Below are 41,416 nucleotides of genomic sequence, written 5' to 3'. Positions count from 1 at the left end.
AGTAGGGTCCTTTCTTGGTGGTGTCGTAATCCCGAGAATACCCTACTTTTTTGTTGTCTGTGAAGACTCCAAATTTTGTTATACAAACTATTTTACTTCATCCTCAAAGTCGGTTTCTCAGCAAAATTAGCTACATAAAATCCAGTTATTCAAATTTTCAGCTCATCGACAGCGTTATGGGGGCGTTCCGTGGAGGGACGGTGCTACTCCTGATGATGGTCTTACTTTGGATGACGATGCTACCCTTGCTGATGGTCTTACTTTGGATGACGATGCTACCCTTGCTGATGATGTTACTGTAGATGACGATACTACTCCTGCTGATGGTGTTACTGTAGATGACGGTGCTACCCTTGCTGATGGTGTTACTGCGGATGACGAACTACTCCTGCTGATAGTGTAGAGCGACTCCAGCGTGTAAGTCTTACTATGCACAAAGACCCCGTCTCAGCTCAAGCTTCGCTCCCTCTACATCGGGAAGCAAGTCCTGTACCAAGGCGGGGTGTACTGCAGTATCAATCACATAAATCGCTTTTCTACTTTTTTGCTAATAAATAGTGAAATTCCAATGAATAAGGCCACATAAATAAGCTGATAGGGATGATCCATGAACCGCTTCAGATCGTAGCCAATAAAGCTAACGGACATGACCATCACTGCTTTTCCCGCAGCAACTGCCACTAAGAAGGAGCGGAAACGCATTCGTACTAACCCCGCCGCCATATTAATGACCACGAAGGGTCCCAATGGAAAAAGGCTAAGAATAAAGACATAATTGAACGCTTGGCGCCGCGCCCAGTTGAGGCTCTTTTGGACATTCGGTTTCTGGGACCAGCGCACGAGATAGGGGTGGCCTGCCACCTTTTTCACAATCGCAAACGTCACCAAGCAACCGCACACAATACCGATCCACGAATACAGAAAACCGAGCCACAACCCGTACACAGCAGCATTAACGCTAATAATCACCAGTGTGGGAAGCGGCGGAATGAAAGATTTCATAAAAGGAAGCAGCAGCCCCGGCAACGGACCGAATGAACGGTACTTGTCCAAGACCAGCATTAGATTCTCTTCGGTTAAATAGGATAAGAGCTCTTTGATATCCATATGGCGCGAAAAGTCGACATGTTTCGACCTTTCCTCTCCTCTCGTTCATATGGCACGATTATAGCACGCCGTCCCCAACCCGCGCACGATTACGCATAAAAGAAGCCGATACCGGATGCACCAGTATCAGCTTGAAGGTAAAATTTATTTCTACGTTCGGTATTTATTTGAACTTATCAGGGAACTGCTTGATAATTCCCTCCGACAGCATATCGGCATACATCGTCATATGATCGGAATTTTTGTCCGAAGCAAGGATGTCCGCTTTCCAATCCTTTTTTAGCCTTGAAGTAACTTGGTCGGTAACGAGCTGCAAGTGTGCATATAGCATGTCTTGTTGTTCTTTCTGTGACCAGTTCGGGTTAGCGGCGCTTAGGAATTTGGCAATATCATCTGCATTCCGGTACCACTCTTTATTCAATTTCGCAAGTTCAGCCTGATTGCCAGCTTTGGCCGCATCTGTCACCCCTCCAGCAAGCAGGATGTGCTCTCTCAACAGTTCAGTCAGCTTATTACCCGCGGCTTCTCCGTAGTACGGCTTGATCGCATCACCGATGTCCTGTTGATTCTTCAGCAGCCTAGCCAGTACATCCTTCTGATCTTCTAGCCCTGCAAGCGCACTAACAATGTAGCTCCCTGTCCAGCCCACATGATCGACCCAGAGTCTCCTCATATCTTGTTTAAGCTTCACTTTCGCATCGCTCATGCACATCGCAGAACCAGGCTCTTTCCCAGCTGCCTGTGCGCCAATCGGTGTCAACGTGAACGAGAGAACCATCATTACCAGCAGCGTTACGAATAGCAACCTTCTTTTCATAAAAAACCTTCTCCTCTGCAAACAATTCTTGAACATCGTTATTTTGAGGAAGAATTTGCTCTTTTATGCCTATTTACGTTTAGACCAGTTTGACATTCTGATTAGGAAGTGTAATCTTCGACCTGGGACGATGGTGCAACACATAATACAAAGCCGCGGAAAGCAACGGAACGAGCCCTGCGACGACATACATCATGCGATAATCCGATACCGAAGCAATCATGCCCATGACGTAAGATCCTATACCGTACCCAAGGTCGAACAGCAGGAAAAACGTCCCCGTTGCGCTCCCTCTGCGATGTTCAGGGGCTAGTTTCATCGCCAGTGCCTGAAAACACGGCAGCAGTGCCCCATAACCCACGCCCATGATGATACCAGCCACTAAAACCATCGCCCCAGAGTGTGCTTGGCTTAACAGCAGCATCCCTACAGCAAACAAGATAATCCCAGGGTAGTACAGGTAATGCTCGTTGTAGGAATCAAAAACTTTCCCAATCAATGGTCGGAACACGACAATCATCAGGGCAAACACAACAAAGAAGGTACCTGCAACTTGAGATTGATGAATTTCAACCGTAAACGAGGACATAAAGCCAGATAGCGAGCTATAGGCAAAAGCCAGAATAAACCCGACCACTGAAATCGGCAGCGCCTTAGGTTCGATAAAATCACTCCACTGCAAACGGCGTTTCTCCCGTTCTTCGGGCCTCACCGCCTGTAACGCTTCCTGTTCTTGCTTAGGTACTCGCATACTTAACGTGAATAGGAGTGAGAGCGCGGCAATCACACAAATAGCTAACAGCAGCATATGGATGTTCTTATCTTTCCACAAAAATAACCCCATCGCAGGCCCGATAACCATTCCAACGCTCATGAACATGCTGAAATAGCCCATCCCCGTGCCCTGACGGGAATTGGGTACGAGTGACGATGCAATCGTACTCGTCGCCGTCGAAGCAATGGCATAGCTCATGCCATGAATAAGACGAATCAGCATAAACATGAACATGCCTTTGGCACCAAAGTAGGAGATGCAAGCCAATAAGAAAATGACCATTCCGATAATGGCCATCTTCTTTGAACCATATCGGTCCACCCACTGTCCTGAGAAGGGCCTAATCAACACCCCACCGATGACATATATCGTAATCGACAACCCCATCTGCTGCTGACTACCGTGCAAGCTATCCTTGACATATAGGGGAAATGCCGTAGCAAGAATATAAAAAGTGAGAAACATGAAAAAACTGCTCATACATACAACAACGAAATTTTTGCTCCAAATTCTCTCTCTAGTCAACATATGCGCTCCATTCTCCACAAAGGTTTTCTGTCTGTTGAACTAGTATAAGAGGGATAACTTATAAAGTATAATACATATTATATGATAAAATGATCACATCAAAGTTATGAGCAAATTTCTATCGAGGCCACTCGACGATGAGCTACCGCGTTTAGACGTAAATTTTATCGCCAAATCAGAAAGCAGTTTTCGGGAAGCGAAGACTTATACTTTCTGATGTGGCGAGTAAAGCGAGGATTCACCATGGAATTCCTACAGCTTCATTATTTTCAGACAGTTGCACGCCTAGAGCATATGACCCAAGCTGCCAAAGAACTCAATGTCTCACAGCCTTCACTGAGCAACTCTATCCAACGGCTAGAGAAGAAGTTAGGTATCCCGTTGTTCGAGCGGCAAGGCCGGCATGTAAAATTAAATGCCTTCGGAAAAACCTATCTCCGCCGCGTTGAGCAAGCTTTCTTAGAGTTAAAAGAAGGCGAACGAGAAATCAAAGATATGGCTGGACTCGACCATGGCGTCGTTTCCCTTTTTGTATCACTTCCGTATGTGCTACCGACGCTTCTCAAGGAATTCCTGACTCTTCACCCCCATGTCAGAGTCATCCAGCGACAGTTGGCTTCTGCTTTGGAAATGAGAAATGATCTCGATAATGCCGAAATCGATTTTTGTATTTCTTCGACACCAGTCATAGGACCCGATATTGAATGGCTCACGCTTGTTGAGGAAGAACTATATTTGACTGTCCCGAAGGGGCACCGCTTTGCGTCTAGAGACAGTATCCGCTTAATAGAAGCTGCAAATGAGCCCTTCATTTCGCTGTCCTCTCAAACGAATTTCCGGGAAATTACGGATGGCTTCTGCCGTCAGGCGGGGTTTGAGCCTCGCAGCGCGTTCGAGCTTGAGGAAGTCAGCGCTATTCAAACGTTAGTCGAAATGGGGCTTGGCATTACGTTCACCCTTCCGCTATCTCTAGGGGGCAGAGCTTCCAATCCTGACACCGTTCAGTTAAAAATAACAGAACCCTACTGTCACCGTACCTTCGGCATCGCCTGGAATCGCAAACATTACCTTTCTCAAGCGGCCATTCATTTCCGTGAGTTTGTGATTGATTTTTTCAAGTGAAGCTCCATGCAAAAAAAAACCGTTTATTGCCATAACAATGGCTTTAAACGGTCTTTTGCTTACAACAGCTTATTAGAAGCGTTCTGCAAGTGCTTTTGCTTTTACAATCGCTTCTTCTTTAATCGTTTGAGCTTTATCAGGTGCTGCAGCCATACCTTCTACGAAGATACCTTCGAAAGAAGGAACGCCATAGAATTGCATAATTTTATTCAGGTAACTGTGACCACTTTCAAACGCAGCAGCCGGGCCTTCGGAGTAAACGCCGCCGCTAGCTTGAATATGCGCTGCTTTTTTGCTTGTCAGTAAGCCAACAGGGCCATTTTCCGTATATTTGAAAGTTTTACCAGCAACGGAAACAGCGTCAATGTACGCTTTCAAAACTGGTGGGAACGAGAAATTCCACATTGGTGATACAAATACATATTTGTCCGCAGCTACGAATTGCTCGACAAGCGCACCTAGGCGTGCAACTTTTGCTTTTTCAGTATCAGACAGTTGCTCGAAGCTAGATCCTGATTGAAGTTTGCCCCAACCGCTGAACACATCCGCGTCAATTTGTGGAACATTCTCTTTGAATAGATCCAGGTGAATAACTTCATCTGCTGGATTCGCTTCACGGTAAGCTTCAATAAATTCTTTTCCTACCGCAAGACTGAATGATGTTTGAGGATCATTAGGATGTGCTGTGATGTAAAGTACAGTTGCCATTTTCCAAAACTTCCCTTCTGTATTAAAAATGATTACACTTTATTATACATATTATTTAGTTAATTTCAAATATATATTTACTTACAAAAGATTAATAAATTGTAGAGTAAATGCCTTCCAAGACAGTTGTGAATTAACCAACATTCTAAAGCAGCAGGAAGCAATCACGTTCTAGTAATGACATTGACAACGAAACTGTATTACACGATAATGAAATCATAGCGTTCGAGGAAGCACTTCACAAAGTTAAACACACAGCGTGTTTCTTTGATGGGGTGCTTTTTGTTTAGGAGGAGTGGATAACACATGAATACGAAGAAGAAGGCTATGGACGGAATCAAGGAATTTCCCGTGACTTATGAGGTTTATGCAGCGATGCCGGATGATGGGAAGCGTTATGAAATTGTGGACGGTATTATGGAGATGATGTCGCCAGGACCCTCTACAAATCACCAAGAAGTTAGCGGAGAGCTGGAATTCGTCTTAAAACAAACTTGCAAATCCGAATATAAGATTTTTCATGCTCCTCTTGACGTCATTTTAAGCGATACGGTTGTTCTCCAACCGGATATCTTGATGATCCACCGCAGTCGGTTACATATCGTGACAGCCCGAGGAATTGAAGGGCCGCCAGATCTCGTTGTGGAAATTCTCTCTCCGGGCTCCCGCAACAGGGATAAGGTGATTAAGATGAAATCCTATGCGAAACATGGCGTACAGGAATATTGGATCATTGATACGGAATCTCGTACGTTAGAGCGGTATCGGCACGATAACAGCGAACTGTACGTGCTCCAACATCTATTCGAAGGTGACAATAGGGTGGAATCGGCAATGTTTCCCTGTGTCTCATTTGTCCTCAGTGACATTTTTAAAGAGATACTGAGCTAGGCCGTACAGTCAACCCTTGTGCTTAGTAACAAATATAGAGAAAAGTCTTACGTAACAAGTTACGTAAGACTTTTCTCCAACCTTTATTCTATGCCTCCAACGGATGAACCGCCTCATGGAGCAGCTGATCCAGCTCAGCCGTGTAAGCTGCTGTCTGCGCTTCGCTCCAACGGAAGCGCTCCGCCAGGAAGGCCGTTGCCGCAGCCTTCCACTGCCTTGCCCACGCGATGTCGAAGAAGAGGGCGCCCGTGCGGCGGATGAAGAAATCCGCCGGCTTCACGACCATCTCGCGCTCTATCGCGTACACGAGCGCAGCGAGCACCGCGGCAGGCATGCCCCGCCGTGCGGCCTCATCCCTGTACTGCTCCAGCAGCGCGAATACGGTGTCCACGTTGGACCCGTATCGCTGCGCGAGCAGCATCGTCTCAGGCTCGGTCAGCCCCAGCCGCAGGCCTTGGCTGACCCTGCTGCGCAAGAACGGCGCCAGCTGCGCGGATCCGCCCACATCGCCGCCGGATATCGGCAGCGTCTTCGTGCGGCTCGGCGGGAGCTCCGCCGAGACCTTGCCCTCCGCCACCAGCATGGCGGCGATCTGGTTCACGACCGACTCCGCCATTTTGCGGTAGCCGGTCAGCTTGCCCCCGGCCATCGAAATGAGGCCGGAACCCGAGATGAAGATTTCGTCGCGACGCGAAATCTCGGAAGGGTCCTTGCCCTCCTGATGGATCAGCGGGCGCAGCCCGGTCCAGCTCGATTCAACGTCGGCCTCCATCAACCCGAGGGACGGAAACATCTCATTCGCGGCGCGCAGCACGTAGGCGCGATCAGCCATAGTAATACGGGGATTGGCAATATCCCCTTTGTAGTTCGTGTCGGTCGTGCCGACATAGGTTTTGCCATCGCGTGGGATCGCAAACACCATACGTCCGTCCGGCGTATCGAAATAGATCGCCTGCCCCAGCGGGAACCGGCTCTGATCAAAAACCAAATGCACCCCTTTGGTCAAATGCAACGTTTTGCCCTGTTTCGAATGGTCCATTTCGCGAAGGGTATCCACCCACGGTCCAGCCGCATTGACGATTTTGCTCGCATAGAGCGCGTAAGAGGCCGAGGGATCACTCGAATCTTTCCCTACTGTTCCGCCAGCCAACTGATCCACAACCCGTACCCCAACCAAGGTACCGTCTTTCACGATCAGTTCCTCGACCTTGGCATAGTTCACCGCCATCGCGCCGAGTTCCACTGCTTTTTTCATAACCTCAATCGTTAACCGCGCATCATCCGTACGATACTCCACATAGTAGCCGCCGCCTCTAAGATCCTTCTTTTTGAGCAGAGGCTCATGCTGCAAAGTCACGTCAGGACTGAACATCTTACGACGTTCCGAACGTTTGACCCCGGCCAAGAAATCATACACACGCAGCCCGAGCGATGTGGACAGTTTGCCGAACGTACCCCCTTTATAGAAAGGCAACAGCATCCACTCCGGCGTCGTCACATGAGGACCATTTTCATAGACAATCGCACGTTCCTTGCCGACTTCGGCTACTACTTTTACATCCAGCTGCTTCAAATATCGCAGACCACCATGCACCAATTTGGTCGAACGACTCGACGTCCCTGAAGCAAAGTCCTGCATTTCAATCAACGCCGTGCGAAGCCCGCGACTCTGTGCATCCAGCGCAATACCCGCGCCGGTAATTCCTCCACCGATTACAATCACATCGAACTGTTGCTGCGCCATCGCTTCCAGTGTTTCTTTTCTTTGCAATCCGCTAAATGTTTTATTGCTTGCGTTTTTATGTTGTCCAGCTTCCATTTGTCCTGTTGTCATGCGAATCTCTCCCTTTTTCTGAATATGAAAAAACCACAACCTACCTAACACGTTTGCACGTTTAGGTCCGCTGTGGTTTCTCCTAGTCTCCAACCGAGTATGAACTTGTTAGATGTAGTATATCACTATATGCCTTTATTTAAAAGCAATTGCGGCATTTACCGCCTTTTTCCACCCGCTGTATAAGGTTTCTTGCAAATCTGCTGGCATTTCCTGCTCAAAAGCCCGATCAACCTGCCACTGCGCAGCAATTTCCGCCTGATCTTGCCAGAAACCAACCGCTAGTCCAGCCAAATAGGCCGCCCCCAGAGCTGTCGTTTCATTGATCACCGGGCGCTCAACCTTCACACCAAGCATATCGCTCTGGAATTGCATGAGGAAATCATTTTTTACAACACCGCCGTCGACCCGGAGCTTCGTCAATTCAATGCCTGAATCATCTTCCATCGCTTGCAGCACGTCTTTGGTCTGATAGGCGAGAGATTCTAACGTTGCCCGGATGAAGTGCTCCTTCGACGTCCCTCGTGTCAGCCCAAACACCGCGCCGCGCACGTCACTGTCCCAGTAAGGTGTGCCTAGCCCAACAAAAGCGGGAACTACGTACACACCTTCGGTAGACACGACCCTTTTGGCATATTCCTCTGAATCTTTGGCCGATTTGATCATGCGCAGCCCATCTCGCAACCACTGAATCGCCGAACCTGCTACGAAAATACTGCCTTCCAGCGCATACTCAACCTTCCCGTTCAAGCCCCATGCAATGGTAGTCAAAAGGCCGCTGCGCGACGGAATCGCATGATTCCCTGTGTTCATCAGCATGAAGCAGCCAGTACCGTAGGTGTTTTTGGCCATGCCTTTTTCAAAACACGCCTGACCGAACAAAGCCGCTTGCTGATCACCAGCCGCACCAGCAATAGGAATCGCTGCTCCGAAGAATAAACTTTCCTGCGTATGTCCATACACCTCGGACGAAGAACGAACCTCCGGCAGCATCGCTGCAGGTATATGCAAATGTCCCATCAGCTCCTCATCCCACTTCAGCTCATGAATATTGTAAATGAGTGTCCGCGAAGCGTTCGAGTAATCCGTGACATGAGCCTTGCCGCCAGTAAGCTTCCAAATAATCCAGGTATCCATCGTGCCAAAGAGCAGATCCCCCTGCTCAGCCCTCGCTCTGGCTCCCTCGACGTGGTCGAGGATCCATTTGATTTTGGTCGCGGAGAAATAGGCATCAATCAGCAGCCCCGTCCGCTCCCGAAACAGGTCGCTTAGGCCCGCTGCTTTCAGTTCCTCACAAATGTCCGCCGTCTGCCGCGACTGCCACACAATCGCATGGTAAACGGGCATCCCTGTATGCTTATCCCACACAACCGCCGTCTCCCGCTGGTTCGTGATGCCGATTCCGGCAATCTCCGCAGGCTGCACCCCAGACTCAGACAACAGTGTCGCAATCACACTTTGAATCGACAGCCAAATTTCGTTCGCATCATGCTCCACCCAGCCTGGCTTCGGAAAAAACTGCTTAAACTCCTGCTGGGAGGTATGCGCGATACTTCCTTTTTGATCGAATAAAATCGCTCTAGAGCTTGTTGTCCCTTGATCGAGGGAAAGAATATATGAGGGCTTGGTTCCCGTTGTTGTCATGATTAATTATGCCTCCTTGTCACGCCATCGTAATGCTTCCAGAGTTCATGGTTCGAAGTCGTCACCGCCGTCGCACCAGCCGCAAGCGCACCCTCCACATCATCAATGGAACGAATCAGTCCGCCTGCAAAAATCGGAATACCCGAACGCTCCTTTACTTCTCGGATAATGTGCGGAATGACGCCCGGCATAACCTCGATGTAATCGGGTTGCGTGCGTTCGAGCAGGGTATAGCTTTTGTCCAGCGCCGAGCTATCCAGCAGAAAGAGCCGTTGTATCGCCAGCAAGCCGTTCTGCCTTGTCTTCGTAATCACATTGCCACGCGTCGAAATGATCCCTGCAGGGCGAATGCTCTGGCATAGAAATTCAGCCGCAAACTCGTCGTTCTTCAGTCCCTCGATCAAATCCGCATGAAGCAGCATCTTCTTCCCGTGACTGCGGCTCAGATCCACAATGCTTTTGAGCTGGCCAATATGACTGTCAAGCAGCACGATATACGTGTAAGACGACTTCATGAGCTTCTCTAAATCCTTCATCTTACGGATGGCTGGTAATATACACTGTTCTTGCAGCGACATGCGCTTCACCTCGATTTCCTGAACGTCTCTATTTCCATGAAAAAAGACTCACCAAGATTTGCCTTCTCTTATTCAAAGGGCAATCCGAGTGAGTCTCCAGTTCTCCGTCACATGATATTAACTTACTTGTATTCTACTGAAAGAGGGGACGCTGTGTCAATGGTCGATGGCTGGACCCTTCGCTTAATTGACCAAGGCCTTGCGTACGGCCAAAATATACTTCGACTGATCGAGCGGGTTAACGCCGCGCCGTTTACGCTCTGCATGGACATCTGGCGGACTTGGCTGATAGCCTGCAAAAGATGACGTAATCACGCCGCGGCCGCCTGACATCGCGCTTAGCTTCACGGGATATTCAAGGGACGTCGCTACTGGCAGCCGCCCCTCAAGGACGAAGCGCCCTCCCGCGATGCTAGGCGCATCGAAGGTCGCCCGCATCTGCACAAGGTCGCTCAGCACCTTGCCACCGAACTCTTCCGGCACGGTAATGCGTACCTGGAGCATCGGCTCAAGCAGCGTCGTACCCGTTTGGGCGAGGCCTTGCATGATGCCCATTGGCGTCGCTACGGCAAAATCAAGCGGATGCGTGTGCCACACGTGATGCTCACCCTCGAGGAGCGTCACCTTGATATCGGTGACTTCCCAACCGAGCAGCCCCTGTTGCAGCGCCTCAGGCACGCGGCGCGCTACTTCATTCTGGTACTGCAGGAGCAGTTGCTCGCCGCGTACCTGAGACTCATACACGAGCCCGCTGCCCGGCGCTCCAGGCTCGATGCGAAACCGTAAGATCGCCCAGCAAGGCTTGGGCATCGTATAGGCAATGAAGCCTTCGCCGGTTTGCGAAGGCGTTTCTTTGTAGATGACGGAAGGTTGGTCGAACCTTACCGCTAGGCCGAAGCGCGAGCTCAAGAGACTCGTCAGAATCTCGAGCTGGATCGCTCCCATGACCTTGACGTGCAGCTCACGCTCATCCTGCAGCCATTGCAGATCGAGCAGTGGATCCTCGTCCGTGAGCTCCTGCAAGGCTGCGACGAGCACAGGGTACTGCGCGTCGCTCTCGGCGTGCACCTGCACGGTCAGCAGCGGCACTGCCATGCGCGGCGCAGACGGCACGCTGTCCGGCCGACCGAGCAGATCGCCGATCCGCACCTGCGTTAAGCCGCAGACGGCCGCGATGTCGCCAGCCGTGACAACGCCGAGATCTTCGGCTTTGCGCCCGTCGATGCGGCGAATCTGGGTCACCTTCTCCTCCACGCCTTGCGTGGCGTTGACGACGGTGTCCCGGTTACGAATCGTCCCCTCGTAGAGGCGGACGTACGCCATGCGCCCCATAGTCTTGTCGCGCTCGACCTTGAAGACCACAGCCGACAGCGGCTGCTGCGCATCGCCGCGCGGCTCAGGCAAGTAATCGAGGATTGCTGCTAACAGCTCCTCGATTCCGATGGCTTTGCTGGAGGCGCCGACCAGCAAAGGGAAAGCCTCTGCCTGCCGCGTATACCGCTGCAGGGTGGCTTTAACTTCGTGCGCCGAGATGGGCGCACCTTCGATGTAGCTCGTGAGCATCGGCTCATCGAGCTCGGAGAGCTTTTCGACCGCGGCCGCGAGGTCGAATCCCTGTGGCGCGCCTACTGCGGGCGGCGCGTCAATCAGCACGTTCTGCGCGCCGCGGAACGTGTCCTCTAGGCCCAGCGGCGCATAGATCGGCACCGCCATCCCCGTGAGCTGCTTATGAATCTCTTGCAGGACGCGTTCAGGATCAGCCCCGACACGGTCTAATTTGTTCATATATAGCAGCGTTGGAATTCTAAGCGATTGGAGCGCATGCCAGATCATTTCCGTCTGCGACTGCACGCCCTCCACAGCGGAGATAATCAGAATCGCTCCGTCCATCACGCGTAAGGAGCGCTCCACCTCCGACAAAAAGTCGACATGACCTGGTGTATCTACCAGGTTAATCCAAGTATTTTGCCACACTAGACTTGTCGTTGCGCTTCGCACCGATATTCCCCGCTCACGCTCCACATCTAGTGAATCCGTCTGTGCCGTGCCGCTATCTACACTGCCTAGTGCACGAATACGACCGCTTACATATAGCAAATGTTCCGTCGTTGTCGTCTTCCCTGCATCAACGTGCGCGAATATCCCCACATTCCTTCTCGACGCTATGCGTTTCTCCTCTGTCATTCCTGCTCCGGCCCCTTTGGCATTCATTCTTTCTTCCATTATACTCAATGAGAGACACTTTGGATAAGCCATCCACCTCTCTCTTCTTGAGAGACTATGCAGCGAGCATGCGTCGTTTGAACCTGATTTGTTCTGAGGAGGATTCATTATGCACCAGCAGCCTACCATGCCTACTACTGTCATTACACTTCATAACCAGCACCCTGCCATTATCGCCTTATCTCAAACTGACCCGAAATTAGCTAGATTAATCGAGCTCATTGGTGAGCTTACACTTACACCGAGCTCTCGCCCCTACGAATCTCTCGTTATGTCGATCATTTCTCAGCAACTCTCAGCCAAAGCAGCATTAACGATCAAAACGAGAGTCCAACAACTCATCCCTTCCATTACACCAGAGGACGTTCTAACCACAGACGAGGAAGCCATCCGCCAATGCGGAGTCTCCTATCCCAAAATCCGCTACATCCGCGACCTTAGCACCAAAGTATTGAGCCGTGAAGTTATGCTTGATCAACTGCAAGATGTAGATACCACAGAACTTTTGAAGCAGCTCACGAGTGTCAAAGGAATCGGCATCTGGACTGCTGAAATGTTCCTTATCTTCGCCCTAGGCCGGCCTGATATTCTGTCGCTCGGCGATGCTGGTCTGCAGCGTGCTGCCCGTTGGCTGCATGCGCTTCCCGAGCGCCCAGATAAAAACTACTTATCCCTCGCCGCCGAAGGCTGGGCGCCTTATCGCAGCTTCGCTTCCCTCTACTTATGGCGCGCCATCGATACAGGTCTCGTAGATTCCGGCCTGCCGGTGGATGCGTGTGAGAAACCGTTGCAAGTGTAGAGAACTCAACAACTTCAGAAATTAGGTTGCGGATTAACACGAGTAGAGCGCATCGCCTTGCCCGCGCCAAAGCATCCATAAGCAAAAAAGCGCAAGCGGCCCCCAACAGGACACACTTGCGCTTTATTCGACCGCCATAAACTCACATATACCGTTTGTTCGCTGTATACTACATATGCTTCTACCAACACTCTACTTCCTCCACTACTTCCACAACCCAATCATCCCTCGCAGCAGCCCCGACGCTTCTCAACTAATTTAAATGGATTTTATGGTGTTAATTAGGCTGATTATCTCCCGAAAACGAGAATAGATGGATTTCCTGTAGGTAATTTCATCCCAAATCGCCAGATTCACCAAATCTGGCGATTATAACTGTACTTTATCCATCTAATCGTTCGATTTAATGATTTACGGCCACATTAACTGTATGTTTTCATGTTTTCCATTTAGTTATCCTATCCGTACGGGCTCGCTGCTTTTCTGCCAAACTGAGAAGTAACTGAGTATTCTCTAAGTGGCACGCCCTGCATCCCAACGCAACCCACGCAAATACGTCTGTAACAATCGACGCAAGCTCTCATCCCGATCTAGACCCATGCGGAAACCATTCTGGTGCTCGAGTGAGGCGAAGCCATGCACCATGCTCCGAAAGCCGCGCACCACATGCAGGGCATCTTCTTCACTAAGTCGGTAAGGTGCAAGGATACGAAGCAGGAAACTCACAACCCCTGCACCGACCTCTTTCAACTCAGGATCTTCATAATCGGGCAGCGCGGAGATCGCTTCGTACAACCCTGGCTGCTTCCGAGCGAAATCCACATAAGCTACACCCGCAGCCAGCAAGGCTTCGTCCTCCGCTTTACCAATCACGGCTTCGATCATCGCTTCTTTCACGAGGAGAAGACCTCGCTTAGAAAGCTGCTTTCGCAGATCAGGCAAGCCTTTGATATGATTGTAAAGGGAAGGTGTTTTGATCGTTAGTTTGGACGCCAGTGCAGCTAATGAAAGCTGCTCAATTCCGTGTTGATCTGCAAGTTCTATCGCCGCTTGCAAGACCGTTTCTGCATCTAATCCTTGTCGAGTAGCCATTATGTGCCCTGTGCCCCTTTATACTAAATTGTCGCTGTTGCGCTTTGGAATTTCGCTGTTGCCTCTTCCAGTGCTGCATCCAGCACCACTGCCGGTTGCTCAATCATGCGTCCATGTCCGATTGCCAATAAGCTTGGCGCTAGTTCCCTCAATCTGCGTGCACTCGACAAGGAAGCTTCCTTACTCCACGTCGCCATCGCCGGGAACGGGAACTTCCATTTGACCACACCAGATACCGCTACCCCGCCCCTTACCTGAAAAGCATCTCCGGCAATCAACGCACGGCTCCGCACATCGAGGAAAGCCATGGAGCCTGGTGTATGACCAGGGGCAGCGAATGCTTGCAATGAACCGATCCGATCCCCGTCAGCCAACAGCACATCAGGTTTCGTCTGAATTCCTTTGGGAATGCCACCTTTAATCGGAGTTTGAAGCTCATCCGGCTCCAATTCCACGTTGCCTGCCAACAACTTCGCATCCCTTCTAGAGATGTATACTTGGGCATGAGGCAATTCTTTTTTCAAACCGTCAAGTGCACCAATATGATCCCCGTGCGCATGTGTTAGAACGATACGGGTAATCGGCTTCCCAATTTGCTTCGCTGCCTGCAGAATACCTTTCACACTGAATGGTAAAGCCGCATCAATCAAGGTTAATTCGGATTCTTCCTCCACCAAGTAACAATTTACTGGAAAAAATCTCGGCATAAAAGCCAGCTGATACAGGTGTCCGATTTGCGTTATTTTCATATTCAACGCCTCCATTAACTATTTATATTAGTATAATAACTAATATCATTAGTTTTGTAAATAGGCATCTGTGCATTTGTCTGAGTGTTCTTTATTAGACTGTGGTGAAAAAAACCTTATCGAAGCCAATCATGGATGAGTAACCGCTATCCCACCCCACAAAGTGACGATAAGCTTCGAAGCAAAGTCCGATTACTTTGTGGGGACCCCGAGTGATGTAGGTTTTATGGACAATAAGTACATTTTTGGGGGTATCGAAAACTTTATCTTCCTTATGTGGTAAAATAGTTCCATATTTGCCCTACAGTCCCTAAGAAATGAGTGAGGTTACCTAATGAATACTGAAACTTTAGCACTTTTTCAAACGCTAACCGAAATGCAAGCTGCACCTGGTTTTGAGCGAGAGATTCGTGCCTTTGTACGCGGCGAATTAGCCAAATATACCGATGAGTTCGTACAGGACGCGCTCGGCAGCCTCTTCGGGGTTGTGCGCGGCGACGAGACTGGGCCGCGCATCATGGTGGCTGGCCACTTCGATGAGGTCGGCTTCCTCGTAAACGGCATCACCGAGCACGGCACGGTCAAGTTCCAGCCGCTCGGCGGCTGGTTCAGCCAAGTACTGCCCGCGCAGCGCGTGCAGATCATGACGGAGAACGGACCGATCATCGGTGTGATCGGTTCCGTGCCAGTGCACTTGCTGGACGAGGCTGCGCGCAGCAAGCCCGCAGACATCAAGACGATGTACATTGACATCGGCGCCGAAGACAAGGCCGATGCCATCGCCATCGGCATCAAGCTCGGGCAGCAGATCGTGCCGATCTGCCCGTTCACACCTCTGGCCAATCCGAAACGGATCATGGCCAAGGCTTGGGACAATCGCTACGGCGTCGGCCTCGCGATTGAGCTCTTGAAGGAGCTTCACGGCGGGCCGAAGCTCCCGAACATCCTGTACGCGGGTGCGACCGTACAGGAAGAGGTTGGCCTGCGCGGCGCAAGGACGGCCACGAACATGATCCAGCCCGACTTGTTCTACGGGCTGGATGCAAGTGCCGCCGGGGATATGACCGGCGACCGCCAAGCTTTCGGGCAGCTAGGGCGCGGAGCGCTGCTGCGGATCTTCGATCCCACGATGATTACCCACCGGGGGATGGTCGAATTCATTCTGGATATGGCGGAGACGCATAAGATCCCTTATCAGTACTTCATCTCGCAAGGCGGCACAGATGCCGGACAGGTGCACGTACAAGGCAGCGGGATTCCATCCGCTGTAATCGGGGTATGCGCACGGTATATTCACACTTCGGCGTCGATTCTTCACGTGGATGATTACGCCGCGGCCAAGGAACTACTGATCAAGTTAGTGCAAGCCAGCGATCGAACGACGTTAAACACGATACTTTCACAAGCCTAAGTGGTATAATCCACTAAAAAAAGCGTAACAAGATGAACTCTTGCTGCGCTTTTTTTGCATGCAATCACACATGAATATGGGTATAACCATTTTTAAAGATAGTTTTATTATCGTTTACTATATTTAAATACGTAAAAAATTGACATTTTTTTCATAAATATAGAACTAATGTTCCAATATATGGTACAATTAACAATATAACTTGTTATTAGAAAGAAGGATACCTATGACTACATGCATTCGTGAAGCAACGTCCCAAGATACGTCCGCGATTAGTTCACTCGTTTCTCATCTTACCGGCAAAATGATTTCCCCTTTACATATTGAAAACAGGCTGCATAACATGCGCGATAACCCGGACGAGTTGCTATATGTCTATGAAGAAAAGAACCGCATTCTAGGTACACTAAGCTTTCGTATCCGCAGAGATCAGGCAGCACACAATGTCACATTTAGTGAAATTTCGGTTATTTCCTTTCAGGAAGATCCCGACAGTAATCAGGCCCCTTTGGAACATTTGAGGAGCTATGCCGAACAGCTTGCAAGTGATCATAACTGCTCTGGCATGATGTGGCTTACTGACGTAGCGTCCCCAGACCAATCCCGAGCCGCCCAATCGCCTATCGGCTTTCATGAAACCGGCTATCGTTTCGTTAAACGTTTCCTCTAATGTAGAAGGAAGTCCATTCAATTTATTTCTAATTATTCTATTACTACTGCGAAGGAGTGCTTACATGTGCTAGCTGGATTACATGAAGGAGCTTTAAGTACGCTTGTCCTTATCCTCTTCATCCTCATCCTTATTCTCGCGGTTGGCATCTTTCTATCCCTTATTATTAAATCTCTTTCGGTCTGGACCTCCAATAACAATGCACCTATTCAAGATCGATACTGTAAGGTTGTGTCCAAGCGAATACAATTATCCGAAGGCTCTAGTAATGTAAATGCGAACACATCTTACTTTGTTACTTTTGAGTTCGAGGACAGGAGCAGAATTGAGCTGTGGATAGGCCGACAGCAGTTTGGCTATATGATCGAGGGAGATAGAGGAAATTTAACTTTTCAAGGCACTCGGTTCAAAGAATTCGATCGCCAAAAAGCAATATGAGCAATTCCACGAATACGTTAGCATTTTTAAGAAAAAACAGAAAAACTGGCATATTTGGACCGATTTTTGAATAATCTGAATATTTACAATATTTTAATAATGGGCTATTATGAATTCAAGGCAGACAGGAAGGACAACCTGCACCATACGGTGCAGTAGAGCAGCGAAGAGCCTGATAATCTTCTACGAGAGGGGATAGTCCATTGGACCACGTTAGCGAAGCATGCTACTCACTTGCGTTCTAAACGGCAGGAACCAAGTGCAGGAACGTCCCACTCGTTCATCCAGCATGCGGGAAATCAGATGCAGGCAGGTCATCACCCTAGGAAAGGAAAAGTAGTGAGGGACTTGTCGTAAGGTTGATCAAATGGGCAACAATCATTGGCAATAATTTCGCAATAATTTCGAAGAAAGGACACTTTAACTTTGAGGCTTACGTATCGATTTCAGCAACTGACTTGTGAATTTTCGGGGAATGGAGTGCGGAAGAACAATTGAATAGGCAAAATGACTCATAGAGACCTCCGGTTATCATAGATAAGCGGAGGCCTCTATTTGCGTTCATATGAAATTAGCTTAGCTGTCAGGTGTCGGCGGCTTCTGAACAATCGGTAATCGCACGATAAAGGACGTCAGTTCCTCCATCCCACTTTCTACCTTGATTGATCCAAGATGCATCTCCACGATTTTCTTCGCGATCGACAAACCTAGCCCATTGCCGCCTGCCATACGATTTCTGGATTTATCTGCTTTATAGAAACGTTCAAAAATATGCGTCTGGTCCTCTTCCGGAATGCTGGGCCCATTATTCGATATCCGCGTTACAGCCTCTTCCCCGTTACTAACCACTACCACACGAATTGTTCCACCAATAGGTACAAATTTCACTGCATTATGGATGAGATTCGTCCATACCTGACTGAGCAGATCCTCATCAGCTTCCACGGTTACGGGATCCAATTCGATGTCCATTTCGATATCTTTATCTACCCACTGCGGCTCACAAGCAAGGATATGATTGCGCAGCTGTTTGTCCAAACGATAGCTCTTCGGTTCAAAAGGATGGTGCTGGGACTCCAAGGAAGTCAATTTCAGCAAATTTTCGCTGAGCTTGGATAAGCGTACGCTCTCCGTTTCTATAATAGTCAAATAATGCTTACGTTCCTCCAGAGACAGCTGATCGTTCTGTAGCGCGCGGGAGAATCCGCTAATGGACGTTAAGGGCGACTGGATCTCATGGGAGACATTCGAAATAAATTCTTGCCTCATTCGCTCCAATTGACCCAGATCGAACGCCATTTGATTAATAGACTCCGCTAACTCTACGAAAGGTCCATTTCGAGGATTATCATCCACCAAGACATTGAAGTCCCCTCTCGACATGCTTCGAATCGCTTGATTTAAGCTATGAAAGAAGTGCAATTCATGTCTCCGTAGAAATTGGCCCAGAATGGCCATCGTTATCCCCCAGAGGAGCATGCCGCCGAAACAGTTGATCAACTGTACAAAGACTTCAGGAGGGCGTTTTCCCAGATACGTGTAGAGATAGTCCGTTCCATAGAAAGCAGTTAGCCAATACACGATGATGAGTACGAATACTCCTACGCCAAAAAAGAAGCCGCCAATTCGCTGAAGAATAGACTGTTTTTTGTGGTTCATTCTTCGTTGCTTTTGTCTTTCTTTCCACTCCCTGTTCTCTGCTCTTCTCCGTGCTCTTCTCTCTGCTCTGCGCTTGTTCGTCACTTGAGAACCTCCAAACGATAGCCCAAGCCTCGGATTGTTGCAATGCGAAAAGCGTGCCGCTCCTCTGGAAATCGTTCACGAAGCCGATTAATATGCACATCAACCGTGCGTTCATTTCCTTCATAGTCAAAACCCCAAATCTGCTCAATCAATTGGTCGCGGGAAAAGGTTTTGCCTGGATAGCTCGCGAGCTTGTAGAGCAGTTCGAATTCTTTCAGTGGAAGCGTGATGCTCTCTGCGCCTACGGTGACTTCATATGTTTTGCGATTCATACTTAAATCGCCAGCCTGAATCGTTTGCGAGGAAGCAATCTTGTAGCGCTTCAGCAGCGCTCTCACTCGCATCGCCAATTCAAGCGGTTCGAAGGGTTTGGTGAGATAGTCATCAGCGCCGAGCTCGAAGCCTTTGACCTTCTGTGCCGTTTCTCCTTTGGCCGTTAACATCAGAATCGGCAAATCATAATGCTCTCTAAGCTCCTTGCACAGCATCCATCCGTCCATGTTCGGCATCATCACATCTAGGATGACCATATCGACTTGGACGGTTTGCAGCTTCTTGAGTGCTTGAGCGCCATCCTCAGCCTCGACGACATCGAAACCCTCGTTCAGCATGAAAACACGAACAAGCTCACGAATATAGGGATCATCATCTACAATCATAATGGGTGCCATGATTCATTCATCCTCACTTCTTGATGTTATTGTCTGCTTATAGAAGGTGTTTATGATAGAAGTAAGCATACTGGAGCAATATAAACTGAATTTAAACCAGAAACTGATTTCAGAGAATGAAAGGGCTTTATTTGGAAAATGTTTTATGATAAATTTGGGAAAAGGAACAGTTTGGGGGGTTGTGGCCTGCATGACAAATAACACATTGGCGGATTTCAACAAGCTGACTACCGCGGAAGCGGAAGCCCTATTCAAGCGCGAGGTACTATCGGAGGGATTCGCAGGTTTCAGGCGGTTGCTCGACAGTCTCACGGATGCGATCAAAGCGTCCTGCGATACGGACATGGATACCGTGGAACAGTCGGTCGCGAAGGCGAAACGACTTTTTCCTGAACCCGTGGACTTCAGTCCCTCGTGGGAGAAGATTTGGCCAGAGCTCGAAAATACAATAGCTGCCAAGAAACACATTTTTGCTAATGTCTCGCACGTGGACAGAGCCGGTGAATGGCAGGTTATCATGGATAATCCGCTCGTTGTGCAAGAAGTCGTCTGCTACCCTGCGCTGTCGTTCGAAGATGCCGCCTATCTGTATGCTTATTTCCGACCGAAATTAGAGAAGTCCGAATACATTCGACTGCAGAAAATCCAGACCGTTATTCAGGAAATCGGCAGTTAGAACGCATCCCCTGCCTTCACATCACTTCAGCTTCTCCTTCATCCACTCACACCAATACAAATCTGTATCTACCTTCATTGTAGCTTTATGAACCAGTACATACATACCGAATGCATCATCACCAATATCTAATTGATCGAGCGGTTTCTCACTTCCTTGTTGGATCTTATCCATCAGGAGGTTGAATCGCTCTTTTTTCTTCTTATAATATAGTTCGCGTACTGCAAGCATCTTCTTCGCCTGCTCTTTATCCACTAAGCCGATACAGTATACCTTAAGCGCGAGTTCATCCCTCGTCACAGGTTCATCTGTTGGCTCAGCAATCCAGCCCCGTAAGGCATCTTTCCCTTGCTCCGTGATGGAGTACACTTTCTTATCCGGCTTATCCGATTGCGGTACATGCACGAATGCGACGTGACCCTTCTGCTCTAATTGTGCTAAGAGTGGATAGATTTGGCTATGTTTGGCTGACCAGAAAGGTTGAATATGCTGCATAAGCTCATACCCCGAGCGGGAGTTTTTGGTTAAAAGGCTTAGTAATCCATATGAAAGGGTATTCAATTGGCGCTCCTCCTTTATGTCATTATTGACATATAAACAGTTCGGTAGTATGATGATTTTCATTCAAAATTATAGAGAATACTATCGTCAAGATCAATGGATAGAGTGGAGGCATTATTTTGAGTAAAGATGAGTTACAGCAAGTTCGCTTCTGGCCAATCATGATCGCGATATTCTTCGGATCGTTCGTTTCGATTCTAAGTATGAGTACGATTAATATTGCGATACCGATTCTTAGTGATCATTTCCATACAGATTTGAGCAAAATCCAATGGACAATTACTGGCTTCATGCTTGCAAGTGGTACAATCGCTCCGATTACAGGCTACTTCGGGGAGAAATTCAGCTACAAACGATTATATGCCATTGCGTTGATTGGTTTTACCATATTTTCACTCCTGTGCGCCTTAGCATGGGACGCTTCATCCCTGATTGCATTCCGTATTATCCAAGGGGCTTTCAGTGGTCTAATTATGCCTGCTACGATGACGATTGTGTATCAAGTTATCCCGCGTGATAAGCAGCCAATCGCGATCTCCCTCTGGTCTTTATCTGCGATGATGGCGCCAGCAATCGGGCCTACATTAAGCGGATGGTTATTGCAAAATTGGAGCTGGCACTGGTTATTCCTTATGAACGTACCTGTTGGCCTTGTTGCTATTTTTCTCGTTTTCAAATTAATTCCTTACTACCGTCTTTCTGTTCCAAAAAGATTTGACCTCATCGGCTTACTCACCGTCGTTGTCAGCTCCCTAGCTTTGCTCGTAGGCTTCTCGCAGGGTCATGCTTGGGGATGGTCATCCGGCCGTGTTATCGGGCTATTTGCAACAGGTTTCCTAGTTCTTCTGTTATTCATATGGAGAGAGCTTAAGGTTGATTCACCGCTGTTGAACATCCGTGTATTGAAAAACTCTAGATATACGCTATCTCTTATTATTTCCAGTATTGTTACGATAAGCTTGTACTCAGGTACCTTCCTAACACCGATTTTCTTGCAAAACATTCAGCATGTAACGCCATTGGATACAGGGCTAATTCTATTGCCAGCTTCCCTCGTGATGGCACTTTGTATGCCAATTGTCGGTAAGTTGTACAGCAGTGTTGGACCTCGCATATTAATTTTCATCGGTATTTCCTTAATTGCTGTCGGCACACTTACACTTAGTTGGTTAAGTACAGACGTCTCCCGCGGCTATATCGTTTTCTGGATGATCGTTCGAAACGTCGGTATTGCCTTCGCTACGATGCCTGCAAGTAATGCAGGGATGGAGCAAATTCCGAGAACCCTTTCTGGCCATGCAACATCCATTAATAACTGGGTTCGTAACGTATTCGGGTCTTTCGCAATTGCCCTATTTACTTCCGTCTTGTCCTCTCAAACGGTAACACATAGCAAAGATCTGGCTACTGGCGGAATGACTGATAAAGTGCAAATCGGTACTCATGCATTTACGATGAGTGTCAATGACGTATACTTGCTTGCAACGTTTATCGTACTAGTCGCTCTACCGCTCAGTCTATTCCTTAACAAGCGTTCCTTAGCACCTGACAATCCTTCAGCGTCGGCACCTGCTCCTATTGTAGCAACGCCGAGCCCAAAAGCCTAATACCTAAAAAGAACCCCAGCCTAGTGTGAGACATTCACACTGAGCTGGGGTTTTCGTTTAATAGACTATACCCGGTAGAAGTCACGCAACAATTCATCCATCACACGATTCGTACGAGCGGCTGTTACGCCTGTGCTAGGACTTTGTCCAATTCCTCGGAGATCATCCACAATCTTCTGTATTAGCGGCTGTTGCACATGCGGAGGATTGGGTATCGTCACTTCTTGAACTTCACCGTCAGCGGTTTCAATGCGTAAATCACCACTGAATGTCGAGAACGATAGTTTGCCAAGACTACCCACAATCTCATTCAGATCTAAGTGTTTGTAGGCATTGAAGCTCCATACTCCTGTACCCATCACACCGGATTCGAAGGCATAGCTCGTTGTTACGATATCTTCAACCTTCTGCTTACCGGTTTGATTGCTTGCAAAGCCTTTGACCTCTCCGATCGGCCCTAACAAGTAATCGAGAATATCCAGTGTGTGACTCGCCAGATCCACGAATAGTCCACCGCCGGACAGTTCAGGCTGAATGCGCCACGGTTCTAGTCCTTCTTCATAATCTCTCATCGGTTGCAGGTACGTGGATTGAACGAAACGAACTTCCCCAATGACCCCGCTATCAATCAGACGCTTGATTTCCACGAATTTGGGGAGGCCCCTGCGATAGTACGCTACAAACAAAGGTACGCCCGCTTCTTCGCAAGCCCCAATCATGGCTTGACACTCGGCGTGATTTCTAGCCATCGGCTTTTCTACATAGACGGGCTTCCCAGCTTTGGCTGCGAGCAGCGTATACTCGTGGTGAAATCCTGGCGGTGTTGCGACATAGACTGCGTTAACATCCGGATCGTTCACAAGCGCCGCGGCGTCATCATACCATTTTGCCACACCATGCCGCTTCGCATAATCCTCCGCTAGCGCCCCATTGCGGCGCATAACAGCGACTAGCTCCGAGCCCTCTGCCTTCTGCAGGGCAGGGCCGCTTTTGACCTCCGTCACGTCTCCGCAGCCAATAATTCCCCAACGAACCTTTTCCATCTGTTGGTGCCTCCTTTTATATACTGAGTTAGGTAGGTATTCGACATGATGACTGCGACCTCCTGTACGCCAACTGAACCTTGGGTAGGATCATCCAAAATGGTCTACTCATATACGAAATAAATGGTCCTTCTTATGTACCACAGCAATTGCTATACTGTTGCTTAAACGCTAAAGCAAAGTAGGTGAAGCCATGTATATCCCCTCCCCTTTTAAAATAGAAGACCTGATAGAGATTTATAGCCTTATAGAGGCGCATAGCTTCGCTACGGTCGTTTCTCATCATCTGGAGCGCCCTTGCGCGACCCATGTCCCCCTCCTGTTACACGCAAAGGAGCACTGTCTTTATGGTCATTTCGCTCGTTCAAATTCACAGTGGAACGATATTGAGGGGCAAGAGGTTTTGGTGATTTTCCAAGGTCCCCACTGCTATATCTCACCCTCCTGGTATGGAACACAGGCCGCTGTACCCACGTGGAATTATACGGCCGTTCATGTCTATGGTAAGGTCGAACTCATTCACGACGATCAGGAGGTTCTAGGTGTCTTGCGGCAGCTAACAAGCAAGTACGAGAGGTCAGACAGCACGTATGATGTAGACAGCGTTGATCCTCACTTTCTTATTGGATTAAGCCATGGCGTGCAAGCCTTCCGTCTCTCCATGACAAGCATCGAAGGCAAAGCCAAGCTCAGTCAGAATCAGCCAATCGAGCGTCAAGAACGCATTATTACGGAGTTGGAGCAAAAGGGTGATCTGGAGCGGCAGATTGCTACGCTAATGAGAGAGAAACTGAGCGGCTCCTGACACCAATCAAAAAGCCTCCACACCTGCCAATTCGTAGGTATAGAGGCTTTTTTTGATTAAGAGTGGTGTTGCTGGGTCTGCGGCACCAATTCAGGCGCCATTGGCGAATGCTCCGCAATCAACTGTTCTTGAATTTGCAGTTGTTGCGTAGCAAACTCTCGATACATCTCATGCGACTCGATGAGTTCCTGGTGCGTGCCGCGGCCTGTGACGACGCCTTTGTCGAGGAACACAATCTGGTCTGCGTCCACGACCGTGGATAACCGATGGGCAATGACTAGCGTTGTTCGTCCTTGCATCAAATTCTGCAGCGCCTGCTGCACCACAACCTCGGATTTACTGTCCAGACTCGATGTTGCTTCGTCTAGCATGAGAATCTTCGGATCGCGAAGCAGCGCTCTAGCAATCGCAATCCGCTGGCGTTGTCCGCCTGACAACTTAATCCCGCGCTCTCCGACTTCCGTATCATACTTCTGTGGAAGCTCTTCGATGAAACCATCGGCGTAAGCCATCTCGGTTGCCCGCTTCAGCGCCTCATCCGATACTTCATGCTGCAAGCCATAACAGATATTATCCCGAATCGTCCCCGCTATGAGCGGACTCTCCTGCGAAACATAGCCGATCTGGCTTCGCCAGGAAACGAGTGAGTATTGACCAATCCTTTCTTCGCCTAGCGAAATGTTACCTTCTTGCTGTGAGTAAAAACGCTCTAGCAACGAGAACATCGTCGTTTTCCCACTTCCACTCGGTCCCACAATCGCTGTAACCTTCCCCGCTTCCATCGTGAAACTTACGTCTTTGAGAACGGACTCGCCCTCTTTGTAGCCAAAGGTTACGTTGTCGAAATGCAGGGATTGGGAAGCATCCTTGACGGCTAAACCTGCATGTGGATCCTCCTCTTCATGATCCAGCACCTTGAGGATGGTGTCCGTTGCGCCCATCGCTTTCTGCGTTTGCGTGAAAAACTGTGTAATTTGCGTAATCGGCATCACTATTTGGAAGAGATACAGCATGAAGGCCACCAACTGCCCCGCAGAAATCGCGCCAGACGCTACACGTGTGCCGCCATATCCGAAGAGGACGACGAACATCATCAACATAACAAACATGATGAGCGGTGACATCAATGCTTGAATTTTGCCTTCTTTTAACCCGAATTTGAATAACGTTTGGATCCCTGAGCTACCCTCTTTGTACTCTACAGGCTCCGCATTTGCAGCCTTCACTAGGCGAATTTCAGATAAAACCCGATTCAACACAGACGTGAAGTTAGCCGTCTCGGCTTGCATGCCTTTAGAGATTTTGTACATTTGCATACCTAATGGAAAAAGGATAAGAAAAGCGATCGGGAATATACTGAACATGATCAGTGTCATTTTCCAATCCATATATAAGAGCACGACGATTGACCCGATAATGGAAATGCTGCCTGTAATAAAGCCCGCCATATGTTCAGCGATGAGCCCCTTAATAATAGCGGTATCGTTCGTCATCCGGGAGATCGTATCTCCTGTTTGATGATTGTCATAGTAGCGAACCGGCAGCACCAGCAGCTTCTTCCACAAGCGATCTCTGATACCAGCCACTACCCGCTGACCTGAAAAGTTAAGCAAATACGTCGCTACGCCAGAAGCTACCGCTGATGCTATGAACGCAAGCGCCATCCCGCTAACTTGCCACCAGTTCAGTGAGGAAATGGAGAAATTATCGACTACATTTTTTGTAAAAAGTGGAATCACCAAGGATACTAGCGTGGCAATCACGCTTAACCCTAATGCAATTCCCAGCAGGAGCTTCGGTGGATTCGCCCCCATGACTAGACGGATAAATCCCCGCCAGTTGCTTCTTTGTTTCGGTTGTTCGTTCTTTGTCTTCATCTATTTCTACTCCTTTACCCGATCGGATGTAATACCGTGTGAATATTGTTGTTATCTACTATTGGTTATGATCATACTCCCCAATTTTAAACAGAATATAAACACGTTGTAATCGGTCCGTGGGCGGAGAGGGATATCTGAGGGCGTTACTGCGGGGCGGCTCGGGCCTTTTCTCAGCAACAAAAAGCCCCTCACGAATAGCCGCATGGCTTCTCGCGAAGGAGCTCACTTATTCAGCTCATGTTCATTTCTACGCTCCCAAACTCACTCGTTCAGACCCGCCGCACACACACACCATCTGTTCCTATTATGTTTCAGTAGCCACCTGCCACATGACTCCATAACGGTCTCGCACACGTCCCAGCATCGTACCCCAGAACATCCGATCATAGGGCATAATAACATCGCCATCGACTGCGAGGCCATCATAAATCGTGCGTGCCTCCTCTTCATCCTTGAAAGTGAGCGCTAGGTCCATGCCCATGCCACGATTACTCGCGTCAGCACCTGCATCAGCCAAGAAGAATCGCAGACCCAACGCCTGCAATTCCAAATGCATAACCAGGTGCTTCTTCGACTCATCCATCCCAGGTAAATCCCCATAAGACTGAATGCTAATAATTTCTCCACTGAACACGCTCACGTAGAAGTCAGCCTGTTTTCTTGCATCGGCACTATAAATATACGGAGATAAGGTTGCCATCGCTATTATTTCACCCCTTTGCACGAGCTTATAACAATTCATCTTTGCCCTGTGACTTCTCTTCATTCTATACACTGTCCATTTGTCCTTCTTCTACGCACTCGGATCGCGCATTCGGCTCTATTTTGTTTTTCGTACATCGTTACTATACAATAGTAAGAGGGGCACTCGAGTACCCCCAGTTAAGTACTAGGAGGTAAGAAAGTTCATGAATAGTTTCACTTTCCATAACCCAACCACCCTACATTTCGGTCAAGGTCAATTAGAAAAACTATCAACTGAAGTACCTAAGTATGGGAAAAATATCTTACTCGTCTATGGTGGTGGCAGTATCAAAGCCAATGGCCTCTATGACAAAGTCGTTCAACTTTTACAAGGATTAGAAGCAACCATCGTAGAGCTTAGTGGTGTTGAGCCCAACCCGAGATTAACGACAGTCCACCGCGGTGTAGCTCTGTGTCGCAGTCACAACATCGACCTCATCCTTGCAGTGGGTGGCGGCAGTGTAATTGACTGTGCCAAAGCCATTGCTGTTGGCGCTAAGTTCGATGGCGACTTCTGGGATATCGCAACCCGCAAAGCAGCAGCAACTGGGGCACTCCCTTTGGCAACCGTGCTGACAATTGCCGCTACTGGCTCCGAAATGAACTCTGGTTCTGTCATTACAAATTGGGAAACGCAAGATAAACTTGGTTGGGGAAGTCCATTTTCATTCCCTAAATTCTCTATCCTCGATCCGGCTCATACAACTTCCTTGCCCGAAAATCAAACCGTATACGGCATGGTTGACATTATGTCTCACGTGTTTGAGCAATATTTCCATCATGGAACGAACTCCCACGTACAGGATGGTTTCTGCGAAACGATTCTGCGTACCGTTATCGACACAGCTCCTCTTCTGCTTGCCGATCTGAACAACCTGGAGCATCGTGCAACGATCCTATACAGCGGCACCATGGCGCTGAACGGCACGCTAAGCATGGGGATCCGCGGGGATTGGGCAACGCATAACCTCGAGCATGCAGTTTCTGCTGTCCATGATATTCCGCACGGCGGCGGCTTGGCCATCCTCTTCCCGAACTGGATGACCCATAACCTCGATGCCAATGTGGGACGCTTCAAGCAGTTCGCGCAGCGCGTCTTCGACATTGATGCCTCAGGCAAATCCGATAAACAAGTTGCAGAGGAAGGCATCACGGCACTACGCGCGTTCTTCATCAGCATCGGCGCACCTAGCCGATTGGCAGATTACAATATCGACGAGTCCAGTATTGAGCTCATGGCTGACAAAGCCATGATTTACGGCGATTTCGGCAACTTCCAGAAGCTGACTCGCGCGGATGTCGTGAAGATTTATCAGATGTCGCTATAAGCATAGCGAGTATGAAAAAGCCGCCCCCAAGGTCATTCAACCTTGGGGGTGGCTTTTATACGTTTAGCGTTGCACAGGCAGCATCTTGTAGTCGCGCCATTCCTCTGGCAGCAGACGCTGATAGCGAGGCTGCAGATACCGATCGTCGATTAACAGCAGCACGCCATGATCCGTTTCGGAGCGAATTAACCTACCCCCAGCCTGCTGCACTTTGTTCATGCCGGGGTAGACATAGGCGTAGTCGTACCCGTTTTTGCCCGTACGCTCCATGTAATCCTTGATGAGGTTACGCTCCGCACCTAGCTGCGGCAAACCAACACCTACCACGACAACGCCCGTTAAGCGGTCGCCTACAAGATCTATGCCCTCGGAGAAGATACCCCCCATCACCGCAAACCCTACCAACGTCGTCTCCGTCCCCGCCTGAAAAGCCGAAAGGAAGTGCTCTCGCTCCTCCTCCGTCATCTTGGCTTGCTGCACGAGAACATTGAGCTGAGACTCCTCCGCCTCTTCACCCACAAGATCCGTGAAAGCCTCATACACACTGCTCATATAGGCATATGAGGGGAAAAACACGAGATAATTACCCGCTCGTCCCGAGACTAGCTCATAGATGGAACGAGCAATCTGCGTACGACTCTGTTCTCGGTCCTGGTAACGAGTCGAAAGCGGCTGCACGAATACCTCCAGCTGCTCTTTGGCAAAAGGTGACGGCACCGTCACAGAGTAATCGTTCTCTCCTGCCCCTAACGTGTCCATGAAGTAGGACAGTGGCGATAACGTCGCCGAGAAAAACACATGCGCCCGATAGCCCTTCCCCATTTGCCGCAACAAATGAGATGGGTCCAAGCATACGAGCTTCACGCTGACCTCGTTCCGGTCATTCACAGCCAGCGTCACATACCGCTCGTCGTACAACTTCGAGATGCGCACAAAGTTTTGCGCGCCAAAATACGCATCGAGAAGTGTCGCACTCGCCCCGTTACCACCGGCCGATCTTGCTAACTCTTTTTCAGCTACCGCTATAAAGGCATCTACTTGAACCAACAACGATTCCGGCAGACTAGACTCAACCATCATCTCACGATCCCCGATCTGCTTGCGGAGGGCTATGAAATAGGCATTGATCGCCTTCGCCGCGTCATGAACCCCCTTGCTCACACCTTTAAAATCCCTTTGCAGTGTAAGAAAAACCGATTTATGCAGCTCACTTCCGTACATCTCCCGTGCTCGATCCACCAAATTATGTGCTTCATCAATTAGCAACGTTGTTTTGCGCTTCTGTTCTTCGAACAGCCTTTTCAAATTGACCCTCGGGTCGAAAATATAATTATAATCACAAATTACCCCATCCGCCGCATAGGCCACATCCAACGAAAACTCGAACGGACACACACGGTGCTTCCGCGCATACGTCTCAATTACCGAACGTGTCATCACCGTTTCCTGCCTCAGTAGATCCAGTACCGCCTCATTCACCCGATCATAGTACCCATTCGCGAACTCACAATGTGCCGGCGTACACTTAACCTCTTCCTTCAAACACACTTTATCCTTCGCGGTTAGCGTAACCACCTGAAGCTGCAAACCCTTGTCCTGCAATAGGTAAAATGCTTCCTCAGCAGCCGTACGCGTTATCGTCTTCGCCGTCAAATAAAAGAACCGTTGGAGCAGCCCCTCCCCCATCGCTTTCACCGACGGAAACAGGGTAGACATTGTCTTGCCAATCCCTGTCGGCGCTTTAGCGAAAAGCTTATGCTCATCCTGGATGGTTTTGTACACAGCCCCAACGAGTTTGCGCTGCCCTTCTCGATACTGTGGAAAAGGGAACGGCAGCTCCTTGATGCTCCGATTCCTGCGTTGCTCATGGTCATGCTTCAATTGTGCGTACGGATAATAGCTCTGAATTACCTCATGCACAAACCGCTCAAGCTCTTCGTAGGCAGCCTCCCGCACAAAATGCCGCGTCTCCTCCGTATCCACCTGTGTATACGTCATCTGAACTCGCATATAACCCAGCCCTCGATCGTGAGCAATCATGTAGGCATAGCACATCGCCTGTGCCCAGTGCACAGGGTACGAATTCTCTTCAATCAATGAAATATCTCCAGAAGTCGATTTAATTTCATCTACCATTAGCATACCGCTGTCCGCCTGAACCAACAGCCCATCACAACGGCCATCTATAACAAATAAAAACCCCTCATACGCAATCTCAGCAGATACATACACCTCATGCTGATCGGATTCTCCGTATTGCTTTTGCAGTCTCTGATGCGCCTTCGTGCCATCACTCATTGCTCTGCTCGAGCGAAACTCGGTATCAATACTACCACTACTAAACACATACTCCACAAGCGAACGAACTGATATCTGAACAAGAGGTAGCATGCCACGTCTCCATTATTAGAACATTTGTTCCTTATTATACCATGTGTACCTTTGAAACACTACAAGCGCCTCTCACGCGCAGACTTCGGTCCTTCTGCCATCTTTGTGCTGCTTGTTATGGTGCCCTTCTTTTTTGTCTTGCTTTGATCGCCTGCTTGTCTTGCCTTGATTGCCTGCTTGCTTTACCCTTAGCCTTTTGCCTCCCCTTTCCCCCTACCTACCTCCCTCCTCCCAAAAATAACTGGATTTCCTACAGCTAATCTCATCTCTCAGCCTCCATTTAGCAGAATAACTGGAAAATATCCATCTAAATTGGAGAATAACCAAGAAAACCTTCAAAAACCTCTAATTTAACTACATATTTTCCATCTAATTGCTAAATTCGAGAGAATACAGCGAAATTAGCTGTACATTTTCCATTTATTTGAGTGAGCAGGCGATTTGGATGAGTGAGTGGTAAAGTGGTGCGTCGGCTTATTGAGCTAGTTGGTGGAGGGAGTCACTTGTTCGTTTGTCGAGCTAGTTGGTGGAGGATGTTCTTGATTCGCTTGTTGAGCTAGTTGGTGGGGGGTGTCACTTGGTTCGCCTGTTGAGCTAGTTGGTGGAGGGTGTCACTTGGTTCGCCTGTTGAGCTAGTTGGTGGAGGGTGTCACTTGGTTCGCTTGTTGAGCAAGTTGGTGGGGGGTGTTTCTTGGTTCGCCAAGCCACCCCCCCTCTCATTGAGCACAGCTCATGCACAGAAGGGGAGACTCAGTGATGTTGTCTAGTGATCTTGGCTTGCGATGTCTTCTTGATGATGTAATGTTGGTGGATGTAATCTTGGCAATTTCGCCTTGGTAATGTAGACGTAGCGACGCCTCATTTGACAATCATTTCCCCCATTGAAATGGGGTCGTATTAAAAAATAAGTCCGGATTAGCCTGAATATTATGCGCCCAAAAGGTGAAATGCAGATGCGGCCCGGTGGAGAAGCCCGTCGTGCCGACAAGCCCGATAATGTCGCCCTGTTTGACGCGGTCGCCAGGTTTGACACGCAGCTCGGAGAGATGCGCGTACTGCGAGAACAACCCCATCCCATGGTCAATATAGATGGAATTACCGGTCAAATATAGGAGTTCCGCTAGCGCGACAACTCCATCGTTCGTAGCCTTGATCGGCGTGCCTTCTTTGGCGGCTAGATCAAGGGCCATATGCGCGCTGTCGTATTTCCCGTTCACATAACGGGTGTACCCATACGGCGTGGTCAAAATCCCCTCGATCGGCTTCACGAACGGCCCGCTGAACAAAAACTTCGGCTCCGACTTGCTCCGAGCCAGATCGATCTTCTTCTGATCGGCATTGATGCGCGCCGTATCCTGTTTCATATCTTCCATTTGTTCCGTAACCTTCAAATACTGTGTCTCGAACTTTTTGGCTTTGATCGTCAGCGTCTGATCACCAATCGGATAGGTGCCAGCCTTCGTACCCATCGGGATTGGCAAGTATGTAAAATATCCCGCTTCATAAGGTTGAAGTGTGTAGGTTTTGCCCTGCCAAGCAATACTGCCTGGCTCCTTCTGGCGTAAAAGCACAATATCACCTGGCGATGCCTGATCCGGAATGAGCTTCCAACTAGCGCCCATGACTGCCTTTGCGCCAGCGTCGTCTTTATAGAGCGCAGCCTCCGCTTTGAGCTCCGCCAAATGGGCCTTCACCCCTTGCATGACCACCTTCGCATCCTCCGTCATGCCATCTATCCAACTCTGTCCACCATCCACAGTGAGCACGAGCGGGCTCTTGCTATTCGTTGTACTGGGCAATAGCGCCCAACCAATCTTCGGCGTCACGAACTGTGACTGCTTCACATCATACATCGTCCCGTTCAGCGTAACACTATCCACGCTCGGCATTCCTGTGGACGTCAGAGTTGAAGCTCCCGTTGCACCGTTTGCCACACTACCTGCTCCGTTCTCCAAGCTTAGCAGCTTCGTGATTGCTTCCAATCCATTCACGGCCGCACCTTCATCCGTCGGCAGGGCTTCCGTACTCGTCATTTCCTGCCAATGGGCACCGCCATCTGAAGTATGCGCCATGCCATCCGCATATTTCACCCAGCCTCGATCAAGATCAAGCATCCGAAATTCTAGGGCTTCACGAGGGGTTGGGGTTGGTACTGGCGTTGCAACAACAATGTCTGCTGCCTCCTTCTTCGAAGAGGTCAATGTTCCAAATGGTGAGTCTCCAATGAAAATGACCACACCCGCAGCTAGGATGCAAGCACAGGCTAGCAGTGGCCATTGGCGCCGTTTTCTAGGTTTCACAGACATGCCTACCTCCCAAAGGATGACGAGGGCTGTCCTCTTACTAAACGCCGTCGTCTCTGATTTCACTCTTCTCATGGTAACACAAAAAACCCGAAGACAGCTATGTCTCCGGGTTCTATCATCCTATATTTGTACGCCCTTTTTGAGCGTTTTCTGATCACTATTCGTGTTATTAACTAATGGAAGTAACTTGACACTTCGAACCATTGTGGACTGACATAAATGACATGTCGGCACATGATCGAATGCAAAATTATCTCGCATCCAGCCTTTACAGCCTTCATTTTCACAAGACCATACCGTCACATTTTCTAGAGGCATCTCTTCAAGCGACTTTTTTCTGGAATACATGGATAAACCTCCTTAGAGTACTAAGCATCAGATAGCTTTAAATTGAAAAAGACTGCCATTACTTAAGTAAAGGCAGTCTTTTTAATTATATTACAGTTTTACAACGTTTTCTGCTTGTGGTCCGCGGTTACCTTGAACTACGCTGAATTCAACGGATTGACCTTCGTCCAAAGTTTTGAAACCGTCGCCTTGGATTGCGGAGAAGTGAACGAATACATCGTTGCCGCCTTCAACTTCGATAAAACCAAAACCTTTTTCTGCGTTAAACCATTTTACTGTACCAGTAGCCATTGTGAAATACCTCCAAAAATTATTAACATGTTTTTTATTCTTCAAAGAGAAAAAATTCACACATTGTATAAGGTTCACTAACAAAAATGAAAACCCTTTACAATATGTGAATTCAGGTTCTATTTGTCGATTGAATTTATCATAACACACCATTTATGAAAACGCAAACTATTTCCAAAACTTTACTAGCATATTTTTTCGAAAAGCTGCCCCAACTTTAGTCTAGGTTGCCTCTTGGTCTAGAGACGGTTTGATGATCAGGGCAGGGGAACTATACTTGAGGTATCGCGTTTAGGAGGGTTTCATCGTGTATAACATAAGTATTCAAACGATATTAGCAGCAAGTGTTTTATTGGTCATTTTTACGTGGATCGGAGGCGTCAAAGCGTCTCGTTTATTGTATAGCGGGAGCTTAGAGAAGCTACATAGCAAAACGCGCAAGCTGCTTTTCTGGGCATGGTTTCCGATTCTTCCTGCGGCAGCCGTTGTAACTGCTATCGTCTGGTTGCAGATGAACATGGATCCAATTTTCTGGAGGGATCGGGTCTTCCTGCAGGCACCGCTTGTCGTTATTCCTCTTCTAAGCATATGGTTCGTAGCTGTTCCTAAACTGCTGAAACTTCGCTCCCTAACAAGGGTAAGCTTAGCCGAGAGTGGCGCCGCAATTGAGCCTGCTATGTTCCACAGAGCCGCTAGTCCTGGCCTTGTTTTCCCTTATCAATTAACCGCGCTTAGCGCTGCGACTTCCCTTTATTTCACCCTAGTACCTTCGGTTCCTTTCCAATGGATGGAGACCACGATTCCTATCGCTATCCTGATCGTCCTTGCAGCCAGTCTCTGGTTGCGCCATAACCTTCGTGCCAAGCAAGTACGTAAAGCAACGAACTACCAAGCTCCTCGTTTGTTGGCGCGCTTTGGTGCCATGACAGGCGTGCTCATCGTGATTGCAGGGATCGGCTTCTATTTATTTAACTTCGCCATGGATAAAAGCGTACTCCCAGCCGAGATCGACATGGCCAGTGGAACGCATGATTATGGCGGCGGAGCCGGCGGAGAGCATGCCCATCACGACATGACTGCAATGGCAGGCATGGTATCTGTCGCTGACTTAACGGGCCCGAAAGAGGGAACGCCGGATCGTCATTTTACACTTGTAGCACAGAAGAAAACGGTCACTCTAAGCTCTGGCAAAACCGTGGATGCGTGGACTTATAACGGTCAAATCCCTGGACCTGAGCTTCGTATGAAAGAAGGCGAACTTATTGAAGTCACGCTTACGAATGACGATATTGATGTTGGCGTAACCGCCCATTGGCACGGTTTAGATGTGCCTAACGCCGAAGATGGCGTCGCTGGGGCTACGCAAAATGCGGTAATGCCCGGTGAAACTTACACATACCGTTTCCGCGCTGAGCAGGTGGGCAGTTTCTGGTACCACTCTCATCAGGATTCGCAAGAAGCGGTTAGCAAGGGGCTGTTTGGCTCGTTGATCGTGGAGCCTAAGGAAACGACAGATACAACCACATTTACAATTCCGTTCAAAGATATCACAGTTATGACTCATCGTTGGAAGAATACTTTCGCTATCGGCGCTAATGATGAGCTCGATCGTCAAAAAGTTGCTCCTGGGACGCCTGTCCGGATGCGACTCATCAACACAGATGATTGGGTCAATCAAACATATACACTTGTAGGTACTCCTTTTGAAGTGGCTGCTATCGATGGGACAGATTTGAATAAGCCGGGTCTCTTGACCAATACACGTGTCATTGTGCCAACTGGCGGGCGATTTGATCTCACCTTTGTAATGCCAGATCATCCTGTTTACCTAAATGTGGGGACGAATAAAAATGGCGGCATTCTTCTGTCAGAGGATGGCCAAGGTAACGTTCCTGAGCTGCCGCAGACCGTACCATTCGATCCACTTACCTACGGCAGTCCAAAGGCCACGCCTTTTGATGCGAGTAGTTCATTCGATCGGGATTTCACACTCATTTTAGATAATAAACTAGGCTTCTATAACAGAAATTTCGACTTCCTCTATACATTGAATGGAAAAGTATTTCCAGATGCGCCGATGTTCATGGTGAAGGAAGGGGATTTGGTCAAAACAACAATTATTAGTCGCGGGAATGTCGAGCATCCGATGCATTTACATGGTCATCATGTTCTCGTCCTTTCACGTAATGGCAAACCTTCCACAGGCAGTCCATGGTGGTCGGATACGCTAGATGTTCAGCCTGGGGAAACGTATGAGGTGGCTTTCGTTGCTAATAACCCTGGGCTATGGATGGATCACTGCCATAATCTTGTGCACGCTGCCGCGGGGATGTCGATGCATTTGATGTACGAAGGGGTTACAACACCGTTTTCAGTTGGAAGTGGCACACAGAATCATCCGGAATAATACTTACCGTAGAAGTACGAGGCGCCATTCACATTTCCGACAAGATTGGAAGCTATTTTTTCATAAAAGAGGGAGGGCATGTCATGTTTACTTACATTTCGTTGACAAATTACTCCGAGGCAGTTTACTCTAAAAGAAGAAGGCACGACAAATTGCATATGACCTCTTTCGTATAACCTTAATAATTGGATTAAGGGTCTCTACTTAGAAACCGTAAATTTCTAGCTACGAAAAATGTGCACTGATTAACAGGCATATTTTTCATGGCTAGTTTTTTTGTACCTAGATATTCATATATTAGTGGAGTAGGGGGTTGGGTACGATGACAACGATTTTAATTAAAGATGCTCAAATCGTGACCATGAATCGGAACGGAGACATCATAACAGGGGATATGCTAATCGAAAATGACCGCATCACTGCGATCGGACCGGATATCAATCCCACACGCGCAGATAAAATCATCAACGCCAAGAATCGAACGATCATTCCAGGCTTTATTCAGACGCATATTCACCTCTGCCAGACGTTGTTCCGTGGTAAAGGGGACGATCTCGAGCTAATGGATTGGTTGAAACAGCGGATATGGCCGTTGGAAGCTTCCCATGACGAGGAATCGATTTATTACTCCGCGATGCTTGGGATTGGCGAACTAATTCAAAGCGGCACGACAACCATTGTGGATATGGAGACGGTGCATCATACTGATTATGCTTTTCAGGCCATCGCCAAGAGTGGCATTCGCGCATTGTCAGGTAAGGTGATGATGGACAAAGGGGACGAAGTTCCGTTCGCTTTGCAAGAAAATACGACGGACTCGCTTCAACAAAGCGTTGATTTGCTGGAAAAATGGAACGGGCACGACGACGGTCGGATCCAGTACGCGTTTTCACCGCGTTTTGTGATCTCGTGTACAGAGGAGTTATTGCGCGAGGTTCGCAATTTGTCCGAACAGTACAACGTGAAGGTCCACACGCATGCTTCTGAAAATCTCGGTGAAATCGAGATCGTCCAAGCCGAAACGGGCATGCGCAACGTCGTCTACCTCGATCATCTCGGCTTAGCCAACGAGCGATTGATTCTGGCCCATTGTATCTGGCTCGATGAGCAAGAGAAACGCATCATTCACGAGCGTGGCGTGCACGTCAGCCACTGTCCGGGCTCCAACCTGAAGCTGGCTTCAGGGATCGCCGAAACCCCAGAGATGCTCAAGCTGGACATCTCTGTCAGCTTGGGAGCAGATGGGGCGCCGTGCAACAACAATCTCGACATGTTTAACGAGATGCGGCTCGCTGCGCTTATCCAGAAGCCCGTGCACGGGCCGACAGCGATGAATGCGCAAGCGGTGTTCCGCATGGCGACCATCGGCGGCGCTCGCGCCGTGGGCATGGCGGATGAGATCGGCAGTCTCGAAGTCGGCAAGAAAGCCGACCTCGCAATTCTCGATCTCAACAATTTCCACACGTATCCGTCCTACGACGTGGATCCGATCTCGCGCATCGTCTACTCGGCGACGCGTGCTGATGTGGAGACGACCCTTATCAATGGTCGGATCGTCATGGAAAACCGCATCCTGCGGACGGTTGATAAGGACATCGTCCTGCCTGAAGCGAACCGCTCCATTCAGCGGTTGTTGAAGAGGGCGAACCTGCGCTGAGTTACACAGCGCAGGTCAAAAACCCCCACGTAGGCTATCGTGGGGGTTTTGTCGTTCCATTTAAATGGAAATTCTACAGGTATTTCACTCAAAATCAGCGGTAATTTTGAAGTAGATGGAAAAAGTACAGTTAATTTCAGCAGAATCGGGCGAATAGGGCAGATTGCATGAAAATAGATGGAGGTTTTCCATTTAAACAGTTTTCCCAGCTAGTTTTATAGCAAAATACCTGCATGTTTTACAGTTAAATTTGCAAAAGGGAAGCTACAACTCCTGTAATCACCTAATGGATAAGCCCCAACCACTGCCAATACGGCACACACAGAAGAGCAAGCAAGAGCACTGCTAATCCGTAAACAAATGCAATCTTCTGGCCCTGTCGATGGCTAAATGCTTTCCCTTCGGAACTATAATAAGCCGTCAAATACGTCGGCGATTGATAGGCGAAGAAGAACGGATCCGTCGAAAGAAGCACCACGAAAACGAGGATCCACGGATGCACACCCGCTTGATCGGCCAGCGGCAGGAGCGCCGTGACTAGCAAAATGACAGCTGGGTCATCCCTAACGATTAACGTGACAATGAATGAAAGCACGATAACTGCCGCAAGGAAGAAGAACGGCGACGTGACGAAGACACCCATATGCTGGCCCAGGAAAGAAGACAGAGCTTCGACGAGCCCTAGCTCATTCGCGGCTGCCGAGAAGCTGAAGGCTACGCCGAGGAATAGCAAGAACGTCCAGTCGATGCCAGTTGAGATGGTTTTGCGGTCCAACACGCCGCTAATGACGAGTACGGCAAAGCCAATCAGCATAACCCAAGCACTGTCGATGCCGTGAAGCGGTTGTAACACTAACATGATAATGCAGCTAAGGACAGTTGTGACGGCAATGCGCTCCTCCCGCGTCAGCGGACCTAGCAGCCGCAGCTGCTCATCCAAGACATCCGCAGCGATTGGCTTGGATGATGCGGTTTTGCGGAACATGATGAGGATAACTGCAAGTAGCACAGCGCTAAATATGATAAATGCCGGCAAGGCATAGATGAACCACTGAATCCAATTCACAGGCGAAGCATTAGTGACAAGTCCAAAGGCTAGCACGTTCGTGTATGAGCCTGTGAGCACGAATGGCGCTGTGAAACCGTAGAAGAGCATTGCAGTGAGGCCTAAGCCTGCTGCGCCATGACTGCGGGCTTTGAAGCCCATGGATTCGGACAGCGTCTGCGCAATCGGCACGCCAAGTGATACCTTCGCTGAAGAGGAAGGGATCATCGGGTTTAACATGATACCGCCGGCCACAATGCCCCACAGCTGCCCGCGATAGGTAGCGGGGAAGCGCTTCAGGGCATGGAGAGAGAAGCGGTATAAGAAGCCTGACTTCGTTATCACAGCGCTCATCGCCATGATGAAGATCATGTACAGCCACGTCGGCGATGCGAAGCCCGACAAGGCGACCTCGGGCGGGACGAGTCCGCCGATCACCCAGAGCATGGCCATGCCCAAGGCTACGATGTAGTCGGGCATGATGTTCACGATCCACAGGATCACGGCGGCTAAGCCGATCCCGATGAAGTCCATGCCGTGGCGGGACAGTCCCGCTACGGGCTCGGCCATGTGGAAGCCGAGCACCGAGGCCACGGCCAGGATGACAGCCGCTAGGCCCAGCCAGCGGCTGCGGTCACCCAGACGCGCCGCGCCTGCGGCGAGGCGTTCGCTCTTGCTTCTGGCCAGCATCTGCTTGGCCAGGCCAAAGCTTTGCTCTCCTTGGCGCGGAGAGCCCAATCCCGACAGCGCGGTTGACTCCGCGAGCTGCAGGTACTCGAGCGCAAGCTGCTTTCGCCCCAGCTTGCGGCACAGATCAGCGCCCCACTCGTAGACGGTGGTGAGCTGCTGCGCCGAATAGGCGGCGCCTTGTTGATCCAGCGCCGCCTCAACGATGGACAAGCCCGCTTCGGGCGCGTGTTCCACGCAGTAGCGGACATAGGCCCACAAGACCGCGTAGCGCGCGACAAGCAGCTCATCCGGACAGCGCCGAAGCGCACGGCCGATCACTCGCTGCTGCCGCTCAGACTCGCTCAGGGCAGCTTCTGCTGCCTTCTCTGCCTTCTCTGCCTTCTCTGCCTTCTCTACCTGCATGACACGTCCTGTCGCCTTCATCTGCCTTTGCTGCTCTGCTTGCCCAACTTGAACTGTCGCTTTCTCCTGCCCTTGCTGCTCTGCCTGCCCTACTTGTCCTGACGTCTTCTCCTGCCCTCGCTGCTCTGCCTGCCCTACTTGTCCTGACATCTTAGCCTGCCCTCGTTGCTCCGCTTGCCCAACACGTCCTGTCGCCTTCTCCTGCCCAGCAGTCTCTGCTCGCTTCGCTACCCCGACTAGCACTGCTTGTCCCATTGCCTTTATTTGCTCCGACTCCACTTCACCCGCAGCCACGGCGGCTGCATCCAGCGCTTGCTCCCATGCATTGCGCGCGACATGCACTTCAACTACCGCCGCCCAGTCGCCTTGGGCTTGATAGTACGCCAAGGCTTGCCCCACCCAGAATTGCTGTTTCTGCTCGCCATAGCGCAGAGGCAGCATGTCTAGCATGACGCGAGCGATTTCCGGGCGAATCTGCACGGAATCCTGTTCCACGCCCTGCTGGATGAATCGGCCTAGTGCAGGATAAGCCTGATTAGCCCCTTCTATGGTCACGCCGAAGAGATGATTCAGCAACCCAGCACGCATGTTAGGCAAGCAGGCGCACGCGAACAGGAAATCCCGTAGAACTGTCGGCAGCAACTCCAACTCATGCAGTACCCATTGTGCTTTTGCTTCTTTAGAGGCCTGTAATTGACCGTTGGTTGATACTAAACGTTGCGAAAGCAGTCGAATGAAATAGGAAGAGATCTGCGGCTGCTCAACGACTAACCGATCAAATGTTTCTCGATCTATGTAGTAGAGAACGCTTTCTACTGCTAGGATGGCTGTAGCCGATCTCGGCTCATTCGTTAACAGCGCCATTTCCCCCAGCGTGTCCCCTTCCTGTAAGCTCGCGAGCGATTGGCGTGTACCATCTTGCTTCTGAGAGAACAGCTCGACTCTGCCGCTCTCAATCAGATACATACTGTCTCCAGGATCACCTTGCTCGAACAGCATGTCTCCCGCTTGCCCCTTCACCATATCTAATTTACCCAGAAGCTTAGCTAACTCTATGTTAGAGAAATCCTTAAACATCTCCATATCTTTAATCGCCACGAATGATCAACTCTCCTTGCGTGATGCTATACAAACATCGAAAGCTATACGAACTCCATGAATACTGTACGCTTGGCATGACAATTTTGTCTACAAAAATTCGCTAGGCATAAAAGCAGACGTGGCACTAGCGTTATGGCATCACCTTCCGTATTTGTTCTCTTCAATGAATGAAATAAAGGTATGCCATTCTCGTTACCCTATCACTCTATTCCCAACTACGGCAGGTTTTCCTGACCGAAACCCAATAGCCAAAATCGAGTAGGCCCATGCGCAATTGCATGGGCCTCTCACAGATCCGGACATGCGGGTCATCGCATCCGGCTCCTCCAAGATT

The 41,416-nt window shown here is 49.3% G+C and carries 35 protein-coding genes and 1 riboswitch; of the genes, 13 read left to right on the top strand and 22 right to left on the bottom strand.

Annotated elements, in window-relative coordinates:
• The first annotated feature begins 226 nt into the window (after positions 1-226).
• On the top strand, positions 227-403 hold the full coding sequence (locus A8708_RS35185) for a hypothetical protein (RefSeq protein ID WP_157264491.1): 177 nt from the start codon (positions 227-229) through the stop codon (positions 401-403).
• 116 nt (positions 404-519) lie between these two features.
• On the opposite strand, the gene A8708_RS00940 is transcribed toward A8708_RS35185, so the two are convergent.
• From A8708_RS00940 to A8708_RS00930, 3 genes are all read right to left on the bottom strand, one after another.
• Positions 520-1,107 carry a TVP38/TMEM64 family protein gene (locus tag A8708_RS00940; RefSeq protein ID WP_068661664.1) on the bottom strand — a complete coding sequence of 196 codons (588 nt, stop codon included), beginning with the start codon at positions 1,105-1,107 and terminating at the stop codon, positions 520-522.
• A gap of 163 nt (positions 1,108-1,270) precedes the next feature.
• Positions 1,271-1,924 carry a glycosyltransferase gene (locus tag A8708_RS00935; protein ID WP_068661663.1) on the bottom strand — a complete coding sequence of 218 codons (654 nt, stop codon included), beginning with the start codon at positions 1,922-1,924 and terminating at the stop codon, positions 1,271-1,273.
• 79 nt (positions 1,925-2,003) lie between these two features.
• Positions 2,004-3,227: an MFS transporter gene (locus tag A8708_RS00930; protein WP_068661662.1), complete on the bottom strand. Its 1,224-nt coding sequence runs from the start codon at positions 3,225-3,227 to the stop codon at positions 2,004-2,006.
• 243 nt (positions 3,228-3,470) lie between these two features.
• Here A8708_RS00930 and A8708_RS00925 point away from each other — a divergent pair, with 243 nt between their 5' ends.
• A complete protein-coding gene (locus A8708_RS00925) occupies positions 3,471-4,349 on the top strand; it encodes a LysR family transcriptional regulator (protein ID WP_068661661.1) in 879 nt (292 codons plus the stop codon).
• Positions 4,350-4,421: 72 nt separating this feature from the next.
• Here A8708_RS00925 and A8708_RS00920 read toward each other — a convergent pair whose 3' ends face one another.
• Positions 4,422-5,057: an FMN-dependent NADH-azoreductase gene (locus tag A8708_RS00920; protein WP_068661660.1), complete on the bottom strand. Its 636-nt coding sequence runs from the start codon at positions 5,055-5,057 to the stop codon at positions 4,422-4,424.
• Between the two features lie 306 nt (positions 5,058-5,363).
• On the opposite strand from A8708_RS00920, the gene A8708_RS00915 reads away from it, so the two are divergent.
• Positions 5,364-5,948 (top strand): Uma2 family endonuclease, encoded by a 585-nt coding sequence (locus A8708_RS00915; protein ID WP_068661659.1) that lies wholly within the window; start codon positions 5,364-5,366, stop codon positions 5,946-5,948.
• A gap of 88 nt (positions 5,949-6,036) precedes the next feature.
• Here the strand turns inward: A8708_RS00915 and A8708_RS00910 are convergent, their stop codons facing one another.
• From A8708_RS00910 to A8708_RS00895, 4 genes are all read right to left on the bottom strand, one after another.
• On the bottom strand, positions 6,037-7,782 hold the full coding sequence (locus tag A8708_RS00910; protein ID WP_239696475.1) for a glycerol-3-phosphate dehydrogenase/oxidase: 1,746 nt from the start codon (positions 7,780-7,782) through the stop codon (positions 6,037-6,039).
• A 135-nt stretch (positions 7,783-7,917) separates the two neighbouring features.
• On the bottom strand, positions 7,918-9,426 hold the full coding sequence (gene glpK / locus A8708_RS00905; protein ID WP_068661658.1) for a glycerol kinase GlpK: 1,509 nt from the start codon (positions 9,424-9,426) through the stop codon (positions 7,918-7,920).
• A gap of 2 nt (positions 9,427-9,428) precedes the next feature.
• The gene (locus A8708_RS00900; RefSeq protein WP_068661657.1) at positions 9,429-10,004 is read right to left on the bottom strand and encodes a glycerol-3-phosphate responsive antiterminator; all 576 of its coding nucleotides are present in this window, start codon (positions 10,002-10,004) and stop codon (positions 9,429-9,431) included.
• A 183-nt stretch (positions 10,005-10,187) separates the two neighbouring features.
• Positions 10,188-12,188 (bottom strand): GTP-binding protein, encoded by a 2,001-nt coding sequence (locus tag A8708_RS00895; RefSeq protein ID WP_068661669.1) that lies wholly within the window; start codon positions 12,186-12,188, stop codon positions 10,188-10,190.
• 148 nt (positions 12,189-12,336) lie between these two features.
• Here A8708_RS00895 and A8708_RS00890 point away from each other — a divergent pair, with 148 nt between their 5' ends.
• A complete protein-coding gene (locus A8708_RS00890) occupies positions 12,337-13,026 on the top strand; it encodes a DNA-3-methyladenine glycosylase family protein (protein WP_239696474.1) in 690 nt (229 codons plus the stop codon).
• Positions 13,027-13,040: 14 nt separating this feature from the next.
• On the opposite strand, the gene A8708_RS35180 is transcribed toward A8708_RS00890, so the two are convergent.
• The 3 genes from A8708_RS35180 to A8708_RS00880 form a co-directional block, all read right to left on the bottom strand.
• Positions 13,041-13,217, bottom strand: a complete 177-nt coding sequence (locus A8708_RS35180; protein WP_157264489.1) for a hypothetical protein — start codon at positions 13,215-13,217, stop codon at positions 13,041-13,043.
• A 322-nt stretch (positions 13,218-13,539) separates the two neighbouring features.
• Positions 13,540-14,118, bottom strand: a complete 579-nt coding sequence (locus A8708_RS00885) for a TetR/AcrR family transcriptional regulator (RefSeq protein WP_068661656.1) — start codon at positions 14,116-14,118, stop codon at positions 13,540-13,542.
• 23 nt (positions 14,119-14,141) lie between these two features.
• Positions 14,142-14,867 (bottom strand): MBL fold metallo-hydrolase, encoded by a 726-nt coding sequence (locus A8708_RS00880; protein WP_068661655.1) that lies wholly within the window; start codon positions 14,865-14,867, stop codon positions 14,142-14,144.
• Between the two features lie 334 nt (positions 14,868-15,201).
• On the opposite strand from A8708_RS00880, the gene A8708_RS00875 reads away from it, so the two are divergent.
• The 3 genes from A8708_RS00875 (at position 15,202) to A8708_RS00865 (ending at position 17,386) form a co-directional block, all read left to right on the top strand.
• Complete coding sequence (locus tag A8708_RS00875) at positions 15,202-16,278, top strand: M42 family metallopeptidase (protein ID WP_068661654.1); 1,077 nt, start codon at positions 15,202-15,204, stop codon at positions 16,276-16,278.
• A 226-nt stretch (positions 16,279-16,504) separates the two neighbouring features.
• Complete coding sequence (locus A8708_RS00870) at positions 16,505-16,948, top strand: hypothetical protein (RefSeq protein ID WP_068661653.1); 444 nt, start codon at positions 16,505-16,507, stop codon at positions 16,946-16,948.
• A 66-nt stretch (positions 16,949-17,014) separates the two neighbouring features.
• Positions 17,015-17,386, top strand: a complete 372-nt coding sequence (locus A8708_RS00865) for a DUF2500 domain-containing protein (RefSeq protein ID WP_068661652.1) — start codon at positions 17,015-17,017, stop codon at positions 17,384-17,386.
• 576 nt (positions 17,387-17,962) lie between these two features.
• Here A8708_RS00865 and A8708_RS00860 read toward each other — a convergent pair.
• Positions 17,963-19,129, bottom strand: a complete 1,167-nt coding sequence (locus A8708_RS00860; RefSeq protein ID WP_239696473.1) for a sensor histidine kinase — start codon at positions 19,127-19,129, stop codon at positions 17,963-17,965.
• Positions 19,126-19,800, bottom strand: a complete 675-nt coding sequence (locus tag A8708_RS00855; RefSeq protein ID WP_068661651.1) for a response regulator transcription factor — start codon at positions 19,798-19,800, stop codon at positions 19,126-19,128. Before A8708_RS00855 ends, A8708_RS00860 begins: the two co-directional genes overlap by 4 nt.
• A gap of 190 nt (positions 19,801-19,990) precedes the next feature.
• Between A8708_RS00855 and A8708_RS00850 the strand changes: the two genes are divergently transcribed.
• Positions 19,991-20,476, top strand: coding sequence for a hypothetical protein (locus A8708_RS00850; RefSeq protein ID WP_068661666.1), 486 nt, complete (start codon positions 19,991-19,993; stop codon positions 20,474-20,476).
• A 21-nt stretch (positions 20,477-20,497) separates the two neighbouring features.
• Here the strand turns inward: A8708_RS00850 and A8708_RS00845 are convergent, their stop codons facing one another.
• A complete protein-coding gene (locus A8708_RS00845) occupies positions 20,498-21,037 on the bottom strand; it encodes a PadR family transcriptional regulator (RefSeq protein WP_068661650.1) in 540 nt (179 codons plus the stop codon).
• Positions 21,038-21,156: 119 nt separating this feature from the next.
• On the opposite strand from A8708_RS00845, the gene A8708_RS00840 reads away from it, so the two are divergent.
• Positions 21,157-22,644 carry an MDR family MFS transporter gene (locus A8708_RS00840; protein WP_239696472.1) on the top strand — a complete coding sequence of 496 codons (1,488 nt, stop codon included), beginning with the start codon at positions 21,157-21,159 and terminating at the stop codon, positions 22,642-22,644.
• 65 nt (positions 22,645-22,709) lie between these two features.
• Here A8708_RS00840 and A8708_RS00835 read toward each other — a convergent pair whose 3' ends face one another.
• A complete protein-coding gene (locus A8708_RS00835; protein WP_068661649.1) occupies positions 22,710-23,687 on the bottom strand; it encodes a Gfo/Idh/MocA family protein in 978 nt (325 codons plus the stop codon).
• Between the two features lie 193 nt (positions 23,688-23,880).
• On the opposite strand from A8708_RS00835, the gene A8708_RS00830 reads away from it, so the two are divergent.
• Positions 23,881-24,492 carry an FMN-binding negative transcriptional regulator gene (locus A8708_RS00830; protein ID WP_068661648.1) on the top strand — a complete coding sequence of 204 codons (612 nt, stop codon included), beginning with the start codon at positions 23,881-23,883 and terminating at the stop codon, positions 24,490-24,492.
• Between the two features lie 56 nt (positions 24,493-24,548).
• Here A8708_RS00830 and A8708_RS00825 read toward each other — a convergent pair whose 3' ends face one another.
• Positions 24,549-26,369, bottom strand: coding sequence for an ABC transporter ATP-binding protein (locus tag A8708_RS00825; RefSeq protein ID WP_068661647.1), 1,821 nt, complete (start codon positions 26,367-26,369; stop codon positions 24,549-24,551).
• Between the two features lie 307 nt (positions 26,370-26,676).
• Positions 26,677-27,072, bottom strand: coding sequence for a VOC family protein (locus A8708_RS00820; protein ID WP_068661646.1), 396 nt, complete (start codon positions 27,070-27,072; stop codon positions 26,677-26,679).
• Positions 27,073-27,280: 208 nt separating this feature from the next.
• Between A8708_RS00820 and A8708_RS00815 the strand changes: the two genes are divergently transcribed.
• Entirely contained in the window at positions 27,281-28,444 is a 1,164-nt protein-coding gene (locus A8708_RS00815; protein WP_068661645.1) for an iron-containing alcohol dehydrogenase, read from the top strand.
• Between the two features lie 63 nt (positions 28,445-28,507).
• Here the strand turns inward: A8708_RS00815 and A8708_RS00810 are convergent, their stop codons facing one another.
• The 4 genes from A8708_RS00810 to A8708_RS00795 all read right to left on the bottom strand — a co-directional run bounded on the left by A8708_RS00810 (position 28,508) and on the right by A8708_RS00795 (position 33,780).
• A complete protein-coding gene (locus A8708_RS00810) occupies positions 28,508-30,835 on the bottom strand; it encodes an ATP-dependent DNA helicase (RefSeq protein WP_068661644.1) in 2,328 nt (775 codons plus the stop codon).
• 869 nt (positions 30,836-31,704) lie between these two features.
• Positions 31,705-33,141, bottom strand: a complete 1,437-nt coding sequence (locus A8708_RS36720; RefSeq protein WP_157264487.1) for a M23 family metallopeptidase — start codon at positions 33,139-33,141, stop codon at positions 31,705-31,707.
• Between the two features lie 120 nt (positions 33,142-33,261).
• On the bottom strand, positions 33,262-33,489 hold the full coding sequence (locus tag A8708_RS00800; protein WP_056622331.1) for a cold-shock protein: 228 nt from the start codon (positions 33,487-33,489) through the stop codon (positions 33,262-33,264).
• Between the two features lie 90 nt (positions 33,490-33,579).
• Positions 33,580-33,780 (bottom strand): cold-shock protein, encoded by a 201-nt coding sequence (locus tag A8708_RS00795; RefSeq protein ID WP_047679716.1) that lies wholly within the window; start codon positions 33,778-33,780, stop codon positions 33,580-33,582.
• Positions 33,781-34,087: 307 nt separating this feature from the next.
• Between A8708_RS00795 and A8708_RS00790 the strand changes: the two genes are divergently transcribed.
• Both A8708_RS00790 and A8708_RS00785 read left to right on the top strand, forming a co-directional pair.
• A complete protein-coding gene (locus A8708_RS00790) occupies positions 34,088-36,187 on the top strand; it encodes a multicopper oxidase family protein (RefSeq protein WP_068661642.1) in 2,100 nt (699 codons plus the stop codon).
• Between the two features lie 148 nt (positions 36,188-36,335).
• Positions 36,336-36,435, top strand: a riboswitch (purine riboswitch).
• Between the two features lie 74 nt (positions 36,436-36,509).
• Positions 36,510-37,844 carry a 5'-deoxyadenosine deaminase gene (locus A8708_RS00785; RefSeq protein WP_068661641.1) on the top strand — a complete coding sequence of 445 codons (1,335 nt, stop codon included), beginning with the start codon at positions 36,510-36,512 and terminating at the stop codon, positions 37,842-37,844.
• Between the two features lie 283 nt (positions 37,845-38,127).
• On the opposite strand, the gene A8708_RS00780 is transcribed toward A8708_RS00785, so the two are convergent.
• Entirely contained in the window at positions 38,128-41,064 is a 2,937-nt protein-coding gene (locus tag A8708_RS00780; RefSeq protein ID WP_157264485.1) for an SLC13 family permease, read from the bottom strand.
• Positions 41,065-41,416 lie beyond the last annotated feature (352 nt).

Origin of the sequence: Paenibacillus oryzisoli (assembly GCF_001653565.1) — a bacterium.
In the GTDB taxonomy this organism is placed as follows: Bacteria; Bacillota; Bacilli; order Paenibacillales; family NBRC-103111; genus Paenibacillus_E; species Paenibacillus_E oryzisoli.
This window is presented reverse-complemented; position numbering and strand designations above follow the sequence as displayed.

What these genes read in the sequence shown, in the direction of transcription:
- A8708_RS00940 (WP_068661664.1), bottom strand. Translation starts at nt 1,107, where the DNA reads ATGGATATCAAAGAGCTCTTATCCTATTTAACCGAAGAGAATCTAATG.
- A8708_RS00935 (WP_068661663.1), bottom strand. Translation starts at nt 1,924, where the DNA reads ATGAAAAGAAGGTTGCTATTCGTAACGCTGCTGGTAATGATGGTTCTC.
- A8708_RS00930 (WP_068661662.1), bottom strand. Translation starts at nt 3,227, where the DNA reads ATGTTGACTAGAGAGAGAATTTGGAGCAAAAATTTCGTTGTTGTATGT.
- A8708_RS00925 (WP_068661661.1), top strand. Translation starts at nt 3,471, where the DNA reads ATGGAATTCCTACAGCTTCATTATTTTCAGACAGTTGCACGCCTAGAG.
- A8708_RS00920 (WP_068661660.1), bottom strand. Translation starts at nt 5,057, where the DNA reads ATGGCAACTGTACTTTACATCACAGCACATCCTAATGATCCTCAAACA.
- A8708_RS00915 (WP_068661659.1), top strand. Translation starts at nt 5,364, where the DNA reads ATGAATACGAAGAAGAAGGCTATGGACGGAATCAAGGAATTTCCCGTG.
- A8708_RS00910 (WP_239696475.1), bottom strand. Translation starts at nt 7,782, where the DNA reads ATGACAACAGGACAAATGGAAGCTGGACAACATAAAAACGCAAGCAAT.
- glpK (WP_068661658.1), bottom strand. Translation starts at nt 9,426, where the DNA reads ATGACAACAACGGGAACCAAGCCCTCATATATTCTTTCCCTCGATCAA.
- A8708_RS00900 (WP_068661657.1), bottom strand. Translation starts at nt 10,004, where the DNA reads ATGTCGCTGCAAGAACAGTGTATATTACCAGCCATCCGTAAGATGAAG.
- A8708_RS00895 (WP_068661669.1), bottom strand. Translation starts at nt 12,188, where the DNA reads ATGACAGAGGAGAAACGCATAGCGTCGAGAAGGAATGTGGGGATATTC.
- A8708_RS00890 (WP_239696474.1), top strand. Translation starts at nt 12,337, where the DNA reads ATGCACCAGCAGCCTACCATGCCTACTACTGTCATTACACTTCATAAC.
- A8708_RS00885 (WP_068661656.1), bottom strand. Translation starts at nt 14,118, where the DNA reads ATGGCTACTCGACAAGGATTAGATGCAGAAACGGTCTTGCAAGCGGCG.
- A8708_RS00880 (WP_068661655.1), bottom strand. Translation starts at nt 14,867, where the DNA reads ATGAAAATAACGCAAATCGGACACCTGTATCAGCTGGCTTTTATGCCG.
- A8708_RS00875 (WP_068661654.1), top strand. Translation starts at nt 15,202, where the DNA reads ATGAATACTGAAACTTTAGCACTTTTTCAAACGCTAACCGAAATGCAA.
- A8708_RS00870 (WP_068661653.1), top strand. Translation starts at nt 16,505, where the DNA reads ATGACTACATGCATTCGTGAAGCAACGTCCCAAGATACGTCCGCGATT.
- A8708_RS00855 (WP_068661651.1), bottom strand. Translation starts at nt 19,800, where the DNA reads ATGGCACCCATTATGATTGTAGATGATGATCCCTATATTCGTGAGCTT.
- A8708_RS00850 (WP_068661666.1), top strand. Translation starts at nt 19,991, where the DNA reads ATGACAAATAACACATTGGCGGATTTCAACAAGCTGACTACCGCGGAA.
- A8708_RS00835 (WP_068661649.1), bottom strand. Translation starts at nt 23,687, where the DNA reads ATGGAAAAGGTTCGTTGGGGAATTATTGGCTGCGGAGACGTGACGGAG.
- A8708_RS00830 (WP_068661648.1), top strand. Translation starts at nt 23,881, where the DNA reads ATGTATATCCCCTCCCCTTTTAAAATAGAAGACCTGATAGAGATTTAT.
- A8708_RS00825 (WP_068661647.1), bottom strand. Translation starts at nt 26,369, where the DNA reads ATGAAGACAAAGAACGAACAACCGAAACAAAGAAGCAACTGGCGGGGA.
- A8708_RS00820 (WP_068661646.1), bottom strand. Translation starts at nt 27,072, where the DNA reads ATGGCAACCTTATCTCCGTATATTTATAGTGCCGATGCAAGAAAACAG.
- A8708_RS00815 (WP_068661645.1), top strand. Translation starts at nt 27,281, where the DNA reads ATGAATAGTTTCACTTTCCATAACCCAACCACCCTACATTTCGGTCAA.
- A8708_RS00810 (WP_068661644.1), bottom strand. Translation starts at nt 30,835, where the DNA reads ATGCTACCTCTTGTTCAGATATCAGTTCGTTCGCTTGTGGAGTATGTG.
- A8708_RS36720 (WP_157264487.1), bottom strand. Translation starts at nt 33,141, where the DNA reads ATGTCTGTGAAACCTAGAAAACGGCGCCAATGGCCACTGCTAGCCTGT.
- A8708_RS00800 (WP_056622331.1), bottom strand. Translation starts at nt 33,489, where the DNA reads ATGTATTCCAGAAAAAAGTCGCTTGAAGAGATGCCTCTAGAAAATGTG.
- A8708_RS00795 (WP_047679716.1), bottom strand. Translation starts at nt 33,780, where the DNA reads ATGGCTACTGGTACAGTAAAATGGTTTAACGCAGAAAAAGGTTTTGGT.
- A8708_RS00785 (WP_068661641.1), top strand. Translation starts at nt 36,510, where the DNA reads ATGACAACGATTTTAATTAAAGATGCTCAAATCGTGACCATGAATCGG.
- A8708_RS00780 (WP_157264485.1), bottom strand. Translation starts at nt 41,064, where the DNA reads ATGGAGATGTTTAAGGATTTCTCTAACATAGAGTTAGCTAAGCTTCTG.